Below are 56609 nucleotides of genomic sequence, written 5' to 3'. Positions count from 1 at the left end.
TTGTGGCGGAAAATCAGCCGGCCCTTCTCGAGGTCATAGGGCGACATCTCCACCGTCACGCGGTCGCCTGCCAGCGTCTTGATGCGGTTCTTCTTCATCTTGCCGGCGGTATAGGCGACGATCTCGTGTCCGGCGTCGAGCTGCACGCGGTAGCGTGCGTCGGGGAGGATTTCGGTGACCAGTCCTTCGAACTGGATCAGCTCTTCCTTAGCCATGAATTTCTCCAGGTCGTGGACGGCTAGTGCGAATAGGGTTTGCGGTTCGGTTGGCCGTTCGGCCGACTCTCACGGCGCAAAAAGGCAACGCCTTGTATCCCATCAGGTGCCCCGGCGCTATGCGCGGAACGCTGTTCTGGACGACTGCCTGCAGAAGAATGCGTCTTCCCGCCAGAGCGTGGACGACGAGACCCCTTTGAGGCCTTCGGGCCATTGCCGGGCCGCCCGTCAGCATGTCGCGCTTCGCCGCCATGTCGGCCTTCACCGGGGCGTCCATCGCCGTGCTTGCCGGCGCTATGGTGGCGTCCGTCGGAATGTCGTTCGTCGCTACGACGCCCGTCACCGTGGCGTCCCTCGCCATGCCTTGCACCTTGCGGACGCTGGCCCGGGCGGCCTCCGCGACCCTGTCGTTGCTGCGGCGCGGGAGGACCCGCATCGCGGCGGCCGGCGTCGGTGCGGAGATCTTCGCGCGGCAGTGCCACCTTGATCAGCCGTTCGATGTCGCGGAGATAGCTGAGTTCCTCGCCGCCTGCGACCAGCGAGATCGCGGTGCCGTCGGCGCCGGCACGCGCGGTGCGGCCGATGCGGTGGACGTAGGTTTCCGGCACGTTGGGAAGGTCGAAATTGATGACGTGGCTGATGCCGTCGACGTCGATGCCGCGGGCGGCGATGTCGGTGGCGACCAGGGTGCGGATCTCGCCCGAGCGGAACTGGGCCAGCGTCCGTTCGCGATGGTTCTGCGACTTGTTGCCGTGGATGGCGCTGGCGGGGATGCCGGCCTTCTCGAGCGACTTCACCACCTTGTCCGCGCCGTGCTTGGTGCGGGTGAAGACCAGGGCGCGGTTGACCGGCTCGTCCTTCAGAAGCTTGGTCAGGAAGGCGGGCTTGGCGGAGAAATCGACCTGGACGATGCGTTGATTGATGCGCTCGGCGGTCGAGGAGACCGGGGTCACCGCGACGCGGGCGGGGTCCCGCAGCATCGCGTTCGCCAGCTCGGCAATGTCCTTGGGCATGGTGGCCGAGAAGAACAGCGTCTGCCGCTTGATCGGCAGCTTGGCGACGATTTTGCGGATGTCGTTGATGAAGCCCATATCGAGCATGCGGTCGGCTTCATCGAGCACGAGGAATTCGACGCTCGAGAGCTTCAGCCCGTTGCTCTGGACGAGGTCGAGCAGGCGGCCGGGGGTGGCGACCAGCACTTCGACGCCCTGCATCAGCGAGCGGACCTGGCGGCCCATCGGAACGCCGCCGATGGCGAGCGTCGAGGACAGGCGGATGTGGCGGCCATAGGCGTTGAAGCTGTCGAGGATCTGGCCGGACAGCTCGCGGGTCGGCGACAACACCAGGACGCGGGTCGTCTTGGGCTGCGGCTTGATACGGTGCTCGAGCAGGCGGTGCAGGATCGGCAGCGCGAAGGACGCGGTCTTACCGGTACCGGTCTGGGCGATACCGACGACGTCGCGGCCGGTCAGCGCCGTGGGGATGGTCTGGGCCTGGATGGGGGTGGGGGTGACGTAGTTCTCTTCTTGAAGAGCGCGCGCGATGGGTTCGGCGAGGCCGAAGTCCTGAAACGAAGTCAAAAGAGGGGTTCTTTCCATGTCAAAAGCGCAACGCCCGGCGCATTCAGCGCGGCGCACGCAAAAGGGTGTCGAGAAGACACCTGCGTGTTTGGGGTGTCGGATGGCTTGGGAGATATGGGGCAAGCCAGAGGCCCGTAAGGGCTTAAGAACACGCGGCTCGCGACGACCGCTTGATTCGCAAGAGGTCTCAGCCGCTCATATGGAACATCGAGGGGGCGCTTTCAAGGCAGCTCGTCCAAAAAGGCTGTTTGCGGTGCAGAAATAGTTATGCCGGAAATTTAGCCAGAAAGGGCATTTTGCTCAGAAAATGATCAGCCTGCCGCTTTGGCATACATTTGGATTGCTCAAGTTTTGGGCTGGTTCGAGGTCGGGACACTTTGATTTCGGCAAATTTTATCAGCAAAACCAAATGGTTGGTGGGTGCTCAGTCCATGGCATGGTTCTTGCGAATCCGTTAATCGCAGGCGGCCGTGGGGCCGTTTCGCAGCGTTTTTCACGTCTGCGTCAGGGAGATGAGACACTCATGTTTAGCAAATCCACTCACGATATAGCAGCGTCATTTAGCCGCCGCGGTGTGCTCGCCGCGACCGCCGGACTGGTGCTCGGTCTGGCTTCATTGACTGGCGCCAAGGCTGCGGATGACACCATCAAGGTCGGCGTGCTGCACTCCCTTTCCGGCACCATGGCCATCAGCGAAACCACGCTGAAGGACACCATCCTTTTCCTGATCGACGAGCAGAACAAGAAGGGCGGCGTTCTCGGCAAGAAGCTCGAGGCCGTCGTCGTCGACCCCGCGTCGAACTGGCCGCTGTTCGCCGAAAAGGCGCGCGAGCTGATCACCAAGGACAAGGTCTCGGTCGTGTTTGGCTGCTGGACCTCGGTGTCGCGCAAGTCGGTGCTGCCCGTATTCAAGGAGCTGAACAACATCCTGTTCTACCCCGTGCAGTACGAAGGTGAGGAGAGCGAGCGCAACGTGTTCTACACGGGTGCGGCGCCGAACCAGCAGGCAATCCCCGCCGTCGACTACCTGATGAAGGACGAGAAGGTGAAGCGCTGGGTGCTTGCGGGCACCGACTACGTTTATCCACGTACCACCAACAAGATCCTGGAAGCCTATCTGAAGTCGAAGGGTGTCGCCCAGGAAGACATCATGATCAACTACACGCCGTTCGGTCACTCCGACTGGCAGACGATCGTGGCCGACATCAAGAAGTTCGGCTCGGCCGGCAAGAAGACCGCCGTGGTCTCGACGATCAATGGTGACGCCAACGTTCCCTTCTACAAGGAGCTCGGCAACCAGGGCATCAAGGCGAAGGACATCCCGGTCGTCGCGTTCTCGGTGGGCGAAGAAGAGCTCGCCGGCATCGACACCAAGCCGCTGGTCGGCCATCTCGCGGCCTGGAACTACTTCCAGTCGATCAAGTCGCCGGAGAACGAGAAGTTCATCAAGGCGTGGCAGGCCTACACCAAGAATCCGAAGCGCGTGACCAACGATCCGATGGAAGCGCACGTGATCGGCTTCGACATGTGGGTCAAGGCGGTCGAGAAGGTGAAGTCGACCGATCCGGACAAGGTGATCGACGCTCTCCCGGGCATCGAAGCCAAGAACCTGACCGGCGGCGTGTCGAAGATGCTGCCGAACCACCACATCACCAAGCCGGTGTTCATCGGTGAGATCAAGGGCAACGGCCAGTTCGACGTGGTCTGGAAGACCCCGGGTCTCGTCGCGGGCGATGCCTGGTCGAAGGAGCTCGACGGCTCCAAGGACCTCGTCGGCGACTGGGTCGGCAAGAAGTGCGGCAACTTCAACACCAAGACCAACAAGTGTCTCGGTTCGGGCTCCTGATCCGGATCTGACACGCCATACACGCCCGGAGAAGGCGGCGATCCCGCCGCCTTCTCCACTCATTTCTGCCGGGGTCATTCACAGTGCCAGCCCATTTGTCCGCGCGCCTCTGCTCGCTTGCGCTCTCGTTGTGCCTGATCGCGTTCGCGTTGCCGGCCTTCGCCGGTCCGTTCGAGGATGCGGTCGCCAAATTCGCCAACGATGATTATTCCGATACGGACGAGGCGATCGGCGTGGTCGCAAGCAGCGGCAATCCGCTGGCTTTCCCCATCATCAGTGCGCTTCAGGACGGCCGCCTGATGGCCGACCCTGACAGCAAGAAGGTTTACGTCACCGGTACCGATGGTAAGTCGATCGACGCCGCGACCGGCCATGCGGTGGCGAGCGTTCCCGACAGCGCGAGCGCAGTCCGCCTCAACAACCGCCTGCGCCGCAGCGTCGATGCAGCTCTCGGCAGCCTGACGCTCCAGTCGCCGGACGTCGGAACACGGCTGCAGGCCGCGCAATCCGTCTTCAAGTCGCATGAGGAGACCGCGCTCGAGCCGGTCGATGCCGCGCTCGCCAAGGAAACCAACAGGTCCGTCAAGGCTGCGCTCGGCGACGCCCGCGCGGCCATCCTGCTGTTCAAGTCGGACGCCAGCGAGGTCGAGAAGCTGGAGGCGGTGGCCACCCTCAAGGGGCGCGGCGATCAGGAGGCGCTGGCCCTGCTCACAGGCATGGGCGACCAGCCGGCGTCGGTGACCAAGGCCGCGGCGAGCGCGATCGGCTCGATCCAGAATTCGCTCGCGATCTGGTCCATGGTGCAGAATGCCTGGTACGGCCTCTCGCTCGGCTCGGTGCTGCTGCTCGCCGCGATCGGGCTCGCCATCACCTTTGGCGTGATGGGCGTGATCAACATGGCGCATGGCGAGATGGTGATGATCGGGGCCTACACCACCTTCGTGGTGCAGGAGGTGATCCGCACCCGCTATCCCGGCCTGTTCGATTATTCGCTGCTGATCGCGGTGCCGCTGGCCTTTGTCGTCGCCGGCGCGATCGGCGTGCTGATCGAGCGCAGCATCATCCGTTTCCTCTACGGGCGTCCGCTGGAGACGCTGCTCGCGACCTGGGGTCTGTCGCTGGTGCTGCAGCAGGCGGTGCGCACCATGTTCGGTCCGACCAACCGCGAGGTCGGCAATCCCTCCTGGATGAGCGGCGCTTTCGAACTCGGCCAGATCACCATCACCTATAACCGGCTCTGGATTCTCGTGTTCACGCTGGCCGTGTTCGCGATCCTGCTCGCGATGCTGCGCTACACCGCGCTCGGCCTCGAGATGCGCGCGGTGACGCAGAACCGCCGCATGGCGGCCTCGATGGGCATCGCCACCTCGCGCGTCGACGCGCTGACCTTCGGGCTCGGCTCCGGCATTGCCGGCATCGCCGGCGTGGCGCTGTCGCAGATCGACAATGTCAGCCCCAATCTCGGCCAGAGCTACATCATCGACAGCTTCATGGTCGTGGTGTTCGGCGGCGTCGGCAATCTCTGGGGCACGCTGGTCGGCGCCTTCACGCTCGGCATCGCCAACAAGTTCCTGGAGCCGGTCGCCGGCGCCGTGCTCGGCAAGATCGCCATCCTGGTTCTCATCATCCTGTTCATTCAAAAGCGCCCGCGCGGACTGTTCGCGCTCAAGGGCCGAGCGGTGGAAGCATGACCCCTCACATGCTGACGCGATCGCTGGACCGCGGCGCGACGATCTTCCTTGCCGTCGTCGCAGCCTGCGGCATCCTGATCCCGCTCTCCAACCTGCTGCTGCCCGCGGGCTCGTTCCTGCAGGTGCCGACCTATCTCGTCGCGCTCTGGGGCAAATATGTCTGCTACGCGATCCTGGCGCTCGCGATTGATCTGATCTGGGGCTATTGCGGCATCCTCTCGCTCGGCCACGGCGCGTTCTTTGCGCTCGGTGGCTATGCGATGGGGATGTACCTGATGCGGCAGATCGGCGCCCGCGGCGTCTACGGCAATCCGATCCTGCCCGACTTCATGGTGTTCCTGAACTGGCAGAAGCTGCCCTGGTACTGGTACGGCTTCGACATGTTCTGGTTCGCAGCGCTGACGGTGCTGGTCGTGCCCGGCCTGCTCGCCTTCTGCTTCGGCTGGCTTGCCTTCCGCTCCCGCGTCACCGGCGTGTATCTGTCGATCATCACACAGGCGATGACCTATGCGCTGCTGCTCGCCTTCTTCCGCAACGACTTCGGCTTCGGCGGCAATAACGGCCTGACCGACTTCAAGGACATCCTGGGCTTCAACGTCCAGGCGGAAGGCACCCGCGCGGCTTTGTTCGCGCTGAGCTGTCTGGCGCTGATCGCAGGCTTCCTGATCTGCCGCGCCATCGTCTCCTCCAAGCTCGGCAAGGTGTTGATCGCGGTGCGTGATGCGGAATCGCGCACGCGCTTCCTCGGCTACCGCGTCGAATCCTACAAGCTGTTCGTGTTTACGGTCTCGGCCTGCATGGCCGGGGTCGCCGGCGCGCTCTACGTGCCGCAGGTCGGCATCATCAATCCAAGCGAATTCGCGCCCGGCAATTCGATCGAGGCAGTGATCTGGGTGGCGGTCGGCGGCCGCGGCACGCTGGTCGGCGCCGCGCTCGGTGCCGTCGTCGTCAACTACGCCAAGACGTTTTTCACCTCGGGCATGCTCGCGCCGTACTGGCTGTTCATGCTGGGTGCGCTGTTCATCCTGGTGACGTTGCTGCTGCCCAAGGGCATTGTCGGCACCTTCAACGCCTGGTGGGACTCGTCGAAAGATAAGCGCAACGCCGCGAGCGCTGCGGCCGAAGACGGCGTCACCGAACCCAAGATGGCGGAGTAGGCGCAAATGAACGTCATGGACAACCGCGCAACCTCCGCAATGCTCTATCTCGACGGCGTGCACGTCTCGTTCGACGGCTTCCACGCCATCAACAATCTGTCGCTGACGCTCGAGCCCGGCGAGATGCGCGCCATCATCGGCCCGAACGGCGCCGGCAAGACCACGATGATGGATATCATCACCGGCAAGACCAAGCCCGACGAGGGTACGGTTCTGTTCGACGGCGTCACGGATCTGACGCGGCTCGACGAGACCCGCATCGCCGAGCTCGGCATCGGTCGCAAATTCCAGAAACCGACCGTGTTCGAGAGCCAGACGGTGCAGGACAACCTCCTGCTCGCGCTCAATGTCGACCACAGCGTCAAGGGCACGCTGTTCTGGCGCGGCAGCAAGGCCGAGTCCGAGCGCATCGACAAGGTGCTGGAGACGATCCGTCTCACCGAGGCCCGTAACCGCCTGGCCGGCAGCCTCAGCCACGGCCAGAAGCAGTGGTTGGAGATCGGCATGCTGCTGGCGCAGGACCCGAAACTGCTCCTCGTCGATGAGCCCGTCGCGGGGATGACCGACGTCGAGACGCATCTGACCGCCGAGCTGTTGAAGGAGATCAACAAGACCCACACCGTGATGGTGGTCGAGCACGACATGACCTTCGTGCGCGAGCTCGGCGTCAAGGTCACCTGTCTGCACGAAGGCACCGTGCTCGCCGAAGGAACCATCGACCAGGTTTCATCCAACGAGCGGGTCATCGAAGTCTATCTGGGACGCTGAGCGATGCTTGAAGTCAAGGATATCAATCTGTTCTACGGCGCGGCGCAGGCGCTGCGCGGCGTCTCGATCTCGGCCGAGCCGGGCAAGGTGACCTGCGTGCTCGGGCGCAACGGCGTCGGCAAGACCTCGCTCTTGCGCGCCATGGTCGGGCAATATCCGATCTCGTCGGGCGCGATCGTGCTCGACGGCAGCGACATCACCGGCCTCAAGCCCTATGAGCGGGCGCGCAAGGGCATCGGCTTCGTGCCGCAGGGCCGCGAGATCTTCCCGCTGCTGACGGTCGAGGAAAACCTCAAGACCGGCTTCGGTCCGCTCAAGCGCGAGGACAAGCACATTCCCGACGACGTGTTCTCGCTCTTCCCCGTGCTGCAATCCATGCTCGGCCGGCGCGGCGGCGATCTCTCTGGTGGCCAGCAGCAACAGCTCGCGATCGGTCGCGCGCTGGTGATGCGACCGAAATTGCTGCTGCTCGACGAGCCGACCGAGGGTATCCAGCCCTCGATCATCAAGGACATCGGACGCGCCATCTCCTATTTGCGCAACCTCGGCAACATCGCCATCGTGCTGGTCGAACAATACCTCGACTTTGCCTGCGAACTCGGCGACAGTTTTGCCGTGATGGACCGCGGCGCGGTGAAATTCACCTGCGATCGCGCCAATTTGGACGCGAGCGAGATCAGCCGCCAGATGGCGCTGTAAGCCGTTCTGCCGCGACCGGCTGGGGGAGGCTGATGCGCAGCGACGTTTCGGTCACGTCAGGAGTTTTCGAGGCAAACCGTGCCCGCGGCGCGGTGCGCTTCGACGTCCATGCGCGTGACGGCGTGACGCGGCGCGGCGTCTTGCATGAATCCGGCTCGCTGCGCGTGCGCTTTCCCTCACCTGAAGGCGAGGGGCTCTCCGGCGTGTTCGTCAACACTGCCGGCGGCGTCGCCGGCGGGGACAGTTTTGAGATCGACATCGCGGCGGGCCAGGGCTCGCGCCTGACGCTGACGACCGCGGCCGCCGAAAAGGTCTATCGCGCGCCCGGAGCGGCGGCGCGGCTCAATATTTCCTTGAAGGCCGACGCGGATGCGCATCTGTCCTGGCTGCCCCAGGAGACCATCCTGTTCAATCGCGCCCGGGTCCACCGCCGCTTCGACATCGAGCTTGATGAGGCCGCCTCGCTGCTGCTCTGCGAGATCGTTGTGTTCGGCCGCACCGCCATGGGCGAGCGGATGGAGCGGGGCGAGTTCGTCGACCGCTGGCGGCTGCGGCGTGGCGGCAGGCTGGTGTTTGCCGAGACCATCAGGCTCGACGGCAATATCGGCGCAAAACTTGGGCGATCAGCCGTCGCCAAAGGCGGTGCCGCGATCGGCACGGCGCTGATCGTGCCCGGTGACGAGGCTCTGGTCGAGCGCATTCGCGAGGCCTCGGACTCATTCTCCGGCGAGGTCGGAATCTCGGCGTGGAATGGCTTTGCAATGGCCCGGTTCTGTGCCCAAGATGCGGCGCGCTTGCGAGCCGACATGATGGCCGTGCTGGCGCGCACTGGAACGGCCCTGCCGCGACTCTGGCTGAACTGACCGGCTGAATTGACGTGTTGAACGGAAGAGATTCTTCATGAACCTGTCTCCCCGCGAAAAGGACAAGCTTCTGATCTCGATGGCGGCGATCGTGGCCCGCCGTCGGCTGGACCGCGGCGTCAAGCTCAACCATCCCGAGGCGATCGCCATCATCTCCGATTTCATCCTCGAAGGCGCACGCGACGGCCGCACCGTCGCCGAGCTGATGCAATCCGGCGCGCAGGTACTCACCCGCGACCAGGTGATGCCGGGCATTCCCGAGATGATCCACGACATCCAGGTCGAGGCGACGTTTCCGGACGGCACCAAGCTCGTCACCGTGCACGAGCCGATCAGGTAATTCGAATTCGTCATTCCGGGGCGCCCGCAGGGCGAACCCGGAATCCAGAGATTGTTGATCGAGATCCCGGCCTTCTCGCTGCGCGAGCCCCGGAACGACGAGGAGGATAGAATGATCCCCGGCGAACTCTTCATCCAGGACGGCGAGATCGAGCTCAATGCCGGCCGCAAGACCGTGACGCTGACGGTCGCCAACACCGGCGACCGTCCGATCCAGGTCGGCTCGCACTACCATTTCTTCGAGACCAACCCCGCGCTGAAATTCGACCGCAAGAAGGCCCGCGGCATGCGCCTCGACATCGCCGCCGGCACTGCCGTCCGCTTCGAACCCGGCCAGACCCGCGACGTGCAGCTCGTCGCGATGGCGGGGAAGAAGACGATCTACGGCTTCCGCGGCGATGTCATGGGGAAGCTGTGATCTCCACAGGAACGAGCGCGGCGCGGCACGGTTGAGGCGGAAACGGAGGTATTTCCCATGCTCTCACCCATCCGCCTCATCTCTGAAGCCGCCGAGCTCGCCGCGCGCCGCCATAACGGCATGGTGCGCAAGGGACGCGACAATGAGCCCTACATCAATCATCTCGCCGAGGTCGCGAACCTGCTCGCGACCGCGACTGACGGCGCCGATGCCGAGCTGGTCGCGGCCGGCTGGCTGCATGATTCGATCGAGGATACCGACACCACGCGCGAGGAGCTGGCGCAGCGACTTTCCGAGGGCGTTGCCTCGCTGGTCGCGGAGTGTACAGATGACATGAGCCTGCCGAAGGCCGAGCGGCGGCAGAAGCAAATCGAGGACGCTCCGCACAAATCGCCGGGCGCCAAGCTGATCAAGATCGCCGACAAGATCAGCAACATCGGCGCGCGCATTCATACGGATCCGACCACCGAAGAGCGTGACGACCTCGCCGACTACAGCGATTGGGCCGCGCAGGTGGTGGCCGGCTGCCGCGGCGGCAATGCGTGGCTCGATACGAAATTCGATGATGCCGTGAAAGCAGCGAAGGCCTTGCTGTGAGTCACCAAACAATCAAACGCAAACGGGGCTTGTGATGTCCGTCAAGATGAAACGTTCCGTCTATGCCGACATGTTCGGCCCGACCACCGGCGACAGGGTGCGGCTGGCCGACACCGACCTCATCATCGAGGTCGAGAAGGATTTCACCACCTACGGCGAGGAGGTGAAGTTCGGCGGTGGCAAGGTGATCCGTGACGGCATGGGGCAGTCGCAGGTCACCAACAAGCAGGGCGCGGCCGACACCGTCATCACCAATGCGCTGATCGTCGATCACTGGGGCATCGTCAAGGCCGACGTCGCGATCAAGGACGGCATGATTTCGGCGATCGGCAAGGCCGGCAATCCCGACATCCAGCCGGGCGTCACCATCATCATCGGTCCCGGCACCGACGTGGTCGCCGGCGAAGGAAAAATCCTCACCGCCGGCGGCTTCGACAGTCACATCCATTTCATCTGCCCGCAGCAGATCGAGCACGCGCTGATGTCTGGCGTCACCTCGATGCTGGGCGGTGGCACCGGCCCGTCGCACGGCACCTTCGCGACCACCTGTACGCCGGGACCGTGGCACATGGGGCGGATGATCCAGTCGTTCGATGCCTTCCCGGTCAATCTCGGCATCTCCGGCAAGGGCAACGCCTCGCGGCCCGCCGCCCTGGTCGAGATGATCAAGGCCGGCGCCTGCGCGCTGAAGCTGCACGAGGACTGGGGCACGACGCCGGCCGCGATCGACAACTGCCTCTCGGTCGCCGATGCTCACGACATCCAGGTGATGATCCACACCGACACGCTGAACGAATCCGGCTTCGTCGAGGATACGATCAAGGCCTTCAAGGGCCGCACCATCCATGCCTTCCACACCGAGGGCGCCGGCGGTGGTCACGCCCCAGATATCATCAAGGTCGCAGGGCTCAAGAACGTGCTGCCGTCCTCGACCAACCCGACCCGGCCCTTCACGCGCAACACCATCGACGAGCATCTGGACATGCTGATGGTGTGCCACCACCTCGATCCCTCGATCGCGGAGGATCTGGCATTCGCCGAGAGTCGTATCCGCAAGGAGACCATCGCTGCGGAAGACATTTTGCATGATCTCGGCGCGCTCTCGATGATGTCGTCGGACTCGCAGGCGATGGGCCGGCTCGGCGAGGTCATCATCCGGACCTGGCAGACCGCGGACAAGATGAAGAAGCAGCGCGGGTCACTGCCGCAGGACAAGGGCAAGGACAACGACAATTTCCGCGTCAAGCGCTACATCGCCAAATACACCATCAATCCCGCGATCGCGCACGGCGTGTCGAAGCTGATCGGCTCGGTCGAGAAGGGCAAGCTCGCCGATCTCGTGCTGTGGTCGCCGGCCTTCTTCGGCGTCAAGCCGGATTGCATCGTCAAGGGCGGCACCATCGTCGCAGCTCCGATGGGCGATCCCAACGCCTCGATCCCGACGCCGCAGCCGGTGCATTACCAGCCGATGTTCGGCGCCTTCGGCAAGGCGCGCACGGCATCGTCCGTGGTGTTCACCTCGAAGGCCGCGATCACCGGCGGTCTCGCGCGAAAGCTCGGCATCGAGAAGAAGCTCTATGCGGTCCAGAATACCCGCGGCAAGATCTCGAAGAAGAGCATGATCCACAACGACGCCACGCCCAATATCGAGGTCGATCCGGAGACCTATGAGGTCCGCGCCGACGGCGAATTGCTCACTTGCGCACCCGCCGAGGTGCTGCCGATGGCGCAGCGATATTTCATGTACTGAAATAGCGCCTCGACGCATGTCCCCGGCAAGCGTCCGGGGGCGGCTTTTACGGTTTTGCGTTCGATCCCGCCTGGTCTAATGTCCCGCCCGGTATCGTAACCCAGAAGAAAAGCCGGGGAGGATTTCTCGTGATCTATGTCGTTGCCACCTTGACCATCAAGCCCGAGACGCGCGCCGAATTCATTGCAGCCGCCACCGCCTGCATCAAGGAGACGCGGAAGGAGCCCGGCAATATCGCCTATGATCTGCATGAAAGCGTCACCGATCCTGCCAAGATGGTGTTCGTCGAGCAGTGGGAGAACGCCGAGGCGCTGGTGCCGCATCGTGGCATGGAGCACATGAAGACGTTCGGCCGGGTGGCGGTCAAGTGCTTCACGGCACCGCCGAAGATCGAGGTGATCACGCCCGAGAAGGTCGAGACAAGGTAACGGGGTAAAAGCGCATGATCCGGGCGACGCAGGTCAGGGGACAGCACCGCTTCACGGAAGCGCCGGCGGATACGGTGGTGCTCGATTTCGACGATCGGCACCGTCGCCGCATGGCGATGACGGGAACGCGGGGGCTCGAATTCCTGCTCGACCTGGAACAGGCGGTCGCACTGCGCGGCGGCGATGCGCTGGTGCTGGAGGACGGCCGGCTCGTCGAAGTGATCGCGGCGCCCGAGCCGCTGCTGGAAATCCGCGGCCGCGATCCGCATCACCTCATCCGCGTCGGCTGGCACCTCGGCAACCGTCATCTGCCGACGCAGATCATGGCCAAGGCCCTGCGCATTCGCCGCGATCACGTCATCGAGGCGATGGTGAAGGGCCTCGGCGCGCGCGTGATCGAGATCGAGGCACCGTTTGATCCCGAAGGCGGCGCCTATGCGGATGCCGGCCACGCGCATGGCCACGACGATCATGCGCATCATGATCACGGGCGTCATCATGACCATGGTCACGATCACCATGATCATCAGGGCCATGATCATCACGCTCATGACCACCAACACCATGATCATGCCGCGCATGATCATGGGCACGATCATCACCATCACCACGACGAGCATTGCGACCATCCCGACCATCACCACGGCCACAAGCATGCTCATGACCACAAATGAGCCGGTCAGCGCCGGCGGCCTCGCCGAGGGCGAGGCGGCGGCGCTGTACCGGCTGATGACCTGGCTGTCGCCGGCATTCCCGGTCGGCGGCTTCTCCTATTCCAGCGGCATCGAATGGGCGGTCGAGGCGGGCGACATCGTCGATACGGCCACGCTGGCCGACTGGCTCGACGCAATGCTCGGCGACGGCTCCGGCTTTTGCGACGCGACGTTTCTGGTGCATGCCTATCGTGCTGCTGAGAAGGGCGAAGATGCGACCTTGCGCGATATCGCCGAGCTCGCCGCGGCCATGGTGCCGTCGCGCGAGCGGCAATTGGAGACGAGCTCGCAGGGCCGCGCCTTCATCGACATTGCCCGCGCCGCGTGGGATGCCGATGGGCTGGATGCCATGGTTGCGGCATGCCGCGCGCCACCGGTTTATCCGGTCGCGGTCGGTGTGGTTGCCGCAATGCACGGCGTGCCGCTGGCGCCGACGCTGCACGCCTTCCTGCATGCTGTCGTCTCGAACTGGATTTCCGCGGCCAGCCGCCTCATTCCGCTCGGCCAGACCGACAGCCAGCGCGTGCTGGTGAGGCTGGAAGCCGCGGTGGCCTCGACTGCGAATCGTGCGCTGAGTGCGACATTGGACGATCTCGGCAGCGCGACCTTCCGCGCCGACCTCGCCAGCCTGCGGCACGAGACACAATATACACGGCTGTTCCGCTCGTGAGAGCGGCGCAGCCCTCAACCCATCGAGAGCGAGCGAATTACATGTCGAAATCTCACGGCCCCTTGCGTGTCGGCGTCGGCGGTCCGGTCGGATCGGGCAAGACCGCGCTGATGGACCTGCTCTGCAAGACCATGCGCGAGCGCTATGACATCGCCGCGATCACCAACGACATCTACACCAAATGGGATGCCGAGTTTCTGGTGCGTTCGGGCTCGCTGACGCCGGACCGCATTGCCGGCGTCGAGACCGGCGGCTGCCCGCACACCGCGATCCGCGAGGATGCCTCGATGAATCTCGCCGCGGTGGCGGACATGCGCGCCAAGTTTCCGGGGCTCGATCTCGTGCTGATCGAGTCCGGCGGCGACAATCTCGCTGCCACTTTTTCCCCGGAGCTGGCCGACCTGACCATCTACGTCATCGACGTGGCTGCCGGCGACAAGATCCCGTCCAAGGGCGGCCCCGGCATTACCCGGTCCGACCTGCTGGTCATCAACAAGATCGACCTCGCCCCCCATGTCGGCGCCTCCCTGGAGAAGATGGACACCGACGCCAGGCGCATGCGCGGCGAGCGTCCCTTCGTCATGACCAATCTGAAGAAGAGCGAGGGCCTTGACCGCATTGTCGGCTTCATCGAGGCCAAAGGCGGCCTGAAACGGACGGGCTGACAGCGCGACGACTTGGCGCATGCTTTTTTCGCCGTTAACCTTGGGGCCGGGCCGCAGCCACGGAACAAATTTCGGACACGGCGATTAATTACCTCCGGTGCCCGGTCAATTCATCCCGGCCAGACCATCGGCCGGGCGGATTAAGCTTTCCAGGCGACCCAAGTTGCGTACCGATGCCTCCTCCTTCATTATCTCTGCCACCGGGGTTCACCCTGTTTCGGCACATGGCCGTTCGAGCGGCGTTCATATGCTCCTTGTTTATTGCCGACCTCCTGCTTTCGCCTGAGTAGTCGCGTGGTCCGGCTGGGTTTCATCATCGGTTTCATCGCTCTGCTCGGAGCCTTGCTCTCCGGGCTTGCGGCTTATCGCGTCCACGACCAGGAGCTGGCGCTGGACCGGATCGCGCTTGCGCGCGCGATCGACGTTCATGCCAGTCTGGTCCAGGACCGGCTTACCGAGCGCGAGCTGCTCGCACGCGTCGCCTCGGGCCTGTTCCGCACACCATCCGTGATCAAGCCGAACATGCTGGAGCCGCTGCGCTCGGCCATCTACGCCTTCAAGACCGATTTCGTGGTGGCCGGCTGGATCGCCCGGCTGAAGCCGAACGAGCTTACGGCGGCGCAGGCCGCCATTGGAGGCGCCGGCTTCCCCAATCCGAAGATCCGCACCTTTGACGACAAGCCGATCAATCCGGCCGAGATCACCCAGCCGATCGATGTGCTGTTGGATCTCGAGCCGCGCAGCGACGAGACCAAGGCTCTGCCTGGCCGTAGTTACGACCAGGATCAGGTTCGCAGCGCCATGTTGACACGGGCCCGGCTCGAGAAGCGGTCGGTGGCTTCGGACCCAATTCCGCTGTTGCGCGGCAACGGGCCGGTCGGGATCATTGTGGCAGCTCCCGTCATTCCCGAGGGTGCGACCGAGCCAGCCGGGTTCGTCACGTTTTCCTACGAACTCGCCTCGCTGATGCTGACCAATGACGATATGTCGTTGTTCTCGGTCGCGCTTAGGGACCCGCGGAAGGAAGGTGGCGAGCTCGTTGCCAACGACCAGGGCATCGTCTCCACGCGCATGACGACGACGGACGGGCCGACGCCATCGGCGACGCGCACGGTGAGCTTCGGCGGCCGTGACTGGCAGCTGGGTTATTACGCCAAGACCAACTCGGCGCGTCGCGCCGAGCAGACCGCGATCATCGTGGCGGCGATCGGCTTTGCGATCACCGCGATGGTGTGCGGCCTGTTTGGCTATGTCGCCTACAACAATCTGCGGCTCAGCCGGGAAATCCAGGTCAGAATCGGCTTCGAGCGCCGGCTGACCGCGGTGATCGACGAGCTCAACCACCGGGTCAAGAATATCCTTGCAGTGATCCAGTCGATCGTGACGCGCACCTTGCGTCACGGCTCGGACATCGACGTCGCCCGCGAGCTTCTGATCGGGCGCATCCATGCCATGTCCAACGTGGTCTCGCTGCTCAGCGAGAGCCAGTGGCAGGGCGTCAAGCTGAAGGGCCTGTTCGAGGCGCGCGCCATCCCCCATGCCGACCGCATCGCCGTCACGGGGCCTGATATCGCGGTCAGCGCGCGCGCGGCGCAGAGCCTCTCGCTGCTGTTCTTCGAACTCGCCTCACATTCCGACGAGGGCCTGTCGCTGGTTGGAAAACATCCGCACATCACCGCCAGCTGGACGGTGACGGGCGAGGGGTCCGACGAGGTCTTCCATTTCCGCTGGGAGGAGCTCAATACCAGCGAGGCGACCCGCCGCCCCGATTCCGATTTTGGCCTGATTCTGCTCGACCGTGTCGCCCCCGAGGCGCTCGGCGGCACCGCCAAGCGCTATTTTACCGACGCCTCCTATGTCTACGAGCTGACCGCGCCGATGGAGACGGTGATCGACATGACCGAGCGCGACCGCACGGACAAGATCTCCGCGCCGGTGAGGCCTGCGCGATAGAAGCCGCCGGCTTAAGCCTCGGCCTAACCCTTGGGGCTTAACCCTTGGGCCGCAACACCAGGTCGACCAGATTGCGGGCGTAGGCCGGCGTGATGGGCGCGATGCCGAAGACGTAGCGATAGAACAGGCTGCCATAGATCGCGTCGTAAAGATCCTCAGCCTGCCCTTCGGCCAGGATGCAGCCGTCGTTCTGGCCTGCCGCGATCATCTCGACCAGCGCGTCACGACGGAATTGCAGATAGCGGGCATAGAACAGCTCGGCCGAGCCGGTTTTGGAAATGCATTCGGAGATCACCGCGAGCTGGACCTTGCCGAACTCGCCCTGGAGCGCCTCGGCGTAGGCTGCGGCATGGCGGCGGGCGCGTGCCGCGGGGTTGCCGGAGCCCTCCGGGGGCAGCGGCAGCATCTGCGCGGCATGTTGAAGAAAGGCGTCGATCAGGAGCGCCTCGCGGGACGGCCACCATTTGTAGATCGTCATCTTGGAGACGCTGGAGTGGCGGGCGACCGCGTCGATGGTGGTAGCGGCAAGGCCGGTCGAAGCCATCAGCGCATAGGCGCTTTCGAGAATCGCGTTGCTGGTCTCGATCGACCGCGGCCGGCCGCGCCGGGGCGTGCTCTCGGTCTCCCCACCCCCGCTTTTCACCATCGCCACGCCCGGTCTCCTCACGCAGAGCTTCTCCGCATAGCGCAGCCGCTGCTTTCGGCCTAGCAGAATCGCACGATTCTCTGGCCAGAGCGTTTTCGAGCGAAGTGGATCTCGGCTCGCGTGGAACCTAAAGCGCGATGACGATTCCTCCTCATCGCATCGCGCATTAGGTCTGCTGCCGCAAGACCTTCGGCAGATCCTGCCACTTCGACCAGGCGACGTAGTAGGCCACCGCGGTCATCGCGGCGAAGCCGGCGAGGCTCACCACGATCTGCATCACCACCAGATTGGCGCTGGTGATCAGGATGAGATGGCCGGCAAACGACAGGAATACCCCGACGCAGAACACGGCGAGCCATTCCTCGCCGCATCTGATGACCGCCTGCAGCGGCTTCAATTGCAGGCCGGGATGATCGGCCGGAATGAGATGGGTCGCCAGAAAGGCGAGTGCGAGGAAGTGAAGCACGCGATAGGGCGCGAGGTTTTCCTTGTCGGTCGGCGCGATGCTGTCGAGGAGGAGGTCCGGCAGGTAAGCCGACATTGCCGGCGAATGGCGCAGCAAGGTGATGGCCATCGCGAATACGAGATAGGCGCCGGCGAGAATCCGCAGCCAGGGCATGTCGCGTAGCGCGCGTCCGGGCGCGCCTGTCACGGCGAACCAGCCCCCGAGCACCATCAGCATCTGCCAGCAGAGCGGATTGAAGGTCCATTCCTGGTCCGGATAGACCCGAAAATTCCAGTCGAACCAGCGTGCGGCAAGGTACAGCGCGACCGATGCCGCCAGGGTCAGGTTCGGCCACCGCAACAGGCCCCACAGCGCGAACGGAAAGAAGGCCATCAGCGGGATCATCAATTGCAGGAGGTCGAGGTTCAGCGGCTCCTCCTGGAGCACGAGGCCGCGGACCAGGATCCTCAGCGGGTGCTCGAGGATGCCCGAGATGTTGTATTCGTGGATGATCTCCGGCGCCATCGATTGCGAGGCGACGTAGGCGATGGTGTCGATATAGATCACGAACAGCACGACATAGGCGGCGTAGAGTCGCCAGACGCGGCGGAAGATGCGCGTCGCCGCCACGAGGTAACCCCGTTCAAGCGCCATCCGGCCGTGGATGATGGCGACGCCATAGCCGACGACGAACACGAACAGGTCGGCGGCGCCGCTGAAGCCGAAATTGCGCAGCGTCAGCAGATTGACGACGTTGTTCGGGATATGGTCGACGAAAACCGACCAGTTGGCGATACCGAGCGTCAGATACAGCCTGGCGTCGTGATGGAATGCGGCGAGGTTCGCCTTAACGGACGGTTTCATTGATTAAAATAGCTTTGGGAATCAGGGTGATACTTTTAACGGCAACTGCCTGCCCATCCGAGTAGCGTTTGCGTGATGGCTGGGGGCATCCGCCGTTATGGCGCGAAATTGCGCGGTGTCTTATGGACGTTCTGATTGATGCGCTCGGAGGACTTACAACGAAATTTTCTAACCTGTTCTTACCGCTATTCGGCGGGCTCGGCCGACGCCTCGTCAGGAACGCCGGCGCGACTCGCCATGATGCCGAGGGCGACGCCTCCGATCGCCAGGATCGGCAGCAGTCGCTTCACCCCGATGGCACGAACGATCTGCAGCCCGGTGGCGAGCAGCATGGGGTCTGCCAGCATGCTCTGCGCCGCCGACTTCGCGGCGCGCTCGGCCGCGATCTGGGCGCGCTTCTGAACCTCGCGCTTGTAGGCCCAATAAGAACCTGCCGCTGCCAGCGTCAGCAGGAAGAAGATGCCGGCGCCGGCCAGACAGGCCTGCACCGGGCCATATTTCTCCAGCACCGAGATGAAGGCGGCGGCGCAAAGGAAGCACGTCGTCACGAACAGCGCGAAGGCCGCGGCTGCGGCAAGCGAGGTCAGCCGCACCGTGGTGCCGGTGGATGCACTGATCCCGTCGATGATGCGCTGAAACATGGCCCTCGCTCCTCAGTTCCCCGCAAGCCAAACCGTCACGGGCCGACACCGGCAATGCGCCGGTGCCGACGCCTCAACACGCGTCCCGCAAATCTTACCGGCGCCAGGCGGCACCGATCAGAAAGCCGATGCCGAGCGCGAGTCCGACGGTCGCAAGCGGCCGCTGTGTGATCGCGTCTTCGAGCGTCTCCTCGATCGAGCCGTAGGCTTCCTGGGCCGCGCCCATCATTGCACTGCCGCGCTCTGACACGTCGTCGAGCGCGGTATCCATGTTCTCGCGCGCCTGGCGATAGCCGCGGCGGGCCTGCTTGCTGGTGGAATTGGCAAATGTGTTGAGCGCGTCGGTGATCTGGTCGGTGAGGGCGGCGATATCGCTTTTCACGGCTGCTACATCCTTCTCGAGGCGTTCTCTGGTGGCTTTGTCGGTCCAGTCTTTCATCCCGGCTTCGGCATCGGTCGTGGACATCGGGAGCTCCAAACTGTTGACGGCTGAGATAGCCGGAAAACGTTTCGTCGTCGGGGAAGTTCCGTTCGCGGAAACCGGTCAGTCCTGCGGAAGCTGCGGCGCATCCGCCGGCAACAGATGCTCCTTCAGGATCAGCGCGACGATCAGGAGCGGCGACGACAGGAAGGCGCCCATCGGCCCCCACAGCCAGGTCCAGAACGCGAGCGCCAGCAGCACGGCGAGCGCATTCAGCGCCAACCGCCGCCCAATGATCATGGGCGTGACGAAGTGCCCCTCCAGGAAGGTGAGACCGCCGAAGGCGAGCGCCGCCATCAGGCCGCCGCTGATGGTCGGGAAGGCGACCAGCCCCACCACGATCAGAACGGCGAACATCGCGATCGGCCCGATGATCGGGATGAAGTTGAGGGTTGCCGCAAGCGCGCCGAGCCCGGCCGGATTGGGCATGCCGGTGAGCGCGCAGACGAGGCCGGTGGCGACGCCGACCCCAATATTGATGAGGGTGACGGTCAGGAGGTAGTTGCCGAGATGGACCTCGATCTCGTTGAGGATCCGAAGCGTGCGCAGCCGGGCGTCGCGGTCGCTGAAGGTCATGATCAGCGCCCGGCGCAGGTCGCGCCAGCTTGCGATGAACAGGATCAGGGTGACGAAGAACAGCAGGAATTCGGTAAAGGTCGGTGACAGGAATTCCAGGGTCGGCTGCACCCAATCGAATTTCGGCATCTGGAAGTTCGGCAATCCTTCCGAGCCGCCGACCATAGCCTGCAGCTCGCGCCACAGTGCGAGCGGTCGGTCGAACACGTGCAGCTTGTCCTTCAATTGCGCGCCGAGCTCCGGCAGGCGCGTGCTCCATTCCATCGCGGGGGAGGCGATCAGCGCCACCACGAAGGCCACCACGGCGGTCCCCGCAACTACGATCAGAACGGCACCTACGCTGCGCGGCACCTTGTACCGCTCCAGAAAGCCCGCCGCCGGCGACAGCATGGTGCCGGTGACGAAGGCCATCACGACCGGCAGGAAGAAAGCTCTTCCAACGTAGAGCACGGTAACGACCGCAATCAGTAACAAGCCGGCAAGCGCGAAGGCGACGAACTCGGTGCGGCGGATGACCGGCGGCAGCTCGATATGGCTGTCGGGAAGCGGACTGCCTTCGCTGTTGCCGGGAATCACACGTTCACTGGGAAGGACGCGCACAATCTCTCTCCCGCACGGAAGCCTCGATCCGCGCGCCCATTTGGCGAGCTGATAATGCGCGAGCAGTGCCTCGGTTCCATCGCGGCTTCGTGAACGCGCGCTCGCTTGACTGTGACAAGGATGCCGCGCGAAGGGCCGGAACCTGTATCGCTCCCGCGGCGTTTGTTCGCAAGCGCATCACCCTGATGCACGCATCCAACGGGGCAGCACATGACAAAGTTCTCTGCAGTCCGTCGCAGCTTCTCGCCGCGCGCCGTCACCGCCTTCGCCTTCGCAACCGCTCTGCTGACGGTGCCTTTCGCTGGCGCGAGCGCGCAGACATTCGGCTATGCTCCGATGCAGCCGCAGGCATATCCGCAGGACCAGGGTTATGCGCAGGGCTACGTGAATGAAGCGCCGCAGCCGCAGGCGGCGGACGAGGATGCCCAGCTGCCCGATCGTCTGCGCAAGCAGATCGTCGGCTTCGACCGCAGCGAGCCGGCCGGCACCATCGTCATCGATACCAACAACACCTATCTCTACTACGTGCTCGGCAATGGTCGTGCGATCCGTTACGGCGTCGGCGTCGGCCGCGAAGGCTTCACCTGGTCCGGCGTGCAGAGTGTCAGCCGCAAGGCGGAATGGCCGGACTGGCATCCGCCGGCCGAGATGATTGCGCGCCAGCCCTATCTGCCGCGCTTCGTCGCCGGCGGTCCCGGCAACCCGCTCGGGGCGCGGGCGATGTATCTCGGCTCCAGCGAATACCGCATCCACGGCACCAACGATCCCTCCACGATCGGCAAGTTCGTCTCCTCCGGCTGCATCCGCATGACCAACGAGGACGTCACCGACCTGTTCAGCCGCGTCAATGTCGGCGCCAAGGTCGTGGTGCTGCCGAAGAACGCGCCGCTGATGGCCAAAGGCAGCGACCCCGCGCGTAAGCGTCCAGCCGTGACGGCGATGCCGTCGGGCCGGCAGGCGCTGAACATCGCGACGTCGGCCGTGAACTAGGAGTAAGAGTGAGCCAAATGAGCAGACGCCTGATTGGCAAAGTGGCTGGCGGTACGGCGATCATGGTCTTCGTCTCCGCCGGTCTGGCATTCGCACCGTCGGCGCACGCGGAGGATTTCTTCTCGGCGCTGTTCGGTGCGTTCGGAGGGCGGCTTCCACAGATCCGGACGCCGTTCCCTGGCGATGACATGCCGCGCTACGATGTCCCCCGGCAACGCGCCGCCTATGGCGGCGGCACGGCCTATTGCGTGCGCGGCTGCGACGGCCGCTACTTCCCGGCGCAGGGCAATGATGCCGAGAGCAAGGCGCAATCCTGCAAGAGCTTCTGCCCGGCTTCCGAGACGTCGCTGGTCTATGGCGGCAACATCGACGACGCCACGACCGACAAGGGAAAATCTTATTCCGAATTGCCCAATGCGTACCGCTATCGCAATGAGATTGTCGCGGGCTGCACCTGCAACGGCAAGGATCCGGTCGGGCTTGCGCAGGTCAAGGTCGAGGACGATCCTACCCTGCGCAAGGGCGATATCGTCGCCGGCGCCGATGGCCTGGTGGTCGCCAGCCGCAATGCCAACGACCGCCGCGGCGTCGCGATGAATTTTTCGCCGCTGCCGGAATCGGTGCGCGCCAAATTCCGCCAGGTGCCGGTGGTGGCGAAGGAGTAGGGCGGCGGGTTCACGTGGGGCCCAGCGCTACCGCCTCAATCTCCGCTGTCATCCCGGACAAGCGAAGCGCAGATCCGGGATCCATAACCACAGGGAGGAGTTACGGCACGAGCCGGCGACCAGGAGTCTTCGCCAAACTACTCCCTGTGGTTATGGATCCCCGCGTTCGCGGGGATGACGCCGGAGGTGTAGGGGCAGCTTCTATCTAACCAATGTTACGCCGCGCGGATCTTGCCGAGGAAGTCACTGACTTGATGGCCGAGCTGGCGGCTCTGGCTCTCCAGCATCTCGGAGGGCTGCTTCACATTGTCGGCGGCTGCGGCGGCAGCGTCCGCATCGGCTTTGACGCCGGTGATGTTGTCCGAGACGTTCTTGGTGCCCTGCGCCGCGAATTGCGTGCTGCGCGTGATCTCCTGCGTCGCCGCACCCTGCTCCTGCACGGCGGCGGCAATGGCGGTCGCCACTTCGTTCACTTCGCCGATGATGCCGCCGATGGTCTGGATCGCGTTGATGGCGTCGCCCGCGACTTTCTGGATGTCGGCGATCTGCTCGGAGATCTCCTCGGTCGCCTTCGCGGTCTGGCTTGCCAGCGACTTCACTTCGGAGGCGACCACGGCAAATCCGCGGCCGGCTTCGCCGGCGCGCGCCGCTTCGATGGTGGCGTTGAGCGCGAGCAAATTGGTCTGCGCCGCGATGGTGTTGATGAGGCCGACCACCTCGCCGATGCGCCCCGCCGATTGCGCCAGCCCCTGAACGGTGCTGTCGGTCTCGCGCGCCTGCGTGACGGCGCGGCCGGCGATGCCTGCGGCATGGGCGGCCTGCTGGCTGATGTCGTTGATTGAGGCCGAGAGCTCCTCGGCGGCGGCGGCGACGCTGTCGACGCTCATGGAGGCGTCGTTGGAGGCCTTGCCGGCGACCTGCACGCGGTCGTTGGTCTGGCGCGACACGGCAGAGAGGTCGCCCGAGGTCTTGCGCATCTCGCCGGAGGCTTCGCTCAATTCGCCCAGCGTCTTGCGCACTGCGCCCTCGAACTCGCCGACATAGGCCTCGACGGCGCGCTGGCGTGCGGCGGCGCCCGTATTGCGCTCGCGTTCCTGCTCTTCGATCTTGAGCTTGTCGGTGGCCTGCTGCTTGAAGGTCTCCAGCGCGCCAGCCAGTGCGCCGATCTCGTCCTGGCGATCGAGATAGCCGCTGTCGACGGCAAGGTCGCCGCCGGCGACCTTCAACATGGCGTCGCGGATGGTGTTCAGGGGATGGATCACGCGGCGGCTCACGAGCATGACAGCGCCGACGGCAAGGCCGATGGCGAGCGCCAGCAATCCGAGCTGCACGATCAGCGCGCGCTGCGCAGCGCCGCGCTGCTCCAGCGTATGGACCTTGGCGGCGTCGAGGGCGGCTTCCGCCACGGTGACAGCGCTGGAAAGGCGGCCGACCGTGAGCGGGCTCCATTGGTTGGCGGTCATCTCGGCCTTCTCGCCCTTGACCAGCGTGTCAGCGAGGCGATCCCGCAGGGTCAGGTATTGCGGCTCGAAATAGGCAGTCTTGGCCGCGGCCATGGCGGAGACGAGCGCGGGCGGCAACTGCATGCCCGAGGCTGACAATTCCAGCGCCTTCCACGTCGCCGACGTGCCGCCGACATGCTGGGTGTAGCTGTTGCGGGCTTCCGGTGTGATCTTGCCGGCGGCAAGACCGGTCGAGACGACCAGCGAAGCTTCGCCCGCGGTGTTGCGGAGCAGCCAGGCGTTCTGCTTGATCGACAGCAATTGGTCGATCACGGGGTCCTGGTGATTGACGGTGGCGGCCAGGACGTTCGACAGCTTGTCGAGCGTTTCGAGCAGGCCGCCCGTCGTCTCCATATATTCCTTCGGCAGACCGGTACGACGCTGATCCCTGGGCTTGGCCATATCCGCCCAGAACTGTTTCTGCTCTTCGGTCAGCAGCTTGTGGAGGCGCGCGAGCTCCGGCACCAGCGTGGCCGATTGCGGGAAGTCCATGACCGGCAGCAGCTCCAGCGCGCGTGCCATTGCGGGCATCTCGGTGTCCCGGATCGCGCGCAGATATTTTTCGATCTCGGCATCCATCGGTTCGGCCGAGCTGAGGAGCCGTGTCGTGGTCGAGCGGTCGGTGCGCAGGCTGTGCATCGCCTTGAACAGATCGGCGGATGCGTCGGCGGTCTTCGAGATGCGGTTGGCGGTCTTGAGGCGATCCCAGGATTCATAGGCAGTGAGCGAGAGCGCGAGCACCACGCAGGCCGACGTGATCGCGATCACCGCCTTCAGCAGCGCGGATACGGTCAGACGATTCAGCATCGAAGTCCCCAATTCCCATTGCAAAACTCAAAAAGACGCCCGGCAACATCGACAAACGGGGGCGCGGCAGATCGGCAATCGCATGCCGTTTGCGGCTCAGAGCGCAAACGGCCCTCCGATCTGAATGCAAAAGGGTAAAATTTTAGGCAGGCCGTCCGATCGTAGAAGTACGTATTTACTAGAAGTTGCAGTGGGTTGCCGCGATGGAACCGGTGCGGGAGACAGGCGTTAGGATGGTGGTCGCAATTTGCCTGAAGGGGGTCTCGCGATGCTGGTGGGCGTGCTCGTCACTTTTCTCGTCGTTATTCTCGTCCTTTATCTCATCAACATGCTGCCGATGGACGGCCGCGCCAAGCAGATCGCGCGCGTGGTCGTCATCATCATCGGCATCGTCTCGCTGCTGAAATATCTCGCGGTGTTCTAGCAAGGGATCATAGCCCGGATGAGCGAAGCGACATCCGGGCTGCCGCTCCTAGACAAAAAAGCCCCGGCTTTCGCCGGGGCTTCGTTCGTGCCGCTTTAGTGCAGCGACTTGAGCCAGTCGTCGACATCCTGACGAACCTGGTCCTTGGCCTTGCCGTAACGTTCCTGAAGCCGGCCTTCGAGCTGCTCGCGGCGTCCCTCGATCAATTGGAGGTCGTCGTCGGTGAGCTTGCCCCACTTCTCCTTGGCCGATCCCTTGAACTGCTTCCAGTTTCCTTCGATTCGATTCCAGTCCATGACCATCTCCCAATGGTTGATGGCACGACAACGCGAGCGCCGCGCAGCCTGTTCCGCGCTGCGCCGCGACGTTTCGCCCAACAAAAAAGCCCCGGCAAGGGCCGGGGCTTTTGACGTTTCTGTGACTTTCGCTCAGCCGTTCGCCTTGGCCTCGCGGCGGCGCGCGGTAAGAATGTATTCGGTGTAGCCGTTCGGCTGCTCGCGGCCCTTGAAGATGAGGTCGCAGGCGGCCTTGAAGGCGACGCCGTCGAAGGCGGGCGCCATCGGCTTGTAGATGGCATCGCCGGCGTTCTGCTTGTCGACGACGACCGCCATGCGCTTGAGCGATTCCATCACCTGCGCCTCGGTGATCACGCCCTGGTGCAGCCAGTTGGCGAGATGCTGGCTGGAGATGCGCAAGGTGGCGCGGTCTTCCATCAGGCCGACATCGTGGATGTCGGGCACCTTGGAGCAGCCGACGCCCTGGTCGATCCAGCGCACGACGTAGCCGAGGATGCCCTGGCAGTTGTTGTCGATCTCCTGCTTGACGTCATCGGGCGCCCAGTTCGACTTCGACACCGGAATGGTGAGGATGTCCGAAAGCTTTGCGCGCGGTCCGCCTTTGGTGAGCTCTTCCTGGCGAGCGATCACGTTGACCTGGTGGTAGTGCAGCGCGTGCAGCGTCGCCGCAGTCGGCGAGGGCACCCAGGCGGTGGTGGCGCCGGCCTGCGGATGGCCAAGCTTCTGCGCCAGCATGTCCGCCATCTTGTCGGGGGCGGCCCACATGCCCTTGCCGATCTGGGCATGGCCGGGCAGGCCACAGGTCAGGCCCATGTCGACGTTCCAGTCCTCATAGGCCTTGATCCAGGCCTGCGCCTTCATCTCGTTCTTGCGGATCATCGGGCCCGCTTCCATCGAGGTGTGGATCTCGTCGCCGGTGCGGTCGAGGAAGCCGGTGTTGATGAACATGATGCGCTTGGAGGCGCGCTGGATGCAGGCCTTGAGATTGATGGTGGTGCGGCGCTCCTCGTCCATGATGCCGACCTTGAGCGTGTTCTCGGGCAGCGACAGCATCTTCTCGACGCGATCGAAGATCTCGCAGGTCAGCGACACCTCGTCCGGGCCGTGCATCTTCGGCTTGACGATATAGGCAGATCCGGTGCGGCTGTTCTTGACCTTCGAATTGCCCTTGAGGTCGTGGATGGCGAGCAGGCCGGAGACGGCGGCGTCCAGAAGGCCTTCCGGAATCTCCTCGCCCTTCTCGTCCAGCACCGCGTCGGTGAACATGTGGTGACCGCAATTGCGCATCAGCAGCAGGCTGCGGCCGTGCAGCTTCACCTCGCCCTTGCCGTCAGGCGTCTTGTAGCTGCGGTCGGCGTTGAGCGAACGCGTCAACGTCTTGCCGCCCTTCTCGAAATCGGCCGACAGCGTGCCGTTCATCAGGCCGAGCGTGTTGCGGTAGACCAGCACCTTGTCTTCGGCATCGACGGCTGCGACCGAGTCCTCCATGTCGAGGATGGTGGAGACCGCGGATTCCATGATCATGTCGGCGACGCCGGCCGGATCGTCCTTGCCGATCGCGCTGCTGCGGTCGATCTTCACCTCGACATGCAGGCCGTTGTTGGCGAGCAGTACCGCGCTCGGCGCGGCCGCATCGCCCTGGAAGCCCGCGAACTGCGCCGCGTTCTTCAGTGCGGTGGCGTTGCCGCTCTTCAGCTTCACCGCGAGCTGGCCCGCGACGACGCTATAGGCGGTGACGTCGGTATGGCTGCCGGTTGCGAGCGGCACGGCGGCGTCGAGGAACGCCTTGGCCTTGGCGATCACCTTGTCGCCGCGCGCTTTGTTGTAACCCTTGCCGCTCTCGGCAGCATCGTGTGGGATCGCGTCGGTGCCGTAGAAGGCGTCATAAAGCGAGCCCCAGCGTGCGTTCGCCGCGTTGAGTGCATAGCGCGCATTGGTGAGGGGCACGACGAGCTGCGGGCCGCAGATCTTGCCGATTTCCTCGTCGACATTGGCGGTCTCGACCTTCTGCGTCGCCGGCTCCGGAACGAGGTAGCCGATCTCCTTCAGGAAGGCGGTATAGGCGTTGAGGTCGAACGCCTTGCCCTTGCTGGCGCGGTGCCAGTCGTCGATCTTGGCCTGCAACGTGTCACGCACCGCCAGCAGCGCACGGTTCTTCGGCCCCAGATCCCTGATGATGGCGGCAAGCCCGGCCCAGAACGCATCCGGCGCGATCCCCGTTTTCGGGGCCGCTTCCTTGGCGATGAAATCAAACAGGACGGGAGCGATCTTCAATCCGTGGGCGTCGACGCGTTTCATGATGGGCTTTCTTGTTGGAAATGGCTGTTTTTGGCTGCTTTTGACCCGACAGCAGCAAAATGCGCCCACAAGGGAGCGGCTTTCGGGGTCTATTAGCCCCAAAATCGGGGCGGTGAGAAGACCCCCAATGAGTTGTCAAAATGTCAAGAGGAGGTGTGGGCCCCACGCACCGGTGTCATTCCCCGCGAAAGCGGGGAATCCAGTACGCCGCAGCTTCTCCGTATCCCAAAGCTGTCTCTGGAATACTGGGTCGCCCGGTCAAGCCGGGCGACGACGGCCCTAGATATTCGCGGCGAGGTCGACGGCCTCGTCGAACAGCACGCCAGTGTTCTTCAGCATCTGCTCGATCTCGTCGGCCGCCTCGGCGACTGTTCGGGTCGAGGTGTCGATCACGAGCTCGGCCGCCTGCGGTGCTTCGTAGTCGTTGCCGATGCCGGTGAACGACGCCAGCGCGCCGGCGCGGGCCTTCTTGTAGTGCCCCTTGGGATCGCGATCCTCGCAGACCTCCGCCGGCGTCGCGACATGGATCTCGCGGAAGGCGGTGTCGGCGATGCGGCGCGCCGCGGCGCGGTCCTCGCGCGCGGGCGAGACCGCGGCGACGATGGCGATATGGCCGTTACGCGCGAGATGCGTTGCGACTTCGGCAAGGCGGCGGATGTTCTCGCTGCGATCAGCAGTGGAGAAGCCGAGATCGCTGTTGAGCCCGGCGCGCAGCGTGTCGCCGTCGAGCAGGATCGGCGAGCCGCCATTGGTGAACAGCCTCCGCTCCAGCGCCTTGGCGAGCGTCGACTTGCCCGACGCCGGCAAGCCGGTGAGCCAGACCACGGCGCCGTTGTGCTGATAGCGCGCGGAGCGCTCGTCGGGACGAAGCGCGGATTCCACCGGCACGATGTCGACGGGCACGGCGCGCTGGCCGGCATCGACCGACAGCACGAGACCGCCACCGGCGATGCGCCCGGAGACTTCGATCACGAGACGGCCGGTGCGCGGATTCTCGGTGTAGGGATCGGTGGCAATCGGATTCGACAGCGAGATGTCGATCTCGCCGACATGGTTGCGTCCGATCGCCTTGTTCTCGCTGCTCGAGAGCTCGCCGGGATCGACCGCCTTCTCGATCGCCACGACGGTGGCGCGGCTTTCCTTCGGCCCGCAGCGAACCAGCAGCTGGTCGCCCTTGGCGAGCGGCTTGTCGTGCAGCCAGAAGATACGCGCACGCAGCCGGCGCGTCTCGCGCGGGGCGCTGCCGGCATGCGCGACGATGTCGCCGCGCTCGATGAACAATTCGCGGTCGAGCGTGATGCCGACCGAGCGGCCCGCGCCCTGTCGTCCCGCAACCGGCGTCGCCGGCCAGCTCTCGACCGTCTTGATCTTCGCGATCTTGCCGGCCGGCATGATCACGATCTCGTCGCCGGCAATGAGGCTGCCGGACTCGATGCGGCCCGCCACGATGCGGCGGTCGTCGAACTTGTAGATCGCCTGCACCGGCAGCCGCAGCGCCAGCGCTTCCAGCGGCCGCGCCGGTTCGAGGGCATCGAGCGCCTCGACAACCGTCGGGCCCTTATACCAGGAGATACGGTCGGTGCGCATCGCAACGCCGTCGCCGTCGCGCGCGGAGATCGGGATCACGGCCGTGGGCTTTACGCCGAGGCCGTTCAGATGTGCGGAGATCTCGTCGCTGATCTCCTTGAAACGCTCTGCGGAGAAGTCGACGCGGTCCATCTTGTTGACGACGATCGCGACCTGCTTCACGCCGAGCAGATGCAGGAGATAGCCGTGCCGCCGTGTCTGGTCGCGCACGCCTTCGAGCGCGTCGATGATCAGCACCGCGCCGTCCGCCTGGGAGGCGCCGGTGATCATGTTGCGCAGGAATTCGGCGTGGCCGGGCGCGTCGATCAGAACGATGTCGCGCGAATTGGTGCGGAAGCGGATCTGCGTGGTGTCGATGGTGATACCCTGGTCGCGCTCGGTCTGCAGCGCATCGAGCAGGAACGACCATTCGAACGGCATGCCGCGCCGCGCGCTGACGGCTTTGAGCATTTCGAGCTTGCCGTCGGGCAGGCTGCCGGTCTCGTGCAAGAGGCGGCCGACCAGCGTCGATTTGCCGTGGTCGACGTGGCCGACGATGACGATGCGGACCTGCGGACGGGTGGTGCCGTTCGGGGTGGCCGGCGAAGTGGGAGTGACGATCATGTTCATATCGCGCTCGCGTCCTGAGATCAGAGATAGCCGGCGACGCGCAGGCGCTCGAAGGCGTCCTCGGTCTCGTGGTCGAGTGCGCGGCCGGCGCGCTCCGGCACCTTGGTCTGCTCGAGCTCGATCAGGATCTCGTCGATGTTGGACGCGGTCGATGCGACCGGATTGGTGATGTCCTGATCCCCCAGCGAGCGATAGCGCTTGCCGTCCTTGGCGAGATACAGCGGGATGATCGGGATGTTCTCGCGCTTGGTGTAGGCCCAGATATCGGCCTCGGTCCAATGCAGGATCGGATGGATGCGCAAATGCGCGCCTTGCGGCGGCGATGCGTTGAAATGGTCCCAGAACTCCGGCGGCTGGTCGCGCACGTCCCAATTGCCTTCGAGCCCGCGCGGCGAGAACACACGCTCCTTGGCGCGCGTTGCCTCCTCGTCGCGGCGGATGCCGGCGATCAGGCCGTCAAAGCCGAATTTGTCGAGCGCCATCTTGAGGCCTTCGGTCTTGCGCGCAGCGGAGCGGGCGGCCGGCGGCAGCGTCGGATCGACGGCATCGATGGGCGGGCAGGGCTCGACGCGCAGATCGAGATCCCACTCTTTGCCGTAGTGATCTCGAAAACGGTACATCTCCGGAAACTTCTTGCCGGTGTCGACATGCAGCGCCGGGAACGGCACGCGGCCGAAGAACGCCTTCCGCGCCAGCCAGATCATGACGTTGGAGTCCTTCCCGAGCGACCACAGCAGCGCGATCTTCTTCAGCCGGGCGAACGCCTCGCGGAAGATGTAGATGCTCTGCGCCTCGAGCTGGTCGAGATGGTCCATGCTGGGGGCAAGGTCAGCAGAAAATTCTTGCGTGCGTGCGCGCTCGGCCGGGGCCGCGCTGCTCAGTCCGCTCGCTGCGGAATCGTCCTTGAGAAGATGCATCTCTGCCACTTTGCGTTTGGAGGCGAAAATTCTATAGTTGCGGTGCGGAAGAGAAGAAAAAATTTTCTCTTTGCGCGCTCGAAATGACACATATATAGAAAATAATTCCAGTCAACCCCGGATGTGGGGGAAGCGAGTATCGCATGCGGTTCTTGCCGGTGTTTCTCGATCTCAAGGCCGGTCCGGTGATCCTCATCGGCGCGGGTGAGCTTTTGCGTGCCAAGCTGCGCGTGCTCTCTGCCGCCGGTGCGCGCATCCGCGTGCATGCGATCGACGGCAATCATGAGCTGGGCCTGAACTCCGGGGATGCGGCGCGTATCGAGATCGCGTCGGGCGATCCGCTCACTGCCGATCTCGCGGGAGTCATCGCCGTCGTCTGCGCAGGCGCGGGTGATGTCGGCGTGGCGATGTCGGTTCGCGCCAAGGCGCTCGGGCTGCCCGTCAACGTCATGGACGATCTCGAACATTCCAGCTTCATCTTTCCCGCGATCGTCGATCGCGGCGATGTCGTGGTCGCGGTCGGTACCGGCGGCACTTCGCCCGTCGTGGCACGGCGCGTGCGGGAGAAGATCGAGGCGCTGCTGCCGGCCCGTATCGGCGAGCTTGCCGAGTTCATCGGTGGCTTCCGCAAGTCCATCAACGAGCGCATCACTGAGTTTCCGCTGCGCCGCCGGTTCTGGGAGCACGTCATCGACGGCCCGATCGGCGCCGCCGTGCTCGGCGGCCGTAGGAGCGAGGCGGATGCCGCGCTCAAGGCAATTGCCGATCCCTCCGAATTCGCGCGTGCCGAAAAGCCGGAAGGCTCGGTCGCGCTGGTTGGCGCCGGTCCTGGCGATCCCGATCTTCTCACCATCAAGGCGCTGCGCGCATTGCAGGATGCGGACATCGTCTTCCATGACGAGCTGGTCTCGGGCGAAATTCTCGACCGCATCCGCCGCGACACCACGCGCGTTCCGGTCGGCCGCCGCGTCGGCAAGCCCGGCATCGGCCAGGACGCCATCAACAAGCGCATGATCGAAGCGGCGCAAGCCGGCCAGCGGGTGGTGCGGCTGAAGGGCGGCGATCCCTTCGTGTTCGGCCGCGGCGGCGAAGAGGTTGAAGCCCTGCGCGCGGCAAGTGTCGCCTATTCGATCATTCCGGGCATCACCGCGGGGCTCGGCGGCGCCGCCGATTTCGAGGTGCCGCTCACTTATCGTCATGAAGCGACCCGCATCACCTTCCTCACCGCGCACAAGGCGCGCGATGCGGAAGTCGTGGACTGGTCGACGCTGACCGACACCAAAATGACCGTCGTGGTCTATATGGGCATGACCGCCGCGCCCGCAGTGCGCGCCGGCCTGTTCGCCGCCGGCCGTTCGCCGGAGACGCCGGTCGGCGTGTTCGCGCGCGTGAGCCGTCCCGATGCGCAAGGCGCGATCGGCACGCTGCGCGACCTTCCCGAACTGGTGCGGCGGGTCAGCGGCGGTCCCGCCATTCTCATCATCGGCGAGGTGGTCCGGCATGCCGGTTCCCTTCGTCGCGAAACCCCAAAGCAAATCATCTCTGACCTATTGGATGCAGCCGAATGACCTCGCCGCTTGAACAGAAGAAGATCAAGATCGCCGGCCCCTCGATCGTGACCGCCAACCGGACCTGGGACGGCATCGTGGTTTATCGCACCGCCGCCAAGAGCTGGTCTGCGGACCTGTCGGAAGCTGCGATCGTGCGCAACTCCGACGAGGCCAAGGCGTTGCTTGCGGAGTCCGTCGCCGATGACGTCGGCGCGATCGGTCCCTATATCGCCCCGGTGCAGGTCGGCGCGGATGGCAAGATCGAACCCGGCAATCTGCGCGAACAGATCCGCCGCACCGGTGTGACCATCGGACAGTCGGCCCAGGTTTAAGGCGCTTTCTTATGTATGCTTACGACGAAATCGATCGCACGCTCGTCAACGAGCGCGTCTCGGAGTTCCGCGACCAGGTGAAGCGGCGCCTCTCCGGCGAGCTCACCGAGGACGAGTTCAAGATTCTGCGCCTGCAGAACGGCGTCTATCTGCAACTGCACGCCTACATGTTCCGCGTCGCGATCCCCTATGGCACGCTGGCGACGAACCAGCTGCGGGCGCTCGCCCATGTCGCGCGCAAATATGACCGCGGCTATGGCCATTTCACCACGCGGCAGAACATCCAGTTCAACTGGATCAAGCTCGCCGAATTGCCGGACGCGCTGGAAGATCTCGCCAAGGTCGGCATCCACGCGATGCAGACCTCCGGCAACAACATGCGCAACGTCACCTCGGATCAGTGGGCCGGCGTCGCGCCGGGTGAGATCGAGGATCCCCGCATCTGGTCCGAGCTGATCCGCCAGCACACCACGCTGCATCCCGAATTCTCGTTCCTGCCGCGCAAGTTCAAGATCGCGATCACCGCGTCGGACCACGACCGCGCCGCGATCAAGATCCACGACATCGGCCTTCGCCTGATCAAGAACGAGAAGGGCGAGACCGGCTTCGAGGTGCTGGTCGGCGGCGGTCTCGGCCGCACGCCGTTCATCGCCAAGACCATCAAGCATTTCGTGCACGGCCGCGATATCCTGAGCTATATCGAGGCGATCCTGCGCGTCTACAATCAGTATGGCCGCCGCGACAACATCTACAAGGCGCGCATCAAGATCCTGGTCCATGAGCTCGGCATCGAGAAGTTCTCCCGCGAGGTCGAGGAGGAGTGGCAGCACATCCGCAACTCCTCGCTCCAGATCGACGACGAGGTGATCGAGGACATTCGTTCGCGCTTCTCCTATCCTCCTTACGAAAAGCTGCCGCACATGCCGGACGAGCTTCGGCAGGCGGCGGCCGATCCCGACTTCGAAGCGTGGCGCAAGAACTCGGTCTCTCCGCACAAGAACCAGGGCTATGCCATCGTCACGATTTCGCTGAAGCCGATCGGCGCGCCTCCGGGCGATGCCACGGCGGAGCAGATGGATGCGCTGGCCGATCTCGCCGACAGATATTCCTTCGGCGAAATCCGCGTCGGCCACGAGCAGAACCTGGCGCTGCCGCACGTCGCCAAGCGTGACCTGCCGGCGCTGTGGAAGGCGCTCGACAAGCTTGGCCTCGCGACGCCGAACGTCAACCTGATCACCGACATCATCGCCTGCCCGGGTCTCGACTATTGCTCGCTGGCGAATGCGCGCTCGATCCCGATCGCGCAGGAGCTGACGCGGCGCTTCGCCAACCACGAGCTCGCCAACCTGATCGGCCGGCTCCACATCAACATCTCCGGCTGCATCAACGCCTGCGGCCATCACCATGTCGGCCATATCGGCATTCTCGGCGTCGAGAAGAACGGCGAGGAGGTCTACCAGATCACCATTGGCGGCCGTGCCGACGAAAACGCTGCGCTCGGGAACCTGATTGGACCGGGCGTCAAGTTCGACGAGGTCGCCGACGTCGTCGAGGACATCGTGGAAGCCTATCTGGCGCTGCGCGAGCGGCCCGAAGAGCTGTTCATGGACACCGTGAAACGCCTCGGCGTCGAACCCTTCAAGGAGCGCGTTTATGCCACTCGTTAACGGCGGAAAGATCACGGGCGACAGTTTCGTCAAGCTGGCCGTGGACACGCCGCTGCCCGAGGGCGGCGACATCCTGGTGCCGGCCGAGCGCTTCATCGACGAGGCCGATGCGCTGCTCAAGCGCGCCGGCAAGGTCGGCGTGATCTGGCCGAACAACCGCGACATCGCCGAACTGGTCCCCTATCTCGGCAAGATCGCCGTCGTCGCGCTGGTGTTCCCGACCTTCCGCGACGGCCGCGCCTACAGCCAGGCCCGCCTGCTGCGCGAGCGCTACAATTACCGCGGCGAATTGCGCGCCACCGGCCAGGTGCTGCGCGACCAGTTCGTGTTCATGCTGCGGGCCGGCTTCGATTCCTTCGACGTCAAGAAGCAGGCCGACGCGGAAGCCTTCATGCAGACCGCCAAGCGCTATTCGGTGTTCTACCAGCCGACCGGCGATGGCCGCATCACGGCCTTGCACCGGCGCATGCAGCTGCGCCATTCCGAGGGCGTCGGCACGTGAACGCGATCGCGCCTCAGGTTTCGCCGACGTCCGCCTCTGCGCTGCCGTCTGCGGACGAACTCGATCGCGCGCTGCGCGATGCCTCGCCCGCGGAGATCGTCGCCGCGGCGCTGAAGACGGTCGGGCGCGAAAAGCTTGCGCTGGTGTCGTCGTTCGGCACGGAATCGGCGACGCTGCTGAAGGTCATGGCGGATGTCGACCCCGCGATTCCCGTGGTCTTCCTCGATACCGGCTGGCTGTTCGAGGAGACGCTGGCCTATCGCGACACGTTGATCGCGACGCTTGGCCTGAAGGATGTCCGCTCGATCAAGCCCGCCGAAGAAACATTGTCGCGTGACGATCCCGATCGCGACCTCTGGTTCTCCGATCCCGACGCCTGCTGTCGCATTCGTAAAGTCGAGCCGCTGGCGCGGGCATTGAAGCCGTTCTCGGCCTGGCTCAACGGCCGCAAGCGCTTCCAGGGCAATGCGCGCGCCGACATTCCGGTGGTTGAAGACGATGGCGTGCGGTTGAAGTTCAACCCCTTCGCCAACGTCTCGCGCGAGGAACTGGAGGCCATCTTCGTCCGCGCCAAATTGCCGCGTCATCCACTCGCCGCCTCCGGTTTCCTGTCGGTTGGGTGTATGCCTTGCACGAGCAGAACGGCCGAGGGTGAGGATGAACGTGCTGGTCGCTGGCGCGGCCGGGCCAAGACAGAATGCGGCATCCACACGATGAAGACTTCGTAGCACAGTCACGCTGCCACGCTGCGAACAAGAAAATCCGGTTTCGTTGACTTAAGCGTGTTTCGCCGCGAGTTTCGCCTGCCTTCGCTGACACCGATGTCGTCGAAGTGAATGGAGATGGACATGATGCGCCGTATCGTTCCGCTCGCTGCAGGACTTCTCGCGACGGTTTTTGTGGCAAGCGCGGCTCTCGCTGCCGACATCAATCTGCTCAACGTGTCGTATGATCCGACGCGCGAGCTTTATGCCGAATTCAACAAGGCGTTCGCGAACGCCTATCAGAAGGAAACCGGCAAGAGCGTCGAGGTCAAGCAGTCGCATGGCGGCAGCGGTTCGCAGGCGCGCGCGGTGATCGACGGATTGCAGGCCGATGTGGTGACGCTCGCGCTCGCCTACGACATCGACGCGATCGCCGGCAAGGGCCTCACGGCGACGGACTGGCAGAAGCGGTTGCCGCAGAATGCGTCACCCTACACCTCCACCATCGTGTTCCTGGTGCGCAAGGGTAATCCCAAGGCGATCAAGGATTGGGACGATCTGATCAAGCCGGGCGTTGCCGTGATCACGCCGAACCCGAAGACGTCGGGTGGCGCGCGCTGGAATTATCTGGCGGCCTGGGGCTTTGCGCAGAAGAAATACGGCTCCGCCGACAAGGCCAAGGATTTCATCGGCAAGCTCTACCAGCAGGTGCCGGTGCTCGATACCGGCGCGCGCGGCGCCACCGTGACCTTCGTCGAGCGCGGCGTCGGCGACGTGCTGCTGGCCTGGGAGAACGAGGCGTTTCTCGCCCTGAAGGAATTCGGCCGGGAGAAATTCGAGATCGTGGCGCCGCCGCAATCCATCCTCGCCGAGCCGCCGGTCGCGATCGTCGACAAGGTTGCCGATAAAAAAGGCACCCGCAATGCCGCCGATGCCTACCTCCAGTACTGGTACACCAAGGAGGGGCAGGAGATCGCCGCGCGCAACTTCTACCGCCCGCGCGATGCCGACATTGCCAAAAAATACGAAAATGCCTTCGCAAAGGTCGAACTATTCACGATCGACGACGTTTTCGATGGTTGGACCAAGGCGCAGAAGGAACATTTTGCCGACGGCGGCATCTTTGACCAGATCTATAAGAACTGATCTGGCGCTGTCTTAATGGGCTTTAGCAGGGGGCCTGGTGAGCGCACTCGCAGCACGACGCCGGACATTGCCGGGCTTCGGTCTCACCATGGGACTGACGCTTTCCTGGCTGTCGATCATCATCCTGATTCCGCTCGCCGGGCTGTTCCTGAAATCGCTCGAGCTCAGCCCCGAGCAATTCTGGAACATCCTCTCCAGCCGCCGCACCCTGAATGCCCTCAGGGTTTCCTTCGGCCTTGCGTTCGCGGCGGCCTGCGTCAACCTCGTCATGGGCAGCATCATCGTCTGGGCGCTGGTGCGCTACCGCTTCCCCGGCCGGCGGCTGTTCGACGCCATCGTCGACGTGCCCTTCGCGCTGCCGACGGCGGTCGCTGGCGTCGCGCTGACTGCGCTGTTCGCCGAGAAGGGCTGGCTCGGGGCACCGCTCGCGGCGCTCGGCATCAAGGTGGCCTTCACGCCGGTCGGCATCTTCGTCGCCATGATCTTCATCGGCATTCCCTTCGTGGTGCGCACGGTGCAGCCGGTGCTGCAGGATCTCGACCCCGAGATCGAGGAAGCCGCGGGAAGCCTGGGCGCCAGCCGCTGGCAGACCATCATCCGCGTGATCCTGCCCTCGCTTGCGCCGGCGCTGCTCACCGGGCTCGCGCTCGCCTTTGCCCGCGCGGTCGGTGAATACGGCTCGGTGATCTTCATTGCCGGCAATCTGCCGAATGTCTCCGAGATCGCGCCGCTCTTGATCGTGATCCGGCTGTCCGAGTTCCGCTACGCCGACGCGACCGCCATCGCGGTGGTCATGCTCGTCGTCTCCTTCGTCATCATTTTCGCCGTCAACCGGCTCCAGCGCTGGGCGCGGAGCCGGATTCCGGCGCGCTGAGGAGGATGCGATGACGATGCAGATCGCAGACTCCGTGTCGCTCTCGGCTCCCGACGCCAAGGCACGTGCGAGGGCCCGGGCACATGCGGCGGCGGCGCAAGACAATCTCCGCACCGAGCCGCGCGCGGTGCGCATCACCATCATCGCGTTGGCGATCATCTTTCTTTCCGTCTTCGTCGTGCTGCCGCTGGTGGTCGTGTTCGCGCAGGCGTTCTCGAAGGGAATCCTCGCCTATCTCTCCGCGCTCGCCGAGCCGGAGGCGCTGGCTGCGATCAAGCTGACGTTGATCGTCGCGGCGATCTCGGTCGGCCTCAACCTTGTCTTCGGTCTCGTCGCCGCCTGGGCGATTGCAAAATTCGATTTCCCGGGCAAGACCTTCCTGGTCACGCTGATCGACCTGCCGTTCTCGGTGAGCCCGGTGATCTCCGGCCTTGTCTTCGTGCTGCTGTTCGGCGCACAGGGCTATTTCGGCAGCTGGCTTAGGGACCACGACATCCAGATCCTGTTCGCCGTGCCCGGCATCGCGCTCGCCACCACCTTCGTGACCTTCCCGTTCGTCGCGCGCGCGCTGATCCCCCTGATGCAGGAGCAGGGCACGCAGGAGGAGGAGGCTGCGGTTTCGCTCGGCGCCTCCGGCTTGCAGACCTTCTTCCGCGTCACGTTGCCCAACATCAAATGGGGCGTGCTCTACGGCGTCCTGCTCTGCAATGCGCGCGCGATGGGTGAGTTCGGCGCGGTCTCCGTCGTCTCCGGCCATATCCGCGGCGAGACCAACACGATGCCGCTGCTGGTCGAGATCCTCTACAACGAATACCAGTTCGTCGCCGCCTTCGCGATTGCCTCGCTGCTGGCGATGCTGGCGCTGATCACGCTGATCGCAAAGACGGTTCTCGAACGTCACCTCGACGAAGGACACGACGCCAGTGACCATTGAAGTCAAAAATCTCGTCAAGAAGTTCGGCAGTTTTGCCGCCCTCGACGGTGTCGACCTCAAGGTCGACAATGGAGAATTGCTGGCGCTGCTCGGTCCATCAGGCTCCGGCAAGACCACCTTGCTCCGGATCATCGCAGGCCTCGACTGGCCTGATTCCGGCGAGGTCACCTTCAATGGCGAGGACGCGCTGGCGCAGGGCGCGCGCGAGCGGCATGTCGGTTTCGTATTCCAGCACTACGCGCTGTTCCGCCACATGACCGTGTTCGAGAACGTCGCCTTCGGCCTGCGCGTGCAGCCGCGTGCGGTCCGCAAGGACGAGGCCGCGATCCGTGCCCGGGTGAAAGAGCTGCTCGATCTCGTGCAGCTCGACTGGCTCGCCGATCGTTATCCGAGCCAGCTTTCCGGCGGCCAGCGCCAGCGCATTGCGCTCGCCCGCGCGCTCGCGATCGAGCCGCGAATCCTGCTGCTCGACGAGCCCTTCGGCGCGCTAGACGCCAAGGTGCGGAAAGAGCTGCGCCGATGGCTGCGCTCGTTGCACCATGAGATCAACGTCACCTCGATCTTCGTCACCCACGACCAGGAGGAAGCGCTCGAAGTCGCTAACCGCGTCGTCGTCATGGACAAGGGCAGGATCGAGCAGATCGGCTCGCCCGATGACGTCTATGAAAGCCCGGCAAGCGCGTTCGTCCACGGCTTCATCGGTGAATCCATCGAGCTGCCGATCCAGGTCGAAGCAGGGGTGATCCGGCTCGGCGACCGGCCGCTTCGGCTCGCGGCGGATGGGCTTGCGCCTGGCGCGTCAAAACTGTTCGTGCGGCGACACGACATGCTGGTCGGGCCCCCCGGCAGCGGCGCCTTCGAGGGCGCGGTTCAGCACGTCCGCAATTTCGGTCCGGTGCAGCGCGCCGAGGTCGCATTGTCAGGCGGCGAAACCGTCGAGATCGACGCCCCCCGCGACAAGGAACTGCGCGCCGGGGACACCATCGGCCTCGAGCCGCGCCGTTACCGGATATTTGCGGGGTAGAAATTCCCGTCATTCCGGGATGGTCCGAAGGACCAGACCTCAGGTGCGCAATTGCGCACCGGGGAATCTCGAGATTCTCAGGTGCGCAATTGCGCACCATAGTTTAGTGCCGCGCACTGCCCCGGAATGACACCGAGCAGATTTTCATCAAAATTCACCTTTCAGCCACTGTTGGTATGCAACAACGGCCCCTACATTCGGGGGCTCCTACATGCGCGCTGCGGCCGCAATTCTCATCACTTTGCTGCTTGCCGGCTGTGCCGGCAACGAGGCACCGGTCCAGCAGCCGTCCATGTACGCCGACATGGCGGTCCCGGGCTCCAAGCTCGATGCGCAGGCGGCCGCGATCATGATCTCGCAATATCGCCAGAACAACGCCCTCGGCACCGTTGTCATCGATACCGATCTGATGCGGCTCGCCGAATCCCAGTCCCAGGCCATGGCCGCCGCCAACAAGATGGATCACGACGTCCGCGCGCCGCTGGCCAAGCGCCTTGCCACCGGCGGCTATCCCGCCACCGTTGCCGTCGAGAACGTCTCGGCCGGCTATCATACGCTGGCGGAAGCGTTTTCCGGCTGGCGCGACTCGCCACCCCACCGCGCCAACATGCTCAAGGGCGGTGTCACAAAACTGGGCATCGCGGCCAGCTATGCTCCGGGCACCAAATACAAGGTGTTCTGGACCATGATCCTGGCCTCGACCGAGCCCCGATAAGCCAGACTTGATCCCGGGATGCATTGACGCCGCGGCGGAGGGTCGCCACGGTGGCTCGCCTTTTGCTATTGTTCCTGCATGACAGATCGTAGCCCGGAATCCGCCAGCATCCCCGCGAATGCGCAGCGCGTCCTTGTCCTTCAGGGCGGCGGCGCGCTTGGCTCCTATCAGGCCGGCGCCTATCAGGCGCTGTGCGGCCACGGTTTCGAGCCGGAATGGGTCGCCGGCATCTCGATCGGTGCGGTCAACGCCGCCATCATCGCCGGCAACGAGGGCCCGACGCGCGTCAAGCGCCTCAAGGAATTCTGGGAGATGGTCTCCGCGCCGGTGCCGTGGAAACCGATCGGCAAGAGCGACCACAGCCGCGAGCTGTTCAATTCGACCAGTGCCGCGCTGATTGCGACCTTCGGCGTGCCCGGCTTCTTCACGCCGCGGATTCCACCGGCGCCGCTCTGGCCGCCCGGCAGCCCGCAGGCCGAGAGCTATTACGACACCGCGCCGCTGAAGAAGACGCTGGAGCGTCTGGTCGATTTCGACCGCATCAACGATTTGAAGACGCGCCTGTCGGTCGGCGCGGTCGGCGTCACCTCGGGCAACTTCAAATATTTCGACAATTACCAGTTTAGGAAGCTCGGAAAGACCATCGGCCCCGAGCACATCATGGCCTCCGGTGCGCTGCCGCCCGGCTTTCCCTCCGTGATGATCGAGGGCGAGCATTACTGGGACGGCGGCATCGCCTCCAACACGCCGCTCGACTACGTGCTCGATGCCGAGGTCGATCGCGACATGCTGATCTTCCAGGTCGACCTGTTTTCCGCGCGCGGCGATCTGCCGACCTCGCTGCTGGAGGCCACCGAGCGCGAGAAGGACATCCGCTATTCCAGCCGCACGCGGATGAACACCGATAAGAACAAGCAGATCCACAACGCCCGCAGGGCCGTGCGCGACCTGATCGGAAAATTGCCGGATTATCTCAAGAACGATCCTTCCGTCGAATTTCTGGCGAAGGTGTCGCGCGAAAGTACCGTCACCGTCGTGCATCTGATCTACCGCAGCAAGAACTACGAATCCTCATCCAAGGATTACGACTTCTCGCACGTCGCCATGGTCGAGCATTGGGAAGGCGGCGTGCGCGACGTGCATCTGTCGATGCGCCACAAGGACTGGCTCGAGCGGCCGCAGTCCGGCGAGACCATGGTGACCTACGATCTCACGGGGGACGTCACCGCACCCCCGCCAAAAAGGAGCGAATGATTATGGGTAGTCTGTCAGGCAAGAATGCCGTCGTGACCGGATCCACCAGCGGCATCGGGCTCGCCTACGCACGTGCCTTCGCCGCCGCCGGCGCCAATGTCGTCATCAACGGCTTCGGCTCGCCGGAGGATATCGAGAAAGAGCGCGCCAAGATCGAACAGGACTTCAAGGTGAAGGCAATCTATTCGCCCGCCGACATGACCAAGCCGGCCGAGATCGCCGGCATGATCGCGCTCGGCGAGAAGACTTTTGGTTCGGTCGACATCCTCGTCAACAATGCCGGCATTCAGTTCGTCTCGCCGATCGAGGAGTTCCCGCTCGAGAAGTGGGACCAGATCATCGCCATCAACCTGTCCTCGGCATTTCATGCCATCCGCGCAGCGGTGCCAGGCATGAAGAAGAAGGGCTGGGGCCGCATCATCAACACGGCCTCCGCGCATTCCCTGGTCGCCTCGCCCTTCAAGTCGGCCTACGTCTCGGCCAAGCACGGCATCGCCGGTCTCACCAAGACCGTGGCGCTCGAGGTCGCGACCCACAAGATCACCTGCAACTGTATCAGCCCCGGCTACGTCTGGACCCCGCTGGTGGAGCGGCAGATCCCCGACACGATGAAGGCACGCAATCTCACGCGTGAGCAGGTCATCAACGACGTCCTGCTCGATGCGCAGCCGACCAAGGAGTTCGTGACGTCCGAGCAGGTCGCGGCATTGGCGCTGTTCCTGTGCGGCGATGATGCCGCCCAGATCACCGGCACCAATCTCTCGATCGACGGCGGCTGGACGGCGGAGTAGGGGTCTTCGGAACGAGGAGCCGTAGGAGCCGTAGGGTGGGCAAAGCGAAAGCGTGCCCACCACCTCTGAATGGTGGGCACGGCGCAACTGCGCCTTTGCTCACCCTGCGAGACTGAGAACCAGGCGGCCGCGTCCCGCTCAATGCGTCCAGGCCAGCGCCGTCACGAACGCCGACGACAGGTTCAACTCCGCAAACATGATCTTGCCGGCGACCACGAACAGCACGCTGGCAAGCGTCAGCCGCAGCACCGTCTCGGGCACCCGCGTCGCGCTGTAACTGCCGACGATGATGCCGGGCAGCGAGCCCATCAGCAGCACGCCCATCAGCGCCCAATCCACGTCGCCGAGCGCCCAGTGCCCGATGCCGGCGACCAGCGTCAGCGGCACCGCATGGGCGATGTCGGAGCCGACGATGGTTGCCATGGGCAGGCGAGGGTAGAGCAGCAGCAGCACGGTCACGCCGACCGCACCGGCGCCCACCGACGAAATTGACACCAGCACGCCGAGCACGATGCCGGTGACGACGGTGGCAATCGCGGTGGTGCGCTCGTCGACCTGCTCGAGCCGGCCGCGATAACGCTCCATGATGGATTTGCGGAAGATCAGCGAGGTCGCGGTGAGCAGCAGGGCGAAGCACAGCACCAGATTGACCAGGCTGCGCTCGGAATCGCTTCTGAGGTCAAGCTTCCACAGCACCAGCAGCGTCACTGCGCTCGCCGGAATGCTGCCGCAGGCGAGCCGCAGCACCGCGGGCCAGTGCACGCTGCGCGACCAGCCATGCACCACGCTGCCGCCGGCCTTGGTGGCGGCGGCATAGAGCAGATCGGTGCCGACCGCGGTGGAGGGATGAACACCGAACAGCAGGATCAGCAGCGGCGTCATCAAGGAACCGCCGCCCACGCCGGTCATCCCGACGAGCAGGCCGACGCCGAAACCGGAGGCGACGTAGAGTGGATCGATCATGTCTGGAGAATCTTAGGTTCATCTCGTCGGTTGGGCAATACGACGTAGAATAAACTTTCCCTGGGGCGCAACCGCTTGGGCAGAATAAGAAAAATTGTACTGCGCATCGGAAATGGAGAGGTATTTCCGGTTGTTCCCAGGCGCGCCGCGAAACACTCGTTCCCCAAGGGGAGCGACCAATGGCGGCGCTCTGTAGTACCTACTTACCAAATGCCAGCACGTGCAGCCCCAGCCGCTGCCGCACGATCCAGAACAGCAGCACCGTCTCGAAGGTAAGCGAGATCGAGGTCGCGGCCGCGGCGCCGTGGCCGCCGTAACGCGGCACCAGTGCGATGCAGAGCACGAGGTTCATCACGAAGGCCAATGCATAGGCGAGCGCACAGATCTTCTGCTGGCCGAGCATGTTGAGCAGTCGCTCGACCGGTCCGATCGCAGAGCGCACGACGAGCCCGATCGCCGCGACGAACATGATGTCGTAGCCGACCACGAATTGCGGCCCGAACAGCCAGAGTAGCGGCTTGCCGAGCGCGAGCAGCACGATGGTCGCCGCCAGCGATGGCCAGAACGTCCAGTTGATCGCATGTGTCACATAGGCCGATAGGCGTGCCTTGTCGCCGCTTGCGTTGTATTCGGCGAAGCGATGCGCCGTCGTTGCCGACATCGCGTAGTGGATGAACGAGACCAGCGCCAGCGTCTTCACCACCGCGAAATAGACGCCGACCTCGTCGGAGGGGCGAAATTGCTGCAGCACCAGCACGTCGGTATAGGACAAGAGCAGGTAGAAGCTTTCGACCAGCAGGATCGGCAGCGAGACGGCGAGCCAGCCGCCGATGTCATAGGTCTTGGGGCCGGGCGCGATATGGCCGGCGAGCTTGCGGTTCAGCACCACCATCTGCCCGGTCATCGCGATCCACACTGCACCCAGGCTCGCAACCATCGCGGCGACGGCGCCGAGATGATAGCCGAGCAGGAAGGCGATAGCCGTAATTCCGATGATCAGCCCCTGGCGGATGATGAATTGCGGCATCAGGCCGAGCTGCATCCAGTCATGCGAGCGCGCGATGCCGTCCTGGGTGTTGGCGACGACGAAGGCGGGCAGCGTCATGCAGCCGATATAGAGTGGCAGCTCCTCGGCCGGGTCGATCCAGGGCGACAGCAGCCTGACGACGCCGGCGAGGGCGAGCGAGACCAGCGTGGACACCGCAAAGGTCAGCCAGCGGCTGCCGGAGAGAAAGCCGCGCAGCAACGCCTGCTCGCCGCTGGCGCGATACTCTGGAATGATCTTCTGCGCCGAGGCCGAGATGCCGAAATCCATCATGCTGCCGAGCAGCAGCACCCAGGTCCAGACATAGACGTAGATGCCGTAGTCGGACGTTCCCATCCAGCGTGCGAGCAGCACCTGTGAGACATAGGCAAGGCCTGCGCTGATGACGCGGATGATGAAGATGGTGCCGGCCAGCCGCCGCGTCAGCGATGCCTCGCTCGAGCCGCCCGTCAGCCTGGCCCGCAGCCGCGCGATCAGCCCGGCCGGTCCGGTCGTTGCGGGTGGTGCATCCATCACGGCCACGAAAAGTCCCCGGTCTTCCGCATGCCGCAGGCCTGCTGCGGTAGCCATGGGGCTTAGCAACCATTCGTTAAGATTCGGTTGGGTGGCGTTCCATACTCGGTGTCGTCCCGGACGAGCTAACCGGCACTCACTCCAAATTCGTATTGAACTCGTACGACTTCTCGGGCCCGACCAGCGTGAATTTCAACGCTGCGCCATCGGGCTTGGCGCCCGGCGGCAAGCCGTCGAGCTCGAACGAAAAACGCTTCACGCCAGCCGGGCTGTCCTTGACCGGCGCCGGAATTGGCAGCGCCCAGTCGGGCGTCGGACCTTCCACGAACAGATTGACGTTGCGCGGGTCCGGCGTCACCACGTCGACCACCACATTCTTGGGTCCGTCGCGCTTGACGTCGCGGATGGTGAGGGGATTGGGATCGCCGATATTGGCGGGCTTGGGCACGGTATCGAGTGCCGCACGCAGATTGGCATCCTCGGTCGAGGCCACGCTGTTGAAGCCGAGCTCGGCACTGGCCTCGACCGGAATGCAGAGTTTTTCGCACACCGCGTAATTGATCTCTGCGCGCAGGGTCACGGGCTTGTCGGCCGCCTTGGCGACGATGCGCAGGGGGAGCACGATCTGGTTGTGATAGCCGATCGAATGGCCGCCGGCGCCGTCGTCGAATTTCAGCGGCGCGGGCCACATCACCGTCACCGCCTCGACATTGTCCGACTTGGAAAAGTCGAACCGCGGCGGGACGCCGGAATCGCCCGGGGAACGCCAATAGGTCTTCCACCCCTGCTGGAGCTGGATGGCGATACCGCCGAGCAGGACGGCGCCGCTGCGCGATCCCGCCAGTAGCCGCACCGCGGAATGTCCGTCGCGCTGCCACGGCGAAGCGTCGTCGGCACGGGCTACGATGGCCAGCGACGACGCAAAAAGGGTTGTCGCGACGCCAATCGCCGCGCGCAGGGGAACTCTTGTGAGCATAGCACGTCTTTACAGGGTCGCCCTGAGGCAAACCATTGAATTGCTTGTGATGGATGCACCTGAATCGCGTCTCTGCAAGCCTTGATTTGACAGCAGCCCGGCCCGACATCAGGATAGGAATTGAAACCGGAGTGCTTCACCGATGGCTCCCACAGGCAAGAGGACGGGCGAAAGCACCCGCAGCGCGGGACCCGTACTCCCTAATTCGGCCGGTTATCTCGACGGCCGGCTCTTGATCGCGATGCCCGTGATGGGCGATTCCCGCTTCGAACGCTCGGTGATCTATCTCTGCGCCCATTCGGCGGAGGGAGCGATGGGCATCATCGTGAACCATCCGGCCGGCAGCATCGATTTCCCCGAGCTCTTGGAGCAGCTCGGCATCATCAAGAAGGGCGAGCACATCAAGCTGCCCGAGAATGCCGAAAGCATGAAGGTGCTGCGCGGCGGTCCGGTCGATACCGGGCGAGGCTTCGTGCTGCATTCCAGCGACTTCTACATCGAGAACGCGACGCTGCGGATCGACGAGGGCGTCTGCCTCACCGCGACCGTCGACATCCTGCGCGCGATCGCCAACGGTTCCGGCCCCAAGCACGCCATTCTCGCGCTCGGCTATGCCGGCTGGGCACCCGGCCAGCTCGAGACCGAGATCCAGAGCAACGGCTGGCTGCATTGCGATGCGGATGCGGATCTGATCTTCGGTGACGACGTCGACGACAAGTACGGACGCGCCCTGCGCAAGATCGGCATCGATCCCGGCATGCTCTCGAACGAAGCGGGACACGCGTAGGTGCTTTAGTCGCTACCGCGACATACTCCGCGGTGGTGCCTCGTCCTCCGCTGTCGTCCCGGACAAGCGCGCCTCAAGCGCGCGTAGATCCGGGACCCATACTCCCAGGGTGATGTTTAAGGCAGGCCGGTCACTCCGAGTCTTCGCCAAACCACGTTTTGTGGCTGGGTCCCGAATCTTCGCTTCGCTCGTCCGGGACGACAGCGGAGATTGCCGCGCTACTCCGCCGCCTGCTGCTGCATCGTGGGCTCCGTCCCCGCCACCGTCGCGCGGCGCATGTCGCGAGGCTGCGACTGGTCGTAGCGGCGGACGCGGTGCATGGTCTGGCGGTTGTCCCACATCACGAGGTCATGCAGCTTCCATTTGTGGACGTAGACGAATTCGGGCTGCGTGGCGTGCTCGTTGAGATCGCGCAGCAGGAGGCGTCCCTCCGGCACGCTCATGCCGACGATCTTGCCGGCATGGGATGACAGATACAGCGACTTGCGGCGATGCACGGGATGCGTCCGCACCAGCCTTTGCAGCACCGGCTTGAACATCTCCTTCTCATCCTCGGTGTATTCGGTGAAGCCGAGCGATCCCCGCGAATACATCAGCGAGTGCTCGCAGACGAGATCGTCGATCTCCGCCTTGGTGTCGTCGTCGAGCGCATCATAGGCGGCGCGCATGTCGGCGAATTCGGTGTTGCCGCCCTTGGGGTTCACCACGCGCGCCGACAACAGCGAGAATTTTGCAGGGATAGGCCGGAACGAGCTGTCGGAGTGCCACAGGCAATTGCCGAGGTTGAACAGATTGGCGCGGCTGTCCTTCGGCAGCGGCTTGCCGTCCTTGCCGAGATTCGAAACATCGTTCAAGCCCGAGTTGAGGCGGTGTTCGCTGGCCTTGGTAATGTTGCCGCCACGCGCATCCTCACGCTGACCAAAGTTCAGCGCAAAAGCCATCTGCTGCTCGTCGGTGATGTCCTGGTCGTGGAAAACCAGCACGGCGTATTTGTCCATGGCGGCCTCGACCTCGCGCGCCTCGACCTCGGTGAGGGGCTTTCGCAAATCGAGGCCGGAAACCTCGCCGGCAAAGTGCTTCTGAAGCTGCCGGATGGCGATCGTCATGGCGTTTTCTCCCGCATGTGCGAGCGGTTGGTCCCGCTCTGTCGGCGAAAAAGCTACTCCCGCACTCGCCGTTGTCAACGCTCGGCGCGCATGGCTCTCACGCATTCCGTGCCATCAACCCGCCGTCGACCGGGATCACCGCGCCGGTGAGGAAGGATGCCGCCGGCAGGCACAGGCTCAGCGTCATATGCGCGACCTCTTCAGGGTCGCCGTAGCGGCCAAGCGCGGTGCGACGCCTGGCGTAGATCGTCTTGTGCTCCTCCGAGATCCGGTCGGTGATCCCAGTGCGGATCGGACCCGGGCAGATGCAATTGACGGTGATGCCCTCGCGGCCGAGCTCGACGGCGAGCGAGCGCGTGAGGCTCGCCACGCCGCCCTTCGCTGCCGAATAGGGGCTGTGCAATGCGGTGGCGCCGAGCGCCTCGGTCGAGGCGATGTTGACGATGCGCGGGCTCTTCGATTTGCGCAGGTAAGGCAGTGCGGCGCGGATGATGCGCGGATGCGCCGTCAGCATCACGGCGATGCCCTTTGCCCAGGCGTCCTCATAGGCCTCGTCGTCGATCGCGACGCGTACGGAGATGCCGGCATTGTTGACGACGATATCGAGCCCGCCGAAATGTGCCGCGACATCATTCACCACGCGCCTGATCTCGGTGCCATCGGCAACGTCGAGCTTCCAGGCTTTTGCCGAGCCGCCGCTCGCCGCGATCTCCGCCGCGACGGCGAGCGCGCCTTGCTCCTCATAGTCGGTGACGGCAACGTTCGCGCCCTCCGCGGCGAACAATTGCGCGGTGGCGCGTCCCATGCCGCTAGCCGCGCCGGTGACGAGAACGGTCAGGCCCTTCACGGACCGGCTGAGCCGTTTGAACTCGGACATGCTGTTTCCTCGCGCCCTGCTTGTTCTTGTTATGATTGACAAGGCTGGCATCGATCCGCAGACAGGTCAAACAAGCAAGACAAAAGGGGAGGCCGCGATGGCGAACGAGCTCGATTTCTCAGGCAGGCAGGTGCTGGTGGTCGGCGGTTCCAGCGGTATCGGCAACGGCATCGCGCAAGCGTTTCGCACGAGGGGCGCGCATGTCGCGGTCTGCGGCACGCGTGCGCAGCCAAAGGATTATTCGATCGAGGAAGGTTCTGATCTCACGGGCCTGTCTTACGCGCAGCTCGACGTCAGCAACCCCACTGCGATCGAAGCGTTCAAGCCGTCCTTCGATCGGCTCGACGTGCTCGTGCTGGCGCAAGGCGCGGTGCTCTATCGCCGCGGCGAGTTCGAGATGAGCGGTTTCCGCAAGGTGGTCGAGGTCAATTTGATGAGCCTGATGGCCTGCGCGACGCGATTTCATTCCATGTTGCGGGATGCGAAGGGGTCGCTGATCATGGTGTCCTCGACCGCGGCCTATCATTCCACTATGGGCAATCCCGCCTATAACGCCTCGAAGACCGGTGCGGTCGGATTGACGCGGACACTGGGCGAAGCCTGGGCGGAGGACGGCATCCGCGTCAACGGCATCGCGCCCGGACTCGTCGACACCAAGATGACCAAGGTGACGACCGACAATCCCAAGCGGCTCGAAGGTGCATTGTCACGCATTCCGCTGCGGCGGCTGGGCACGCCGGCCGACATGGCGGGCGCGGCTCTGTTCCTGGCTTCGCCGCTGTCGTCCTATATCGTCGGACAGACGCTGGTCGTCGATGGCGGGCTCATCCTTTAGCTGGCCCGTAGCCCGGATTGCGCTGCGCTCGATCCGGGCTACACACTTTCGTAGGAGCTACACTTTCGCAAACACTTGGAACTGGGCCGCGCCTGATCGGTTACTTCGGCTGACCACCGAGGAGGATCATCATGGACACGGATCGGATTGTTGGATCGGCCAAGGAATATGCCGGACGCGCGGAAGGCGCGATCGGAGACATGGCAGGCGATGCGAAGACGCAGGCGTCGGGCAAGGCGCGGGAAGCCGCGGGCACGGTGCAGAATCTCTACGGCCAGGCCAAGGATGCCGTGCGCGAGGCCGGCGAGACGGCGGCTGACTACGCCAAGGACGCCTACGACAACAGCGGCGAGACTCTTCGCGACGGTACGCAAGCATTGTCGAAGAAGGTGCAGGACAATCCGCTCGGCGCGCTGCTCGTCGCCGGCGGCATCGGTTTCGCGCTCGCGCTTCTGATGTCGCGTCCCGCACGCCGTCCGCCGCCGTCGCGCTGGCGCTATTAAGGCTAGTCGCCGAACGCCTATCACTCGTGCCCCGGACGCGATGCAGCCTAGGCGATGCGTAGCATCGTCCGGAAACGCTGCATCGCTAAGCCGGGGCCCATCTTTTGTGAATGCCGCACGAATTGGGTCCCGGCTCTGCGCCTCCTCACCAAGAGGCGCCGCGTCGCATCCGGGACACGAGACCTTACCTTACCGGAACATCTCGGCCGAGCGGCCAACGTTACCCGGCGGACGCGGGACCCCGGGATTGGGATTCGGATTGCGCGGCCCGGGCGCCGGCGCCAGTTGACGCGGCGGCGGTGGCTGCGGAGAGCCGAAGCCGAAGAAATCGCGGAATGAGGGCGTAGCCTGTGCCGGTTGCTGCGGTGGGACCGGCGGCTTCTTCGGTGCAAGTTTCGGCGGGGCGATCGCGGCGGCGGCTCCCGGCGCGGTGGGATTGGCGACGCCGCCGTCGGGCGTCGTTGCGGCCATCGGCGTATCGCCCTTGGCCTGCTCGCGGCCGACTTCGCGGCGCGGCCAGGCATAATCGTCGGCGCGGCCGGCCGGAGCCGCCAGCGGCTCGCCCTTCACCATTGTCTTCGCAGCCAGCGCATCGACGGCGGCGGGACGCGAGCCCGGGCCGCCCAGCAACTGATCGGTCGAGATCGAGGCTGCAACCAGCGGCACGATCGGCCCCGCCAGCGGCCGCGGTGCGGGCTTGCCGGGCTCGGCGCTGGTGTCGGGCGTCGCCGGCTCGCTCGGCAGCGCGATCGGGCCGGAGCGTCCTGCCAGCAGACGCGTGATTTCGCGCTCGACATAATGCGCGAGCTTGCGCGCGCCGGGCTTTGTGAAGAAGACGCCGTCAGAGCTGCGGAGCTGACGGATCTGGCCTTCGAAGTCAGGACCCTTCTGGAGGAAGCGGCCGGCCTCGTCGACAAACCCGTCCCAGACGTCGACATAGGTAATGCCGGCCTTGGCCGCGCCTTCGCGATAGAGCGAGTCCAGGAACAGCATGTCCGCCGTGCCCTTCTGCCCGCGGATGGCGGGAAGGCCGACCCACAGCACCGGCACGCCCTTGGCCTTGAGGACGCTGGCGAGCTCCTCGATCTTCTTGCCGTAGAGCTCGACCCAGCGGTCGTCACGGAATTCGTAGAGGCCGTTCGGATTGCGGGCCGTCTTTTCGGGCGCCGCCGCCGGCGCGTCGGCGTTGTCGGCGTCGTCCTGCGGCAGATCGGCATCGGCAGGCTTGTCGTCGGGCTTGGCGGCGGTGTCATTGCCTGGCTTGGCGTCCCCCGGCTTCGCTGGCTGTTTGGCGCGCGCGCCCTTGTCGTTCTTCTTGTCCTTGTCTGCGGCGGCCTTGTCCGTCTTGTCGGCGACGGGCTCGCGGATCGCGCTGCGGTCGTTGAGGCCCAGCATGACGACGATCACGTCGGGCTTCTCGGTCTCGAGGATGCCCCTTGCAGCAGTCGTCCAATCCGCGGGCTCGCCGCGCGGCTGGTACTTGATCAGGCCGGACGTGGTCTTGTGCTTGCGGATCACGCCCATGTCGGGCTGCTCGGTGTAGGCGTCTTCCAGGCCATAGGCGAGCCAGTCGGCCATGGCGTCGCCGATCACGAGCACGTTCTTCTCAGGGATGGTGTCGCGCTTGGCTGGCGCCGGCGCGCGCGAAAAATCCTGGCGCGGCGCCTGCGGCTGTTGCTGCTGGAACGGCGCGAAGAAGTCGCCGCCGAACCAGCCGCCGCCTCCACCGCCGCCCCGTTGTGGCGGCGGAGCCGAACGCTGCGGCGGGCCGCCGAAGCCCGGGAAGTTGAAGAACTGCGCAGAGGCAGGCCCTGCGACCGAGACCAGAATCGCAAGCGCCGTCCCCAGCGCGATCAACGGGCCGGTCTCGGTCAGCGCCTTGAACAGGGACTTCGGCTTCGACATGCGATCTCGGGCCAGCGCAATGGGGATCGGAGGTAGCTCAATATAATAACGGAATCGGGCGCCAAACGGGCAAATTCCGTTGCAGATTCTTGGGCTCATACACCGGGGAACGGCCGCCTGCGTCAAGGCTGCCTGCCAAAATCCCAGTTCAGGGTTACTTTCGGCGCGATTTTACCGTCCGCGCAGCCGTTCCAGTGCGTCGGAGGAGGCAAAACCGTCCGCGGGCACTCCGATCGAGGCCTGGAAGTTGCGCAGGGCTTCCCGGGTCTGGCCGCCGAACTGGCCGTCCGGGGTGCCCTTGTAGAAGCCGCGCTGGGCCAGCAGTTGCTGCAGCTCCAGCCGCTCGGTGCGCGACAGCTCGCGTTCCTGCCGCGGCCAGGGTTGCACGAAGGGTTGGCCCCCACGCAGGCGGTCGGCGAAATGACCGATCGCCAGCGCATAGGCCTCGGCCGGGTTGTACTTCATGATGACCCGGTAATTCTGCAGCATCAGGAAGCCGGGCCCCTGCGCGCCGGCCGGCGCCAGCAGATAGGCTTTCTCCGCCGGATGCGGGAACGGCTGGCCCGTCGCCCGCTTGAGCCCGAGCTTCTCCCATTGCGCGATCGTCATCGCCTTGGCGCGGTCGGCCAGCATGTAGTTGAAGCCCTTGGGCACCACGACCTCAAAGCCCCAGGTCTGGCCGGCCTGCCAGCCGTCTTTCTTGAGGTTGTTGGCGGTCGATGCAATCAGGTCGGTCGGATTGTCGACGACGTCGCGCCGTCCGTCGCCATCGCCATCGACCGCAAAGCGCTTGAACGCTGTCGGCATGAACTGGGTCGGGCCGAACGCGCCGGCCCAGGAGCCGCGCATCTGCTCCGGCCTGAGGTCGCCGCGGTTGAGGATCTCCAGCGCGGAGAGGAACTCGTCCTTGAAATAGGCCTGGCGCCGGCCGATGCAGGCGAGCGTCGCGGTCGATTGCAGCACGCTGCGATCGCCCATCTGCGTCGAGTAATTGGACTCGATGCCCCAGATCGAGGCGACGATGTAGCGGTCGACGCCAGTGGCCTTTTCGGTGGCGTCGAACTGCGCCTTGTATTTGGCGAGGATCTCGCGGCCCTTGGCGAGGCGGTTGTCGTTCACCAGGATATCGAGATAGTCCCAGATCGATTTTGTGAACTCCGGCTGCGAGTCCATCAGGTCCATGATGCGCAGATCGGGTGAGAGCCCGGCCGTGAAGCGCTGGAAGTTTTCCTGGGTGATGTTGCGCCGTGCGGCATCGGGCCACATCGCCGCAACGCAATTGCTGAAATTGCCGGCGGCCTCGCGGATCGCCGCGGCCGTCATCAGCGGATGGCCGGAAGCCCCGTCCTCGCCGCTCCAGGGCAAGGCGCCGCCGGGTCCCGGCGGGGCTTGCGAGGGCGCAGCATTGGGGCCGGAGAAGATGCCGCCGAACAGATTGGACAGGCCGTTCTGCGCCTGGGCGTGCGCGCTGACGGGCAGCAGCAGGACGGCCGCGATCATCGCCGCGCCGGTCACGGATCCCGCCCGTCTTGCCTGCCTAGCCACCAATCGCGTCATGTCCCACCCATCGGCCTTCCAAGAATCTGCCATCAGGAGGCCTGGTTACGGTTGCCAATAGCTTAACAAAGGTGAAATTTTGGTGACGGCCTTTTTCTTAACTCTGCGCGGATGAGGCCCCACATCCGCCTTTGTTGGCGGCTGCAAACAGGCTAGCAAGATGCCATTGCTCCGTTCCCAGCCTCGTTCCCATGTGCCCCCAGGTATTCGAACAATCACATGAAAATTCGCAAAGCCGTATTCCCCGTCGCCGGCCTCGGCACCCGTGTCCTGCCCGCCACCAAGGCGATGCCGAAAGAAATGCTGACCATCGTCGACAAGCCGCTGATCCAGTACGTCTATGACGAGGCGAGGGAGGCCGGCATCGAGCACTTCATCTTCGTCACCGGCCGCAACAAGAATGTCATCGAGGATCACTTCGACCGGATGTTCGAGCTCGACGCGACGCTCAGCCAGCGCGGCAAGAAGGCCGAGCAGGAGATTTTGGCGCAGAACCAGCCCGAAGCCGGCGCCGTCAGCTTCACCCGCCAACAGGCGCCGCTCGGCCTCGGTCACGCGGTCTGGTGCGCGCGCGACATCGTCGGCAACGAGCCGTTCGCCGTCGTGCTGCCCGACGAGCTCGTGCTCAACTCGCCCGGTTGCCTCAAGCAGATGATCGAGACGGCGTCCACGCTCGGCGAGAAATCCAACTTGGTCGCGGTCGAGGCGGTGCCCGACCATCTCACCCATCAATACGGCATCTGCGGCGTCGGCAAGCGCAGCGGCAAGATGTTCGAGGTCGACGGCATGGTCGAGAAGCCGGCCAAGGGCACCGCGCCCTCCAATCTCTCGATCACCGGCCGCTACATCCTGCAGCCTGAGATCTTCAAGATCCTCGAGACGCAGGAGCGCGGCGCCGGCGGCGAGATCCAGCTCACCGACGCCATGATCGGGCTCGCCAAATCGCAGAAATTCTACGGCGTCGAATTCGAGGGCGAGCGCCATGATTGCGGCTCCAAGCCCGGCTTCCTCCGCGCCAACATCGCCTACGGCCTGCAGCGCCCGGAGCTGCGTGACGGGCTGATCGCGGAGATGAAGAAGTATCTGGGGCAGTAGTCGCCACAAGCTCCGCCGTCGTCCCCGCGAACGCGGGGACCCATACCGCGTGATCTATCGATTGCGTTTTGCAGTAGTACCGAACGACAAGTCTTCGCCAAACCACTCCCTGTGGTTATGGGTCCCTGCGTTCGCAGGGACGACGCCGTTGGTGTGGATCGCGTCGCGTTCAATAACGGTGATTAGCCGCCCTCACGCCACCAGCGACAGCTTCGGCAAGCTCGCAACCACCGACTGATTACGTCCGCCCGCCTTCGCCGCATACAGCGCCTTGTCGGCGGCGGCGACCAGGACCGGCCAGTCCATCCCGGCGGTGGGAACGAGGCTGGCGACACCGCAGGACACCGTCAACATCACCTGCTCGTCGGACCAGCCCTGCACCTTGGTGCGGACCGCCTCGGCGACCTTGAAGGCGTCGATGGCTGAAGTATTCGGCAGCAGCACCGCGAATTCCTCGCCGCCATAGCGCGCGGGGCAGTCGCCGGCCCGGCTCACCGAATCGGAAATGCAGATGGCGATGCCGACCAGCACCTGGTCGCCGGCCTGATGGCCGAACGTGTCGTTGTAGGCCTTGAAGTGATCGGCATCGATCATGAGTAGCGCGATCGGCGCCTTCTGTCGCATCGCGCGCCGCCATTCGACGTCGATGACGGTATCGAACTTGCGGCGGTTCTTCAGGCCGGTGAGCGCGTCCGTCGTCGCCATCTCTTCGAGCTTGCGCTCGGCCTCGGCACGGCGGCCGATCTCGCGCGCGAGCACCAGCGTCGATCCCAGCACGAACAGCGCAAGCGCCAGCACCACGGCGCCGATGCGATACGCCTCCTTCTGCCAGAGCGCGAAGACCGCGGCCAGCGGCTTGCCCGCCACCACGAACAGCGGCCCGTTGTCGGCGCTGCGGACATAGAGCCGCGGCGTCGGATCGACCGGGCCCTTTCCCGAATAGGAGGCGCCGATCGGGAGATTGTCGGGCTTCCAGGCCCGCCGGTCGTTCAGGTTCGTACCGATGATGTCGAGATCGAACGGCCGACGCATCATGATGGTGCGGTCGCGCCTGAGCACGGTGATGGTGTCTTCGGGATCGAGGTTGAGCCGCTCGAACAATTCGTGGAAATAGCTGAAGCGGATCGAGCCGGCGACGACGCCGAGGAAACCGCCATCGGTATCGCTGATGCGACGGCTCAGCACGATCGCGTAGGCGCCGCGGAATAGCATCGGGCGGCTGATGAAGAGCCCGGCCTCGGGATTGTCGCGATGAACCCTGAAATACTCCTCCTCGCTCCGGTTCTCGGAGAGGGGATCGAGGGTGGAGGCGTCGATGGCAAGCCTGCCCTCGGCGTCGAACACCTGGATGGCGCCGAAATGCCTCGCCGTCGTAGCGTGATCGAACAGGATCAGGTGACGGATCGGCGTCGACACGGTCGCGAGCTCGGGCAGCAGCATGTTGCTGGCGACCGCCTTCAGCGACAGGTCGTAGATCTCGACGTTGCGGCTGACGTCGGACTGGATGGTGGTCGCGAGGTTCTCCAGCGTCTGGCGGGCGAGCGCCTCCTCGCCCCGGCGCATGTCGAGCATGACGTTGACGCAAATGGCGGAAAAGCCGATCACCGTCACCACGGACGAGATGATCAGCAGCTTCGCCGAAATCCGCCACGGCCGGCGGGCCATGACTTCGCGCCATCCAGACAGCATCGTTAGCTCCCGATCCCTTAGTGGATGCGCCCGAAATCTTGAGTAGTGTTTAAGGTGGAACAGCGCTGCCGTAGTGAGTTAAGAATCGGTTTACGCCGCTCACGGTTTTGGGCAGATCTCCTGCGAGCAGACCCGGTTTCGGACAAGAGGACGGATGTGAACGACTACGACGCGTTGCGCGACTATCTGCTGCGGCAGAAGCAGGCCGAATTCGTCCTGAGCTTCGAACAGATCGAAGAGATCATCGGCGCGGCCCTGCCGCGCGCCGCCAATCGTGCCTCATGGTGGGACAGCCTGCGCAGCCCCGACATCCAGATGCCGCAACGCGAAGCCTGTCTTGCTGCCGGGTTCAAGGCGGTGCGGATGCCTGATGGCCAGAGCGTGCGGTTCACGAAGATGAAGAAGGACGGGCGGCGGTAGCGGCGGAGCACCCGGTCAGGTGGGTGAAGGTCTCTCCATATCCAACAGTATCGTAGCAACCATTAAGAGCTAGGCTTCTTTTTCGATCCATGGCGTGCCGCGCTGTACGACAGTATTGGCGTAAATGAGGAGCTTCCTGGCGCAG

Annotated in this window: 55 protein-coding genes (1 of these 55 running past the window's edge); 35 read left to right on the top strand and 20 right to left on the bottom strand. The window is 64.4% G+C overall.

The window, feature by feature from the left end; translation table 11 throughout:
• Together infA and GGD61_RS22845 are read right to left on the bottom strand one after the other, a co-directional pair.
• Positions 1–215: the 5' portion of a translation initiation factor IF-1 gene (gene infA / locus GGD61_RS22850; protein ID WP_008131890.1), read on the bottom strand. 73 nt of this gene lie to the left of the window's left edge; only the first 215 of its 288 coding nucleotides appear in the window; it begins with the start codon at positions 213–215; its stop codon lies beyond the left edge, outside the window.
• A 23-nt stretch (positions 216–238) separates the two neighbouring features.
• Positions 239–1813: a DEAD/DEAH box helicase gene (locus tag GGD61_RS22845; protein ID WP_092254382.1), complete on the bottom strand. Its 1575-nt coding sequence runs from the start codon at positions 1811–1813 to the stop codon at positions 239–241.
• Between the two features lie 505 nt (positions 1814–2318).
• On the opposite strand from GGD61_RS22845, the gene urtA reads away from it, so the two are divergent.
• The 15 genes from urtA (at position 2319) to GGD61_RS22770 (ending at position 16352) form a co-directional block, all read left to right on the top strand.
• Positions 2319–3641: an urea ABC transporter substrate-binding protein gene (gene urtA / locus GGD61_RS22840; protein WP_026202068.1), complete on the top strand. Its 1323-nt coding sequence runs from the start codon at positions 2319–2321 to the stop codon at positions 3639–3641.
• 83 nt (positions 3642–3724) lie between these two features.
• Positions 3725–5332, top strand: coding sequence for an urea ABC transporter permease subunit UrtB (gene urtB, locus GGD61_RS22835; protein ID WP_183231190.1), 1608 nt, complete (start codon positions 3725–3727; stop codon positions 5330–5332).
• A complete protein-coding gene (urtC, locus tag GGD61_RS22830; protein WP_183231189.1) occupies positions 5329–6489 on the top strand; it encodes an urea ABC transporter permease subunit UrtC in 1161 nt (386 codons plus the stop codon). The genes urtB and urtC overlap by 4 nt, the downstream gene beginning before the upstream one ends.
• A gap of 6 nt (positions 6490–6495) precedes the next feature.
• Positions 6496–7257: an urea ABC transporter ATP-binding protein UrtD gene (gene urtD, locus GGD61_RS22825; protein ID WP_018318771.1), complete on the top strand. Its 762-nt coding sequence runs from the start codon at positions 6496–6498 to the stop codon at positions 7255–7257.
• A gap of 3 nt (positions 7258–7260) precedes the next feature.
• Positions 7261–7956: an urea ABC transporter ATP-binding subunit UrtE gene (gene urtE / locus GGD61_RS22820; protein WP_018318770.1), complete on the top strand. Its 696-nt coding sequence runs from the start codon at positions 7261–7263 to the stop codon at positions 7954–7956.
• Positions 7957–7988: 32 nt separating this feature from the next.
• Positions 7989–8819, top strand: coding sequence for an urease accessory protein UreD (locus tag GGD61_RS22815; protein ID WP_183231188.1), 831 nt, complete (start codon positions 7989–7991; stop codon positions 8817–8819).
• A 37-nt stretch (positions 8820–8856) separates the two neighbouring features.
• Complete coding sequence (locus GGD61_RS22810) at positions 8857–9159, top strand: urease subunit gamma (protein WP_007605424.1); 303 nt, start codon at positions 8857–8859, stop codon at positions 9157–9159.
• Between the two features lie 111 nt (positions 9160–9270).
• On the top strand, positions 9271–9576 hold the full coding sequence (locus GGD61_RS22805; RefSeq protein WP_026202067.1) for an urease subunit beta: 306 nt from the start codon (positions 9271–9273) through the stop codon (positions 9574–9576).
• A 57-nt stretch (positions 9577–9633) separates the two neighbouring features.
• On the top strand, positions 9634–10173 hold the full coding sequence (locus tag GGD61_RS22800) for an HD domain-containing protein (protein ID WP_183231187.1): 540 nt from the start codon (positions 9634–9636) through the stop codon (positions 10171–10173).
• 34 nt (positions 10174–10207) lie between these two features.
• Positions 10208–11923, top strand: a complete 1716-nt coding sequence (ureC, locus tag GGD61_RS22795; RefSeq protein WP_183231186.1) for an urease subunit alpha — start codon at positions 10208–10210, stop codon at positions 11921–11923.
• A 128-nt stretch (positions 11924–12051) separates the two neighbouring features.
• Entirely contained in the window at positions 12052–12351 is a 300-nt protein-coding gene (locus GGD61_RS22790; RefSeq protein WP_018318764.1) for a putative quinol monooxygenase, read from the top strand.
• A gap of 14 nt (positions 12352–12365) precedes the next feature.
• Positions 12366–13025 carry an urease accessory protein UreE gene (locus GGD61_RS22785; protein WP_092254392.1) on the top strand — a complete coding sequence of 220 codons (660 nt, stop codon included), beginning with the start codon at positions 12366–12368 and terminating at the stop codon, positions 13023–13025.
• Positions 13006–13734 (top strand): urease accessory protein UreF, encoded by a 729-nt coding sequence (locus GGD61_RS22780; protein WP_092254394.1) that lies wholly within the window; start codon positions 13006–13008, stop codon positions 13732–13734. Before GGD61_RS22785 ends, GGD61_RS22780 begins: the two co-directional genes overlap by 20 nt.
• A gap of 41 nt (positions 13735–13775) precedes the next feature.
• Positions 13776–14399, top strand: coding sequence for an urease accessory protein UreG (ureG, locus tag GGD61_RS22775; RefSeq protein WP_018318761.1), 624 nt, complete (start codon positions 13776–13778; stop codon positions 14397–14399).
• A gap of 294 nt (positions 14400–14693) precedes the next feature.
• A complete protein-coding gene (locus GGD61_RS22770; RefSeq protein WP_018318760.1) occupies positions 14694–16352 on the top strand; it encodes an HWE histidine kinase domain-containing protein in 1659 nt (552 codons plus the stop codon).
• A 37-nt stretch (positions 16353–16389) separates the two neighbouring features.
• Here GGD61_RS22770 and GGD61_RS22765 read toward each other — a convergent pair whose 3' ends face one another.
• From GGD61_RS22765 to GGD61_RS22745, 5 genes are all read right to left on the bottom strand, one after another.
• A complete protein-coding gene (locus GGD61_RS22765) occupies positions 16390–16998 on the bottom strand; it encodes a TetR/AcrR family transcriptional regulator (protein WP_177237048.1) in 609 nt (202 codons plus the stop codon).
• 166 nt (positions 16999–17164) lie between these two features.
• On the bottom strand, positions 17165–18307 hold the full coding sequence (locus GGD61_RS22760; protein WP_092254400.1) for an OpgC domain-containing protein: 1143 nt from the start codon (positions 18305–18307) through the stop codon (positions 17165–17167).
• A gap of 185 nt (positions 18308–18492) precedes the next feature.
• Complete coding sequence (locus GGD61_RS22755; RefSeq protein ID WP_092254403.1) at positions 18493–18948, bottom strand: hypothetical protein; 456 nt, start codon at positions 18946–18948, stop codon at positions 18493–18495.
• A gap of 94 nt (positions 18949–19042) precedes the next feature.
• Positions 19043–19414, bottom strand: coding sequence for a YqjD family protein (locus tag GGD61_RS22750; RefSeq protein WP_026202065.1), 372 nt, complete (start codon positions 19412–19414; stop codon positions 19043–19045).
• 78 nt (positions 19415–19492) lie between these two features.
• Positions 19493–20605 (bottom strand): AI-2E family transporter, encoded by a 1113-nt coding sequence (locus GGD61_RS22745; protein ID WP_092254406.1) that lies wholly within the window; start codon positions 20603–20605, stop codon positions 19493–19495.
• 210 nt (positions 20606–20815) lie between these two features.
• Here GGD61_RS22745 and GGD61_RS22740 point away from each other — a divergent pair, with 210 nt between their 5' ends.
• Positions 20816–21595 carry a L,D-transpeptidase gene (locus GGD61_RS22740; RefSeq protein ID WP_092254408.1) on the top strand — a complete coding sequence of 260 codons (780 nt, stop codon included), beginning with the start codon at positions 20816–20818 and terminating at the stop codon, positions 21593–21595.
• Positions 21596–21612: 17 nt separating this feature from the next.
• Positions 21613–22260, top strand: coding sequence for a DUF2865 domain-containing protein (locus GGD61_RS22735; protein WP_092254411.1), 648 nt, complete (start codon positions 21613–21615; stop codon positions 22258–22260).
• 215 nt (positions 22261–22475) lie between these two features.
• Here the strand turns inward: GGD61_RS22735 and GGD61_RS22730 are convergent, their stop codons facing one another.
• The gene (locus GGD61_RS22730) at positions 22476–24569 is read right to left on the bottom strand and encodes a methyl-accepting chemotaxis protein (protein ID WP_183231185.1); all 2094 of its coding nucleotides are present in this window, start codon (positions 24567–24569) and stop codon (positions 22476–22478) included.
• Between the two features lie 268 nt (positions 24570–24837).
• On the opposite strand from GGD61_RS22730, the gene GGD61_RS22725 reads away from it, so the two are divergent.
• Entirely contained in the window at positions 24838–24993 is a 156-nt protein-coding gene (locus GGD61_RS22725; RefSeq protein ID WP_007599832.1) for a Thivi_2564 family membrane protein, read from the top strand.
• 95 nt (positions 24994–25088) lie between these two features.
• Here GGD61_RS22725 and GGD61_RS22720 read toward each other — a convergent pair whose 3' ends face one another.
• The 4 genes from GGD61_RS22720 to cysD form a co-directional block, all read right to left on the bottom strand.
• Complete coding sequence (locus GGD61_RS22720) at positions 25089–25289, bottom strand: CsbD family protein (protein WP_008546815.1); 201 nt, start codon at positions 25287–25289, stop codon at positions 25089–25091.
• Positions 25290–25421: 132 nt separating this feature from the next.
• Positions 25422–27587 carry a malate synthase G gene (locus tag GGD61_RS22715; protein ID WP_183231184.1) on the bottom strand — a complete coding sequence of 722 codons (2166 nt, stop codon included), beginning with the start codon at positions 27585–27587 and terminating at the stop codon, positions 25422–25424.
• Positions 27588–27866: 279 nt separating this feature from the next.
• Entirely contained in the window at positions 27867–29783 is a 1917-nt protein-coding gene (gene cysC / locus GGD61_RS22710; RefSeq protein WP_183231183.1) for an adenylyl-sulfate kinase, read from the bottom strand.
• A gap of 20 nt (positions 29784–29803) precedes the next feature.
• Positions 29804–30598, bottom strand: coding sequence for a sulfate adenylyltransferase subunit CysD (gene cysD / locus GGD61_RS22705; RefSeq protein WP_183231217.1), 795 nt, complete (start codon positions 30596–30598; stop codon positions 29804–29806).
• A gap of 245 nt (positions 30599–30843) precedes the next feature.
• Here cysD and cysG point away from each other — a divergent pair, with 245 nt between their 5' ends.
• The 12 genes from cysG (at position 30844) to GGD61_RS22645 (ending at position 42193) form a co-directional block, all read left to right on the top strand.
• Complete coding sequence (gene cysG / locus GGD61_RS22700) at positions 30844–32268, top strand: siroheme synthase CysG (RefSeq protein ID WP_183231182.1); 1425 nt, start codon at positions 30844–30846, stop codon at positions 32266–32268.
• Positions 32265–32582, top strand: a complete 318-nt coding sequence (locus GGD61_RS22695; protein WP_018318747.1) for a DUF2849 domain-containing protein — start codon at positions 32265–32267, stop codon at positions 32580–32582. Before cysG ends, GGD61_RS22695 begins: the two co-directional genes overlap by 4 nt.
• An 11-nt stretch (positions 32583–32593) precedes the next feature.
• Positions 32594–34249, top strand: coding sequence for a nitrite/sulfite reductase (locus tag GGD61_RS22690; RefSeq protein WP_183231181.1), 1656 nt, complete (start codon positions 32594–32596; stop codon positions 34247–34249).
• Entirely contained in the window at positions 34236–34751 is a 516-nt protein-coding gene (locus tag GGD61_RS22685; protein WP_183231180.1) for a DUF934 domain-containing protein, read from the top strand. The genes GGD61_RS22690 and GGD61_RS22685 overlap by 14 nt, the downstream gene beginning before the upstream one ends.
• The gene (locus GGD61_RS22680) at positions 34748–35479 is read left to right on the top strand and encodes a phosphoadenylyl-sulfate reductase (RefSeq protein WP_092254429.1); all 732 of its coding nucleotides are present in this window, start codon (positions 34748–34750) and stop codon (positions 35477–35479) included. The genes GGD61_RS22685 and GGD61_RS22680 overlap by 4 nt, the downstream gene beginning before the upstream one ends.
• Before the next feature lie 120 nt (positions 35480–35599).
• Positions 35600–36601: a sulfate ABC transporter substrate-binding protein gene (locus tag GGD61_RS22675; protein ID WP_183231179.1), complete on the top strand. Its 1002-nt coding sequence runs from the start codon at positions 35600–35602 to the stop codon at positions 36599–36601.
• An 88-nt stretch (positions 36602–36689) separates the two neighbouring features.
• On the top strand, positions 36690–37475 hold the full coding sequence (cysT, locus tag GGD61_RS22670; protein WP_038950061.1) for a sulfate ABC transporter permease subunit CysT: 786 nt from the start codon (positions 36690–36692) through the stop codon (positions 37473–37475).
• Between the two features lie 10 nt (positions 37476–37485).
• The gene (gene cysW / locus GGD61_RS22665) at positions 37486–38409 is read left to right on the top strand and encodes a sulfate ABC transporter permease subunit CysW (RefSeq protein WP_018318741.1); all 924 of its coding nucleotides are present in this window, start codon (positions 37486–37488) and stop codon (positions 38407–38409) included.
• A complete protein-coding gene (locus GGD61_RS22660; protein ID WP_092254438.1) occupies positions 38399–39433 on the top strand; it encodes a sulfate/molybdate ABC transporter ATP-binding protein in 1035 nt (344 codons plus the stop codon). The genes cysW and GGD61_RS22660 overlap by 11 nt, the downstream gene beginning before the upstream one ends.
• Before the next feature lie 211 nt (positions 39434–39644).
• Positions 39645–40148, top strand: a complete 504-nt coding sequence (locus tag GGD61_RS22655; RefSeq protein ID WP_092254441.1) for a CAP domain-containing protein — start codon at positions 39645–39647, stop codon at positions 40146–40148.
• A 78-nt stretch (positions 40149–40226) separates the two neighbouring features.
• On the top strand, positions 40227–41402 hold the full coding sequence (locus tag GGD61_RS22650; protein WP_092254444.1) for a patatin-like phospholipase family protein: 1176 nt from the start codon (positions 40227–40229) through the stop codon (positions 41400–41402).
• 2 nt (positions 41403–41404) lie between these two features.
• Positions 41405–42193, top strand: a complete 789-nt coding sequence (locus GGD61_RS22645; RefSeq protein WP_018318737.1) for a 3-hydroxybutyrate dehydrogenase — start codon at positions 41405–41407, stop codon at positions 42191–42193.
• A gap of 138 nt (positions 42194–42331) precedes the next feature.
• Here GGD61_RS22645 and GGD61_RS22640 read toward each other — a convergent pair whose 3' ends face one another.
• The 3 genes from GGD61_RS22640 to GGD61_RS22630 form a co-directional block, all read right to left on the bottom strand.
• A complete protein-coding gene (locus tag GGD61_RS22640) occupies positions 42332–43156 on the bottom strand; it encodes a sulfite exporter TauE/SafE family protein (RefSeq protein ID WP_018318736.1) in 825 nt (274 codons plus the stop codon).
• Positions 43157–43355: 199 nt separating this feature from the next.
• Positions 43356–44723 carry a flippase gene (locus GGD61_RS22635; RefSeq protein WP_409362469.1) on the bottom strand — a complete coding sequence of 456 codons (1368 nt, stop codon included), beginning with the start codon at positions 44721–44723 and terminating at the stop codon, positions 43356–43358.
• Between the two features lie 127 nt (positions 44724–44850).
• Complete coding sequence (locus GGD61_RS22630; RefSeq protein WP_092254447.1) at positions 44851–45690, bottom strand: protein-disulfide reductase DsbD domain-containing protein; 840 nt, start codon at positions 45688–45690, stop codon at positions 44851–44853.
• 142 nt (positions 45691–45832) lie between these two features.
• Here GGD61_RS22630 and GGD61_RS22625 point away from each other — a divergent pair, with 142 nt between their 5' ends.
• On the top strand, positions 45833–46477 hold the full coding sequence (locus GGD61_RS22625; RefSeq protein ID WP_092254450.1) for a YqgE/AlgH family protein: 645 nt from the start codon (positions 45833–45835) through the stop codon (positions 46475–46477).
• 218 nt (positions 46478–46695) lie between these two features.
• Here GGD61_RS22625 and GGD61_RS22620 read toward each other — a convergent pair whose 3' ends face one another.
• Positions 46696–47583 carry a TauD/TfdA family dioxygenase gene (locus GGD61_RS22620; RefSeq protein ID WP_183231178.1) on the bottom strand — a complete coding sequence of 296 codons (888 nt, stop codon included), beginning with the start codon at positions 47581–47583 and terminating at the stop codon, positions 46696–46698.
• Between the two features lie 97 nt (positions 47584–47680).
• Positions 47681–48460, bottom strand: coding sequence for an SDR family NAD(P)-dependent oxidoreductase (locus tag GGD61_RS22615; RefSeq protein WP_183231177.1), 780 nt, complete (start codon positions 48458–48460; stop codon positions 47681–47683).
• Positions 48461–48557: 97 nt separating this feature from the next.
• On the opposite strand from GGD61_RS22615, the gene GGD61_RS22610 reads away from it, so the two are divergent.
• Both GGD61_RS22610 and GGD61_RS22605 read left to right on the top strand, forming a co-directional pair.
• Positions 48558–49295 (top strand): SDR family NAD(P)-dependent oxidoreductase, encoded by a 738-nt coding sequence (locus GGD61_RS22610; protein ID WP_183231176.1) that lies wholly within the window; start codon positions 48558–48560, stop codon positions 49293–49295.
• A 131-nt stretch (positions 49296–49426) separates the two neighbouring features.
• The gene (locus GGD61_RS22605; RefSeq protein WP_018318729.1) at positions 49427–49798 is read left to right on the top strand and encodes a CsbD family protein; all 372 of its coding nucleotides are present in this window, start codon (positions 49427–49429) and stop codon (positions 49796–49798) included.
• A 189-nt stretch (positions 49799–49987) separates the two neighbouring features.
• On the opposite strand, the gene GGD61_RS22600 is transcribed toward GGD61_RS22605, so the two are convergent.
• Together GGD61_RS22600 and GGD61_RS22595 are read right to left on the bottom strand one after the other, a co-directional pair.
• A complete protein-coding gene (locus GGD61_RS22600) occupies positions 49988–51703 on the bottom strand; it encodes an SGNH family hydrolase (protein ID WP_183231175.1) in 1716 nt (571 codons plus the stop codon).
• A 171-nt stretch (positions 51704–51874) separates the two neighbouring features.
• Entirely contained in the window at positions 51875–53260 is a 1386-nt protein-coding gene (locus GGD61_RS22595) for a lytic murein transglycosylase (RefSeq protein ID WP_183231174.1), read from the bottom strand.
• A gap of 219 nt (positions 53261–53479) precedes the next feature.
• Here GGD61_RS22595 and galU point away from each other — a divergent pair, with 219 nt between their 5' ends.
• Positions 53480–54355: a UTP--glucose-1-phosphate uridylyltransferase GalU gene (galU, locus tag GGD61_RS22590; RefSeq protein ID WP_092254459.1), complete on the top strand. Its 876-nt coding sequence runs from the start codon at positions 53480–53482 to the stop codon at positions 54353–54355.
• 192 nt (positions 54356–54547) lie between these two features.
• Here the strand turns inward: galU and GGD61_RS22585 are convergent, their stop codons facing one another.
• Positions 54548–56044 (bottom strand): diguanylate cyclase, encoded by a 1497-nt coding sequence (locus GGD61_RS22585; RefSeq protein WP_183231173.1) that lies wholly within the window; start codon positions 56042–56044, stop codon positions 54548–54550.
• Between the two features lie 156 nt (positions 56045–56200).
• Between GGD61_RS22585 and GGD61_RS22580 the strand changes: the two genes are divergently transcribed.
• Positions 56201–56464: a hypothetical protein gene (locus tag GGD61_RS22580; protein ID WP_026202061.1), complete on the top strand. Its 264-nt coding sequence runs from the start codon at positions 56201–56203 to the stop codon at positions 56462–56464.
• The last annotated feature ends 145 nt before the right edge of the window (positions 56465–56609 follow it).

Origin of the sequence: Bradyrhizobium sp. SBR1B (genome assembly GCF_014198205.1) — a bacterium.
Taxonomy (GTDB): domain Bacteria; phylum Pseudomonadota; class Alphaproteobacteria; order Rhizobiales; family Xanthobacteraceae; genus Bradyrhizobium.
Note: the sequence above shows the minus strand (reverse complement) of the source record. Positions and strands in the feature narration are given on the sequence as shown.

What these genes read in the sequence shown, in the direction of transcription:
- ureG (WP_018318761.1), top strand. Translation starts at nt 13,776, where the DNA reads ATGTCGAAATCTCACGGCCCCTTGCGTGTCGGCGTCGGCGGTCCGGTC.
- GGD61_RS22595 (WP_183231174.1), bottom strand. Translation starts at nt 53,260, where the DNA reads ATGACGCGATTGGTGGCTAGGCAGGCAAGACGGGCGGGATCCGTGACC.
- GGD61_RS22805 (WP_026202067.1), top strand. Translation starts at nt 9,271, where the DNA reads ATGATCCCCGGCGAACTCTTCATCCAGGACGGCGAGATCGAGCTCAAT.
- GGD61_RS22715 (WP_183231184.1), bottom strand. Translation starts at nt 27,587, where the DNA reads ATGAAACGCGTCGACGCCCACGGATTGAAGATCGCTCCCGTCCTGTTT.
- urtD (WP_018318771.1), top strand. Translation starts at nt 6,496, where the DNA reads ATGAACGTCATGGACAACCGCGCAACCTCCGCAATGCTCTATCTCGAC.
- GGD61_RS22605 (WP_018318729.1), top strand. Translation starts at nt 49,427, where the DNA reads ATGGACACGGATCGGATTGTTGGATCGGCCAAGGAATATGCCGGACGC.
- GGD61_RS22720 (WP_008546815.1), bottom strand. Translation starts at nt 25,289, where the DNA reads ATGGACTGGAATCGAATCGAAGGAAACTGGAAGCAGTTCAAGGGATCG.
- GGD61_RS22630 (WP_092254447.1), bottom strand. Translation starts at nt 45,690, where the DNA reads ATGCTCACAAGAGTTCCCCTGCGCGCGGCGATTGGCGTCGCGACAACC.
- GGD61_RS22815 (WP_183231188.1), top strand. Translation starts at nt 7,989, where the DNA reads ATGCGCAGCGACGTTTCGGTCACGTCAGGAGTTTTCGAGGCAAACCGT.
- GGD61_RS22695 (WP_018318747.1), top strand. Translation starts at nt 32,265, where the DNA reads ATGACCTCGCCGCTTGAACAGAAGAAGATCAAGATCGCCGGCCCCTCG.
- cysW (WP_018318741.1), top strand. Translation starts at nt 37,486, where the DNA reads ATGACGATGCAGATCGCAGACTCCGTGTCGCTCTCGGCTCCCGACGCC.
- GGD61_RS22690 (WP_183231181.1), top strand. Translation starts at nt 32,594, where the DNA reads ATGTATGCTTACGACGAAATCGATCGCACGCTCGTCAACGAGCGCGTC.
- GGD61_RS22610 (WP_183231176.1), top strand. Translation starts at nt 48,558, where the DNA reads ATGGCGAACGAGCTCGATTTCTCAGGCAGGCAGGTGCTGGTGGTCGGC.
- GGD61_RS22780 (WP_092254394.1), top strand. Translation starts at nt 13,006, where the DNA reads ATGCTCATGACCACAAATGAGCCGGTCAGCGCCGGCGGCCTCGCCGAG.
- GGD61_RS22650 (WP_092254444.1), top strand. Translation starts at nt 40,227, where the DNA reads ATGACAGATCGTAGCCCGGAATCCGCCAGCATCCCCGCGAATGCGCAG.
- GGD61_RS22620 (WP_183231178.1), bottom strand. Translation starts at nt 47,583, where the DNA reads ATGACGATCGCCATCCGGCAGCTTCAGAAGCACTTTGCCGGCGAGGTT.
- GGD61_RS22750 (WP_026202065.1), bottom strand. Translation starts at nt 19,414, where the DNA reads ATGTCCACGACCGATGCCGAAGCCGGGATGAAAGACTGGACCGACAAA.
- GGD61_RS22800 (WP_183231187.1), top strand. Translation starts at nt 9,634, where the DNA reads ATGCTCTCACCCATCCGCCTCATCTCTGAAGCCGCCGAGCTCGCCGCG.
- GGD61_RS22785 (WP_092254392.1), top strand. Translation starts at nt 12,366, where the DNA reads ATGATCCGGGCGACGCAGGTCAGGGGACAGCACCGCTTCACGGAAGCG.
- GGD61_RS22755 (WP_092254403.1), bottom strand. Translation starts at nt 18,948, where the DNA reads ATGTTTCAGCGCATCATCGACGGGATCAGTGCATCCACCGGCACCACG.
- GGD61_RS22615 (WP_183231177.1), bottom strand. Translation starts at nt 48,460, where the DNA reads ATGTCCGAGTTCAAACGGCTCAGCCGGTCCGTGAAGGGCCTGACCGTT.
- GGD61_RS22765 (WP_177237048.1), bottom strand. Translation starts at nt 16,998, where the DNA reads ATGGTGAAAAGCGGGGGTGGGGAGACCGAGAGCACGCCCCGGCGCGGC.
- GGD61_RS22625 (WP_092254450.1), top strand. Translation starts at nt 45,833, where the DNA reads ATGGCTCCCACAGGCAAGAGGACGGGCGAAAGCACCCGCAGCGCGGGA.
- GGD61_RS22640 (WP_018318736.1), bottom strand. Translation starts at nt 43,156, where the DNA reads ATGATCGATCCACTCTACGTCGCCTCCGGTTTCGGCGTCGGCCTGCTC.
- GGD61_RS22585 (WP_183231173.1), bottom strand. Translation starts at nt 56,044, where the DNA reads ATGCTGTCTGGATGGCGCGAAGTCATGGCCCGCCGGCCGTGGCGGATT.
- cysC (WP_183231183.1), bottom strand. Translation starts at nt 29,783, where the DNA reads ATGAACATGATCGTCACTCCCACTTCGCCGGCCACCCCGAACGGCACC.
- urtE (WP_018318770.1), top strand. Translation starts at nt 7,261, where the DNA reads ATGCTTGAAGTCAAGGATATCAATCTGTTCTACGGCGCGGCGCAGGCG.
- GGD61_RS22810 (WP_007605424.1), top strand. Translation starts at nt 8,857, where the DNA reads ATGAACCTGTCTCCCCGCGAAAAGGACAAGCTTCTGATCTCGATGGCG.
- GGD61_RS22675 (WP_183231179.1), top strand. Translation starts at nt 35,600, where the DNA reads ATGATGCGCCGTATCGTTCCGCTCGCTGCAGGACTTCTCGCGACGGTT.
- GGD61_RS22655 (WP_092254441.1), top strand. Translation starts at nt 39,645, where the DNA reads ATGCGCGCTGCGGCCGCAATTCTCATCACTTTGCTGCTTGCCGGCTGT.
- GGD61_RS22845 (WP_092254382.1), bottom strand. Translation starts at nt 1,813, where the DNA reads ATGGAAAGAACCCCTCTTTTGACTTCGTTTCAGGACTTCGGCCTCGCC.
- cysG (WP_183231182.1), top strand. Translation starts at nt 30,844, where the DNA reads ATGCGGTTCTTGCCGGTGTTTCTCGATCTCAAGGCCGGTCCGGTGATC.
- GGD61_RS22645 (WP_018318737.1), top strand. Translation starts at nt 41,405, where the DNA reads ATGGGTAGTCTGTCAGGCAAGAATGCCGTCGTGACCGGATCCACCAGC.
- GGD61_RS22725 (WP_007599832.1), top strand. Translation starts at nt 24,838, where the DNA reads ATGCTGGTGGGCGTGCTCGTCACTTTTCTCGTCGTTATTCTCGTCCTT.
- GGD61_RS22685 (WP_183231180.1), top strand. Translation starts at nt 34,236, where the DNA reads ATGCCACTCGTTAACGGCGGAAAGATCACGGGCGACAGTTTCGTCAAG.
- cysD (WP_183231217.1), bottom strand. Translation starts at nt 30,598, where the DNA reads ATGGACCATCTCGACCAGCTCGAGGCGCAGAGCATCTACATCTTCCGC.
- GGD61_RS22740 (WP_092254408.1), top strand. Translation starts at nt 20,816, where the DNA reads ATGACAAAGTTCTCTGCAGTCCGTCGCAGCTTCTCGCCGCGCGCCGTC.
- urtA (WP_026202068.1), top strand. Translation starts at nt 2,319, where the DNA reads ATGTTTAGCAAATCCACTCACGATATAGCAGCGTCATTTAGCCGCCGC.
- GGD61_RS22735 (WP_092254411.1), top strand. Translation starts at nt 21,613, where the DNA reads ATGAGCAGACGCCTGATTGGCAAAGTGGCTGGCGGTACGGCGATCATG.
- GGD61_RS22760 (WP_092254400.1), bottom strand. Translation starts at nt 18,307, where the DNA reads ATGAAACCGTCCGTTAAGGCGAACCTCGCCGCATTCCATCACGACGCC.
- galU (WP_092254459.1), top strand. Translation starts at nt 53,480, where the DNA reads ATGAAAATTCGCAAAGCCGTATTCCCCGTCGCCGGCCTCGGCACCCGT.
- GGD61_RS22600 (WP_183231175.1), bottom strand. Translation starts at nt 51,703, where the DNA reads ATGTCGAAGCCGAAGTCCCTGTTCAAGGCGCTGACCGAGACCGGCCCG.
- cysT (WP_038950061.1), top strand. Translation starts at nt 36,690, where the DNA reads ATGGGACTGACGCTTTCCTGGCTGTCGATCATCATCCTGATTCCGCTC.
- GGD61_RS22730 (WP_183231185.1), bottom strand. Translation starts at nt 24,569, where the DNA reads ATGCTGAATCGTCTGACCGTATCCGCGCTGCTGAAGGCGGTGATCGCG.
- urtC (WP_183231189.1), top strand. Translation starts at nt 5,329, where the DNA reads ATGACCCCTCACATGCTGACGCGATCGCTGGACCGCGGCGCGACGATC.
- ureC (WP_183231186.1), top strand. Translation starts at nt 10,208, where the DNA reads ATGTCCGTCAAGATGAAACGTTCCGTCTATGCCGACATGTTCGGCCCG.